This window comes from Deltaproteobacteria bacterium (assembly GCA_016875395.1).
Taxonomy (GTDB): domain Bacteria; phylum Myxococcota_A; class UBA9160; order UBA9160; family UBA6930; genus VGRF01.
This window is the reverse complement of record VGRF01000030.1, coordinates 1-53046: the sequence shown is the minus strand read 5'-3', so window position 1 is coordinate 53046 and position 53046 is coordinate 1. Positions and strand designations below refer to the sequence as shown.

The following is a 53046-nucleotide window of genomic DNA, read 5'->3' as shown; positions in this document are numbered from 1 at the left end:
ACACCGTCCGTCCGCACTCGAGCCTCGGCAATCTCACGCCGGCAGAGTTTGCCGCGCGAGGTCGATCAACAGAGCAACCAGGGGCCGTTCTCTAGAGACCGTTGGTCCGAGAAATGCCAGCAGGTCAAGACCGTTGCTTTCGACCATGAAGACGAGAGCATCCTCGTCCGGAAGCTCGCAGCAGGCGAAGTAGAGGCCCACGAGAGGATTAGCCGTCCAATCTAGCAAGCGCGTAGGCACACCGAAGTGCTGTGCCACCTGAAGCCACCGCAATTCCTCGTCGACCGCCGGAACGCGACTTGCTGGGAGCTTGATCTCTGCGACTCGCTTGAACTCTACGAGAAGCGCCAGCGCCCGCTCGCGCTCACGAAGCGTTGAGAAGCGCAAAGCGGAAGGGACAAGTCGCCAGTCCTTCGATGCGTGACCGCGGAACCAGTAGGAGCCCGGCAGTCGGAGGAAAGGCGAGAGGAGTGCAAGGTAGTCTGCGAGTGACCCGACTGGATCGCGAACGAGGCGGCATTTAACGCCCCTCGTGTCGAACCGGCTCGATGGATCCCTTCTGATCACCATGAGCGGGAGGTACACAAGTACGTGAGGCAAGGAAAGTTCGACCAGTAGGCTCTGGCGCAATCTGGCGGGAATTGGCGATTTCTCACACCGCCCCCAGCTCGCTGAGCACCTCGCGCGCCCGCGCGAACACCGCCTCGGGATCGCGCGCGGCGAGCTGCGCGCGGATGCGCTGATCCGGCATCACGCGCAGATCTTTGCTTCGGCGCGTGACGAGCTTGTGCAGCTTCGCGGGGTCGACGCGCGTGGACGACGCGGCGGTGAAGACGAGCTCGGGGCCGTCGAGCATCACCTGGGCGATGCCGAGCGTGCGTGCGGCGATCTTGAGGCGGATCACGGCGAGCAGGTTCTCGGCCTCTTTCGGCAGCGGGCCGAAGCGGTCGAGCAGCTCGTCGCGCAGGCGATCCGCTTCGGCGTCGTCGGGCGCGCTCGCGAGGCGCTTGTAGAGCACGAGGCGCTGCTGCACGTCGGCGACGTAGGCCTCGGGCAGGCGCGCCGCGACGCCGAGGCGGATCTCCGGGTCGACCTGCACTTCCCGCTGCTTGCCGCGCAGCTCGTCCACCGCCTCGCCGAGCAGCTCCATGTAGGTCTCGTAGCCGACCGCGCCGAGGTTGCCCGACTGCTCGGCCCCTAACAGATTGCCCGCGCCGCGAATCTCGAGGTCCATGTTCGCGAGGCGGAAGCCGGAGCCGAGCGCGGAGAGGTCCTGAATCGCTTCGAGGCGGCGCCGCGCGTCGCTCGTCAGGGCCGCCTCGCCGGGAATCAGCAGGTAGGCGTAGGCGCGCTGGCTGCCGCGGCCCACGCGGCCGCGCAGCTGATAGAGCTGCGCGAGGCCGAGCGCGTCGGCGCGGTCGATCAGGATCGTGTTCGCGCGCGGCACGTCGACGCCGCTCTCGATGATCGTGGTGGAGAGCAGCACGTCGGCTTTGCCGTGGAAGAAGTCGTAGGTCTTCTGCTCGAGCTCGCGCTCGGGCATCTGGCCGTGCGCGACGATCACGCGCGCCTCGGGCACGATGCGCGCGAGCAGCTCGGCCACGTTGCCGATCGTCTGCACGCGGTTGTGCACGAAGAACACCTGCCCGCCGCGCCGCGTCTCGCGCAGGATCGCCTCGCGAATCAGCGACTCGTCGAAGCGGCACACCTGCGTGCGGATCGCGATGCGATTCGGCGGCGGCGTCTGGATCACGGACATGTCGCGCAGGCCGCTGAACGCCATCTGCAGCGTGCGCGGGATAGGCGTCGCGGTGAGCGTGAGCACGTCCACCGTCTGCTTCAGCTCCTTGATGCGCTCCTTGTGCGCCACACCGAAGCGGTGCTCCTCGTCGATCACGAGCAAGCCGAGATCGTGGAACGCGATGTTCTTCTGGAGCAGGCGATGCGTGCCGACGACGATGTCGACGCGCCCGCTCGCAAGGCCCTCGAGTGTCTTCGCCGCGTCCTTCGGCGGGTCGAAGCGCGAGAGCGACTCGATCGTGGCGGGGAGGCCCTCGAAGCGCTTCTGGAACGTCTCGATGTGCTGCTGGCAGAGCACGGTCGTGGGCACGAGCACGGCGACTTGCTTGCCGGCCATGATGACTTGATGCGCGGCGCGGATCGCGACCTCGGTCTTGCCGTAACCCACGTCGCCGCACACGAGGCGATCCGTCGGCCGCGCCTGCGCGAGATCGGCGAGCACGTCGTCGATGGCCGCGAGCTGGTCCGGCGTCTCCTCGTATGGGAAGCGCGCCTCGAACTCTTCGAGCGAGCGGTCGCGCGGCGGAAACGCGAAGCCCGCCGCGAGCTCGCGGGCGGCGTGCACGGCCAGCAGCTGCTTCGCCATGTCGCGCACTTTGCGGCGCACGCCGCTCTTGGTCTTCTCCCACGTCGCGCCGCCGAGCTTGTCGACGGGCGGCAGTGCGCCTTCGTTGCCGACGAAGCGCGTGACGAGGCTGAGGCGGTGCACGGGCACGAAGAGCTTGTCGCCGCCCGCGTACTCGATGCGCAGGAACTCGTCGCGCGTGCGCCCAACGTCGAGCAGGACGAGGCCGCGGTAGATGCCGATGCCGTGCTCGGCGTGCACGAGGTAGTCGCCCGGGCTGAGCTGCCCCAATGACTCGATCGCGAAGCCCTCGGCCGCGCTGCCAGCGGCGCGACGCTTCTCGCGCGGCCCGAAGCACTCTTCCTCGGTGAGCACGACGAGGCGCTCGTCCGCGAGCACGAAGCCCTCGCTGAGATCGGCGATGCGCACCTCGATCGCGCCCGGCGCGGACCACGCCGTGTGCGGCGCGAGCTCGCGCGCGAGCGACGCCTCCACTCCGTACTCGCCGAGCAGCACGCGCGTGCGCTCGGCGCCCGAGAGCGCGTGTGCGGCGATCACGATGCGCATCTCCTCGCGCGCAAAGCCGGCGAGCGCGCGGACCAGCGGAGCGAGCGGCTCCGGCTCGCCCCGCGCCGCGCGCAGCGAAGCCGCGAGCTCGTCGTGCCCGAACGCCTTCACCGCTTCGGCGCCCGGCGACACGACCTCGAGGCGCTCCAGCGAGATCGCGCGCCGCCGCGAGACCTCGGCGAGCAGCGCGTCTGCGCCGACGTAGAGCGCGTCGGGCTCGCACACGAGGCGGCCCGCTTGGCGCGCGCCGTCGTGGTTCTCGATCACCTCGCCCGAGAAGCGCAGCAGGCGATCGTGCCCGAGCTCGGGCTCGTCGATGACGATGAGCGCGCTCTCGGGAAGGAACTCGAAGATCGTCTCGAGCGCGGGCTGGAGCAGGGGCGCGATCGACTCGGCGCCGGCGGGAATGCTGCCGCGCAGCAGCGAGTCGAGGAGCAAGTCGATGTCGCGCGCGGCGACGCCCTGCGCGAGCGCCGCGGCGCGGATCGCGTCGCCGCGCTCGATGGCGAGGTCGCGCGTCACGAGCAGCTCGCGCGGCGGCGGCGCGACCACGCGCTCGAGCTCGGCCTGCGAGCGCTGGCTCGCGGGGTCGAACTCGCGCAGCGACTCGACCTCGTCGCCGAACAGCTCGATGCGCACGGGCTTCGCGAGGTGCGGCGGGAAAAAGTCGACCACGCCGCCGCGTACGGCGACTTCGCCGCGCTCCTCCACGACCGATTGCCGCGCATAGCCCGCGGCGAGCAGCGCGGCGACGAACGCGTCGCGATCGAGCGGCTTCCCCTTCACGACGCCGAGCGACGCGCGCAGCACCGCCTCGCGCGAGGGAACTCGCGGCGCGAGCGCGGTCCACGGCGCGACGAAGATCGGCGGCGCGCTGCCGTTCGCACCGCCCTGGCCGAACACCGCGAGGCGGTGCAGCACGTCCATGCGCTGCGCCACCACGAACGGCTGCGGCGAGAAGCGGTCGTACGGCGTCGTGTCGGGCGCGGGGAACATGCGCACGCGACCGCCCTGCTCGGGCGGCAGCTCGCCGAGCACGAGGCGCAGATCTTCGATCAGCGCATCCGCGGCCTTCGCGCCGGTCGCGACGACGAGCACCGGCGCATACGCGTGCGCATCGGCGAGCCGCGCGATCGCGATGGCGCGCGCGGCCCCGCGCAGGCCCACGAGCCGAGCCGGCGCCGTGCGCGCGGCCAGGCGTGCGGCGAGATCTGTTAGGCGCGTGGGCGTGGCGTTCACGATGCGTTTCCGAAATGCACGACGGCCCCGCCCCGCATGCGCAGGGTGGGGTGGTCGTTCTGAAGTGGCGCGCAGCTTATCGGAAGGAGACGCGGCGATCGCGATAGAGTGGGCGTCGCGCCCGCGGAGGACCCCATGATCGACGTGCACTACTGGCCGACGCCGAACGGCAAGAAGGTCACGATCTTCCTCGAGGAGGCGGGCGTTCCCTACCGCGTCGTCCCGTGCAACATCGGGCGCGGCGATCAGTTCAAGGCGGAGTTCCTGAAGTGGAACCCGAACCACCGCATGCCCGTGATCGTCGATCACGCGCCGGCCGACGCTGGCGCCCCGCTCTCGGTGTTCGAGTCGGGCGCGATCCTGCTCTACCTCGCGGAGAAGACGGGCCGCTTCTACCCGCGCGATCTGCGCGGCCGAACGGAAGTGCAGCAGTGGCTGATTTGGCAAATGGCGAATCAGGGCCCGAAGCTCGGCGAGTACGGACACTTCCACCGCCTCGGTGACGCCGCCGGCGATCAGAGCTACGCGAAGCGCCGCTTCTCGGACGAAGCGAACCGGCTTTACGGCGTGCTCAACAACCGCCTCTACGACCGCCGCTACCTCGCGGGCGACGAGTACACGGTCGCCGACATGATCTGCTTCCCGTGGGCGGCGAACCCGCAGCTTCACGGGCAGAACCTCGACGACTTCAAGTACTTCAAGCGCTGGCACGCCGAGTTATCAGGGCGACCGGGCGTGCAGCGCGGCATGGCCGTCGGCAGCGACCTGCGCATGGACCCCGGCTCGCTCTCGAAGCCAGAGCAAGAGGCGCTGCGCAAGATGCTCTACAACCAGCGCGCGATCGCCGCGCCGGAGGGCGGCCTGCTGTGAGCGCGAGCCTCGAGGCTGCGCGCAAGGCAGCGCCGAGCCTCAGGCTGCTGCTCGCGCCGCTCACGCGCAGGCTCGACGGCGACGAGCGGCCTGTGTTCATGGCGCGCCTCGAGCGGCTCGCGGGACAGCGCTACGAAGCGTGGGCGAAGCAAGCGCCCCAACATGCGGGCGCTCTGCTCGCGTGCGCTCGCGGCGAAGAAGAGATCGCACGGCGCGCGGATGCGCTGTTCCCGCTGACGCCGGCACGGCACGCGAAGCTCGATGCGCTGCAAGAAGAAGCGCGCCGGATCTACGACTCGCTGTTCGTCGGCCTCGCGCTGCGCGAGCAGATCGCGCTGCAAGCGGCCGCGGAGCGCCAGGGCGCCGACGTGTGGCGCGCACTCGCTGCGGCCCTCGCGCTCGCGAAGGCGGCGCAGGATGCGCTCGCCGAGCTGGCCAAGACGGAAGAAGAGAACGCGAAGCGGCTCGAGCAGCTGCTGGAGCGTTGGAACGACTGACGCGCGCGCGGCGCGCAAAGGAGGACGAGATGGCAGGGCGACTCGAAGGCAAGGTGGTGGTTGTTACGGGCGCGGCGTCGGGCATCGGCGCCGAGACCGCGCGCGTGTTCGTGGCGAACGGTGCGCGCGTCGTCGTCGCGGACTTCCAGGAGGAAGCGGGCGCGAAGGTCGCCGCGCAGCTCGGCGAGCGCGCGCGATTCATCCGCTGCGACGTGACGAAGGAGGCGGACGTCGCCGCGGCGGTGGACCTCGCGGTGAGCGCGTTCGGTCAGCTCGACGTGATGGTGAACAACGCCGGCATCGTGGGCGCGGTGGGGCCGATCGCGAACACCAGCGCCGAGCAGTGGGACAAGACGATCGCGGTGCTGCTGCGCGGCGTGTTCCTCGGCATGAAGCACGCTTCGCGCGTGATGAGCCCGCGCAAGACGGGCGCGATTCTCTCGATCGCGAGCACCGCGGGCGTCGTCGGTGGTCTCGGCCCGCACGCCTACACCGCGGCGAAGCATGCGGTCGTCGGCCTCACCAAGTCCGTTGCGTCGGAGCTCGCGCCGCTCGGCATTCGCGTGAACGCGGTCGCGCCGGGCAACACCGTCACGGCGATGACGAGCTCAGTCATTACGGGTGATCCGAACGCGACGGCGAAGACCGAGCAGCAGATCAAGGCGGGCTCGGCGCTCGGGATCGCGGGCATGCCGAGCGACATCGCGAACGCGCTGCTCTACCTCGCGAGTGAGGAAGCGCGTTACGTCACTGCGCACACCCTCGTGGTCGACGCGGGCCAGACCAGCGCGATCGGGCGCACCGTGTTCCACGACGCACCGAACGAGGTGATCCGCGAGGCGGGCAAGCGCGAGAAGTAACCGGAGGCGCGCGCGTGGAGAAGCTGCTGAAGGGCCTCGCGATCACGCTCGGCGCTTCGCTGATTCTCGGCGAGACGCTCCGCAGCTGGGGCCAAGGGCGGCCGCTGCCGTTCGTGCTCGACGACTACTTGATCGGCGGCGGCCTGATCGCGGGCGCGCTCTGGTTCCGTGCGGACGATCTGCGCCGCCGCGCCGCCTTCGCGGCGGCGTGGGCGGCGACGATGGGTGGCCTCTACGGGAGCTTCTTCGGAAAGCTGCTCGAACCTGGCGGCGACTTTCACACCAACATTCCAGGCGGGCTGCTCACCGCGCTGATCGGCGTCGCCTACGCGACCTCGATCTTCGGGATGATCGCGACGATCGCGCTGAAGCCGCGCGGCTAGCGCCCGCGCGCGATCGCCTCGCGCGCGAGATCGAGCGTGTCGGTCGCGAGCGCGGGCCAGTCGTGCGCCTTCAGCAACGCGCGCTGACCACCCGCTCCGAGCTGCGCCGCGAGCGCGGAGTCGTCGTAGACGCGCGCGATCGCGGTCGCGAGCTCGCCTGCGGCGGCATCCCGGCCCAACAACCACGCCGATTCGCCGTGCGCGAGCGTGTCGGCGAGCGGCGCGCGCGCGACGACGGCTCGGCTCGCCTCGAGGTATTGCAGCAGCTTGATCGGGAAGCCGCCCACGTGGCGGCGCGGCACGACCGCGCAGCGTGCGCCGTACACGAGCAGCCGCGATTCCTCGGGCGAGGCGACGCGCAGCACGGTGAGATGCCGGAAGCTCGCGCGCCGCGAGTCGTGCGTGGCGACGACGATCTTGCGCGGCGCGAGCTCGCCGACAGCGGCGTCGAGCTCGGGCAGATCCTGATAAGCGTCGAGGTTGCCCGTGTAGATCGCGTAGTCCCCCGGCGTGAGCTCGTGGCGCCGGCACACGTCCTCGACTTCATCCGCGTCCGGAGCGCGCTCGCGCGTCCAGCCCGGCGGAACCCGCAGCAGGGGCGCGCGCACGTGGGGGCGCAGCGCAGCCTCCGCTGCGCGCGAGAGCACGAGCGTTGCGTCGGCGCGACTCGCGAGCGCCCGATCGAGCGCAGCGCCAGGCGCGCGCGTGAGGCGAGCGACCGCGCGCGCGCTCGGGAGGTACGCCGAGAGCTCGATCTCCCACAGCGTGTGCGCGACGTAGACGACCGGCGCCCGCAGCAGCGGGCGCAGCGCGAGGGCGAGCAGCGCGGCCTCGGCGTTGTGCGCGAGCACGGCATCGAACGCGCGCTCGCGGTGCGCACGAACGAGCGCGCGCATCAGCGACGCGTCGCTCGGCAGTTTGCGCAAGTCGAGCCGTGCGGACGGTTTTGCCGGCGCGAGCCACGGCGCGCTGCGCACGAGCTGGAGCGCGCCGGTGTCGCGCCCGTCGCCGCGCCCATAACAAAACAGCGTGACGTCGGCGCCGGCCGCGGCGAGCGCGCGCGCCTGCTCGTCCGCATAGCGCTGCGAGCCTTGCGGCGCGGGGAAGCGAAACGCAGCGAGCAGCGCGAGTCGCATCGCGCCTACTCCGCGAGCCGCGGCGCGAGCTTGCGCAGCGCGACGTTCGTCGCGGGCTCCGCGCGAGGCGCCAGCCGAGCACGCTCGGAGAAGCGATGCCGTTGCTTCCACAACAAGCCGGCGCCGATGTCGCGTACGGCGTGGCGCGCCGTGCGTTCGCGCTGCGCGCTCACTCGAGATACCCGAGCTTGCGCAGCTGCTCCGCGACGAGCGCTTCCTCCGCCGCGGAGTACGCGCGCGCTCTGCCGAGCGCGTGACCGTCGAGTGCGTCGAACGAGAGTTCCATCGCGCGCAGAATCGTGGGCGCGGTGTCGACGATCGATGCGGGCGCGAGCGCGCCGCGCGCCTCGCTCGCGCCGGCTTGGATCCAGATGCCGTGCGTCGTGTGCACGCCGTTCATGCCGCGGCCCTTGCCGCCCGCGAGCTCGTGGGACTCGAGCCGCCGCACGCTCGGGCCCGCGCCCTCTGCCCACGGCGTCGGCACCAGCGCGAGGCCGTAGCCTTCGTGCTGCGCGAGCTCGACCACGACATCGGGTGCGCGGTCCGTGTGCGGTCCCTGATAAATCTCCTCGCGCCTCGCGGCGCGCGCGACGACGCGCGCACTCGAGTCCGGCAGCTTCCAGTCGCGCAGTGCGGCCATCACGTCGTCGCGCACGCGCTCGTAGTCGCCGGGCGCGACGCAGCCCTCCGCCTCGCGCCCCGCGAGGTTGATCCAGACGCCGGGCTGTGTGTTCACGTCCTCGCTGAAGGCGACGCTGCGCGCCCAATCGACGCCGGCGAAGCGCGCCGCGCTCTCGACGCGCGCCGCGGCGCCGCGCAGCTGGCGGAACACGCGCTCTCTCGCGCGCGGCGGCAGTGCGCGCACCGCGACGTCGCGTGCGAAGCGGGCCGCGGAGTCGAGCGCGCTGCCCCGCTTGCGCGCGAGCAGCCCGCACTCCGCGAGGCGCCGCCCGAGGTGCACGACCTCGCGCGCCGCGCCGCCCGCGCCGTGATCCGAGAGCACGAAGCACGCCGCGCTCTCGCCGAACGCGCGGCGCAGCTCGCCGCAGGCGGCATCGAGCGCCTCGTACACCGCCGCGACTGCGCCGCGCCGCTTCGCGCTCGCGGCCGGTTCGTGGCGCGGCGAGTGCGCGTCGTGATCGCGCCAATAGTGGTGGCAGACGGTGTCGCTCTCCGAGAAGACGACGCACGCGAGGTCGGGCGCGTCGCCGCGCGCGCGCAGCTGCGCGAGCGCTTCGAGCGCGAACTTCGTCTTGCGCGCGATGCGCGTCAGTAACGAGTCGATCGCCGCATCGTGCCAGCCTTCGCCATGCGCGCCCTCGTCGAGGTCGGGCGTCATCCACGGGCCGACGCGCGCTTCGATCGCCCGGTAGAGCGCGGGGTCCGACGCGCGCGAGGCGTCGCTCCCGGCAGAGACGGGCGCGTCCCAGCCCGAGACGAGCAGGCCGCGCACGGGTTCCGGAGGGAACGTCGCGGGCAGACCGAGCACGAGCGCGCTGCCGCCGGCGTCGCACACGCGCCGTGCGAGCGAGGTGCCGTCGCGATCCGCGGCGTTCGCGAAGCGCAGCGCGTAGGCGCCGGGGACCTTCTGCGTGAAGTCGAAGAGCCCATGGCGACCTGGGGCGAGCCCCGTCCAAAAGCTCGTCCAGGCCGGGAACGTCATCGCGGGGGTCGTGCTCGCGAGCGGCGCGAACGCGCCTTCGGCCAGGAGGCGCGCGAGGTTCGGCAGCCGGCCCGCCTCGGCGAGCGGGCGCAGCACGGCGAAGGTGGCGCCGTCGAGGCCGAGCACGAGCGCGGGGCGCAACAAGGGACTACTGCAGGCGCGAGGTGACGGCGCGCGTGAAGGCGTCGGTGCCGGCGCTGCCGCCGAGGTCGCGCGTGTGGTTCGCGGCGTCCGCGAGCGTCGCCGCGACCGCGCGCTCGACGCGCGCGGCAGCTTCCGTCTCGCCCAAGTGCCGTAACAACATCACGCTCGAGAGAATCACGGCGGTCGGGTTCGCGAAGCGCTTGCCCGCGATGTCGGGCGCGCTGCCATGAACCGCCTCGAAGATCGCGCACGACTCGCCCACGTTCGCGCCCGGCACGACGCCGAGGCCGCCGACGAGGCCCGCGCCGAGGTCCGAGAGGATGTCGCCGTAGAGGTTCCCGAGCAGCAACACGTCGAACTGCGTCGGGTCCTTCACGAGCTGCATCGCGCAGTTGTCGACGATGATCTCGCGGAAGCCGACGCTCGGGTGCCGCTTCGCGACGCGGCGGGCGCACTCGATAAAGAGCCCGTCGCTCAGCTTCATGATGTTCGCCTTGTGCACCGCGGCGACTTCGCGGCGTCCCTCGCGCTCGGCCAGTGCGAACGCGTACTCCGCGATGCGCAGCGAGGCGGCCTCGGTCACGACCTTGAGGCTCTCCACGATGCCGGGCGCCACGCGGTGCTCGAGGCCGGCGTAGAGGTCCTCGGTGTTCTCGCGGACCATCACGAGGTCGATCCCGGTGTAACGCGAAGGCACGCCGGGCAGCGTCTTCACGGGGCGCACGGAGGCGAACAGGTCGAGCGACTGCCGCATCGTCACGTTCGCGCTCTTGAAGCCGCCGCCGACCGGCGTCCCGATCGGGCCCTTCAGCGCGAGCCCGGTCTTGCGGATCGCGTGCAGCACGGCTTCCGGCACCGGGGTGCCGTACTTCGCGACGACCTCCGCCCCGGCCTCGGCCATCTCCCAGTCGATCCGCACGCCTGCCGCCGCGATCACGGCGCAGGCGGCCTCGGTCACCTCCGGCCCGATCCCGTCGCCCGGGATCAACACCGCCGCGTGCCGCTTTCCTGCGGTCCCATCCCTAGAACCCATCTCAAACTTCCTCCCGTCGCCCAGCACGCGTCTTTGCCCGGCCGGCATCGTTGCGCTTCGCTCGACGTATCGACGGATACGCCTTCGCTCGCGCGCCTCGCCGGCCGGCCAAATCCGCGCGCCGGGCTCGGTCCGGAATTCTGAGATGGGTTCTCGACACCGTTTGGGCCCCCTCTTATGATGCGCGGCCTTTCAGCCCAGCCGGGCTCCCCTCGGACGCGGCCGGACCCAATTCACCTTCTCCGCCGCGCCTTTACTTCTCACGTCTGTTTTGGAGAGCGATCGTGGCCATCGAACTCTTGTGCCGCAAGATCGGCATGAGCCGCATCTTCACTGAGTCTGGCGAGTGCGTCCCCGTGACCGTGCTCGACGCCGCCCCCAACACCGTCGTGCTGAAGCGCACCGCGGAGCGCGACGGCTACAGCGCGCTGCAGCTGGGCGCGGGCAGCCGCCGCGACAAGACGCTGTCGAAGGCCGAGGTCGGGCACTTCAAGAAGGCCGGCGTCGAGACGCAGCGCGTGCTCGCCGAGAGCCGCGTCGACGCGGACGAGGCCGGCAAGCACGAGGTCGGCGCGAAGATCAGCGCGAGCGATCTCTTCAAGCCCGGCCAGCGCGTCGACGTGATCGGCACCTCGAAGGGCCGCGGCACGCAGGGCGTCGTGAAGCGCCACCACTTCCACATCAAGAAGTGGACGCACGGCTCGCACGAGGGCAACCGCCGGCCGGGCTCGATCGGCCAGCGCTCCTACCCCGGTACCGTGCACAAGGGCAAGCGCATGTACGGCCGCATGGGCAACGAGCGCGTCACGACGCGAAACGTGCTGCTCGTGCGTGTGGACTCGGACAAGAATCTGCTGCTGGTTCGCGGCGCGGTTCCCGGCCACAACAACGCCGTGGTGAAGGTGCGCAGCGCGGTCTAGGCGAGGGTTCGCCGCGCGCTAACGAGTTCGCGCGATGGCGACCTACGACCGCAAAGACCACTACCACCAGCGCGCGAAGGCCGAGGGCTATCGCTCGCGCGCGGCGTACAAGCTGATCGAGATCGACGACGCGCAGCGCATTCTGCGGCGCGGCATGCGCGTCGCGGATCTCGGCTGCTGGCCGGGCGGCTGGCTACAGGTGGCCGCGGAGCGCGTGGGACTCGAGGGCCGCGTCGTGGGCGTCGACATCGCTGCGATCGAACCGCCACTCTCACTCGCGAACGTGTTCGCACTTTCGGGGGATCTCGCCGAACCGAGCGTGATCGCGGCGCTGCGATCCGAGGCCGGTGCCCGCTTCGACGCGGTGCTCTCCGATGCTGCGCCGAAGCTCACCGGCATCCGCGCCACGGATCGTGCCCGGGAAGAGGCGCTGCTCGACGCGATCGCTCACGCCTACCCGCACCTTCTCGGCGCGGGCGGCACGCTGCTCGTGAAGCTGCTCGAGTGCCCCGAAGCGCACGCGTTCGAGCTCGCCGTGCGGAAGCGCTTCGAGGCGACCAAGGTCGTGAAGCCCAAGGCGAGCCGGAAGGGCACGACCGAGCGCTACCTGCTCGCGCGCGGGTTCCGCGGCTAACGCGCCGCGACGCCGCCCACCGCGGGGCCCGCGTGGCTCTCTGCGGCGCGCACGATCTCGATCGCGTCCGCCTCGAGGTCGACGCCTTGCTTCGCGCCCGTGATGCGCACGCGCACGAGGTCGCCCGCGCGCAGGTTCTTGCCGCGCACGAACGTGACGCCGTCGATCTCGGGCGCCTGGCTCGCGAGCCGCGCCTGCGCCTTGTCGCGCCCGATCGCTGCGTCGACCAGCGCGAGATCCGTTTCGCCCACGCGCGCCGTGAGCTTCTCGGCGAGGATGCTCGCCTGCAGCTTCGTCAGCGCGCGGTAGCGCTCGCGCGCGAGCTTGCGCGGCACCTTGTTCGGGAGATCGGCGCCCGCGGTGCCTTCTTCGTCCGAGTAGCGGAACACACCGACGCGGTCGAAGCGCGCCCAGCGCACGAACTCGAGCAGCTCGGTGAAGTCGTCGTCGGTCTCGCCGGGGAAGCCCACGACGAAGGTCGTACGCAGCGTGAGCTGCGGAATCTGTGCGCGCAGCTTCTCGACGAGGCGCCGCTGGCGGTCACCCGTGGTGCCGCGTTTCATCGCGGCGAGCACCGAGTCGCTCGCGTGCTGCAGCGGCACGTCGACGTAAGGGAGCACGCGCTTCGCGCCGGAGATCGCGCCGATCAGGTCCGCGGTCACCGCGCTCGGGTAGAGGTAGAGCAGGCGGATCCACGCCTCTGCGCCGCTCGCATCGAGAGCGCGCACGAGATCCGCGAGCTTGGGGCGCCCCGCGCCTTCACGCGGCGCGAGATCCTTCCCGTAGCTCGTCGAGTCCTGCGCCACGAGGTTGATCTCGCGCACGCCGAGGCTCGCAAGCTGCTGCACCTCGCTCACGACGCTCTCGAGGCGCCGGCTCTGGAACTTGCCGCGGATGCCGGGAATCGCGCAGAACGCGCACACTCGGTCGCAGCCCTCGGCGATCTTCACGTACGCGCTGTGGCCCGCGCCGGTGAGGATGCGCGGCGCGCGATCGTCGTAGAGGTGGGTGCGGCCGGCCTCGACGTAGACACCGCGGCCCCGGCCCGCGAGCGCATCGTCGAGGATGTCCGCGATGTCCTGGAACGCGCCGGTGCCGACGAACGCGTCGACTTCGGGCAGCTCCTTCGCGAGCGCCGCGCCGTAGCGCTGCGGCATGCAGCCCGCGACGACGAGACCGCGCAGCCGCCCGCTCTCGCGCAGGTCCGCGACCTCGAGGATCGCCTGCACCGACTCCTCGCGCGCGCTGTCGATGAACGAGCACGTGTTCACGACCGCGACGTCCGCGTCTTCGAGACTCTCGGCGATCGCGTATCCGCGCGTCGCGAGCGAGCCGAGCATCACCTCGGTGTCGAGCAGGTTCTTCGCGCAGCCCAGGCTGCGGAAGTGGACCGAGGCTTTCGGCGCGTCAGACATCGGGAGCCAAAAACACTAACGGACGGCAACCCGAAGGCTGCCGTCCGTCAGAAGGTTACGATAGCTTGTTAGGCCGCGCGGCGGCGGAGGGTCGCACCGACGAGCAGCGCGCCGAGGCCGAACACCGCCATCGAGGCCGGCTCCGGAATCGGCGGCGTCGATGTCTCCTTGCCGATGCCCGAGCCATCATCGATGCCGAGCTGCTTCGAGTCGAGCGCCTGCCAGCGGATGCCGAAGTTCGAGAAGTCGAGTTTTCCGACGCTGCCGGCGAACGTCATCGTCACCGACGCGGTGCCGCTCTGGCCGACGTTCAGCGGCGTGTTGCCCTTGCCGTTGCAGTTGTTCTTGTTGCCGCTGACGCAGTACTCGACACTGAAGCCGGCACCGGTCGGGAAGCTCCCGCCGGTCACGAACTTGCCGAACACGCCCGTCGAGGAGCCGCTCGTCGCGTTCGGATCGGTGTCGAACCCGATCGCGGTCACGACGGCGCTCTGCCAGATCGACGCATCCGATGTGTTCGTGATGAAGATGTCGAACTTCACCGTCGTGACGCCGGAGCTCGTGCTCCAACCGGTCACCGTGAACTGCGCGTCCGCGGTGAGGCCCGGCATCACGGTCGGACCCGGGTTGTCGACGATTCCGTTGAAGCTGATGGTGAAGGTGTCACCGACCGAGTCGACGGTGGCGACCGTCGCAGCGTTGGCGGCGAACGAGAACAGGGTTGCCGCGAGAAGAACGAGCAGTTTCCGCATTTGATCTCCGGGTTATCCAGCGAGTTGGTTGGCACCCAACGGGCCGCACAGTACATGAATGAGTGACGGGTCCCACAGGAATGGTTGCTCGCATTTCTCGTGATCTTTCGCACACCTGCGCCGTCTCGACGCGCTTTGTTCAAGTGCTTGCCCGATCGCTCCCCCGCAAGACGCGTTGCGTAGGCGCAAGGCTGCCCGGGAAGGTGCGCTGCGCATCAGAACTTTTCTCTTTTTTGGCGGGGGATGCCTATGGACTTGCCTGTGGCCAGGCTTCCGGTCACTGCGGAGAGCCCTCAGGGCGTGCCGATGGCCCGGGTTCGGGATCATCCACGCTCTTGCGAAGCGCGGCGGCCGACGCAGGCTGCTCCCGACCCCGACCCCGACCCCGACCCCGACCCCGACCCGGTCACGCGCCCGCGCATTCGGGACGCGCGAGGCGCCGCATGCATCGCGTCTTCGACTCGGGCCAAGGAGTTATTATGCCGCGGAGGGCGGGTGTTATGGGGCGATTCAGGCGGCTCGGTCGCCCAGCGCGATTGGCCTGGGCGCTGGCGCTGCGCTGCACCGAGATCGCGGTTACACGTTGTCCCCGAGGCGGCCCGTCGGTCGCGCCAAAGGAGGCTCCGGTGTCCGCTTCGCGTCCGTTCCGAGTGCTTGGGATCCAGCAGATCGCGGTCGGCGGCCTCGACAAGGGTCGTCTGCGCAAGCTGTGGGTCGACACGCTCGGCCTCACGCGCACCGGTGAGTTCCGCAGCGAGCGCGAGAACGTGGACGAGGACATAGCGGTGGCCGGGTCGGGTCCGCTGAAGGTCGAGGTCGACCTGATGCAGCCGCTGGACCCTGCGAAGAGCCCGAAGGTGCACGATCCCGCCCTGAATCACGTGGGGCTCTGGATCGACGATCTGCACGCCGCGGTCGCGTGGCTCGAGAAGGCAGGCGTGCGCTTCACACCGGGCGGGATCCGTAAGGGCGCCGCGGGATTCGACGTGTGCTTCATCCACCCGAAGGGCAACGAGGCGACGCCGATCGGCGGCGAGGGCGTGCTGATCGAGCTCGTGCAGGCGCCGCCCGAGGTCGTCTCGGCATTCGCGAAGCTCGCGAGCGCGTAGACCGGCGCCCGGGGAGCGAGTCGAAGCGCACAGGTCGACTCGCGGGCTCGAAGCCGCCGCCACGGCGGTTTCTAGACGGCAGCGCGGCGGCGATGGCGCGCGCTTTCGCGCCGCCACACTCTGTCGCGCCGCTGGAGGCGCGCCATGTCCGACCCCGCCGCGATTCGTCCGTTCAAGATCGAAGTGCCCGATGCCGCGCTCGCGGATCTGCGCGATCGCCTCGCGCGCACGCGCTGGCCCGATCAGATCGCCGGCACGGGCTGGGACTACGGCACCGAGCTCGCCTACCTGCGGAGCCTCTGTGATTACTGGCGCAGCGAGTACGACTGGCGCGCGCAGGAAGCGGCGCTGAATCGCTGGCCGCAGTTCACCACCGACGTCGACGGCGAGCGCCTTCACTTCATCCACGCGAAATCGAAGCACGCGGACGCGTTTCCGCTGCTCATCACGCACGGCTGGCCGGGCTCGGTGGTCGAGTTCCAGAAGATCCTGCCGCTACTCACCGACCCGACTGCGCACGGCGGCCGCGCCGAAGATGCGTTCCACGTGATCTGTCCGTCGATGCCGGGCTACGGCTTCTCGGGGCCGACGCACTCGCGCGGCTGGGATCCCGAGCGCATCGCGCGCGCCGAGATCGAGATCATGCACCGCCTCGGCTACGTGAAGTACGGCGCACAGGGCGGCGACTGGGGCGCGATCGTGACGCCGTGGATCGCGAAGCTCGATCCTGCGCACTGCGCGGGCATTCACCTGAACATGCTGCTCGTGCTGCAGCCGCCCGATGCGAAGCCGGATGCGCTGAGCGAAGCCGAGCAGAAGCGCCTCGCCTACTCGAACGACTTCAACGCGACCGGCACGGGTTATCAGGCGATCCAAGGCACGAAGCCGCAGACCCTCGCCTACGGCCTAACAGATTCACCGGCGGGGCTCGCGGGCTGGATCAGCGAGAAGTTTCGCGCCTGGGGCGACTGCCCCGGCGGCGACATCGAGCGCGCGTTCACGAAGGACGAGCTGCTCACGAACATCTCCGTGTACTGGTTTACCGGCACGATCAATTCCTCGACGCGGCTCTACTACGAACAACGCAAGAGCGGCCGCCTCGCGATCATGGACGGCAAGATCGCGACGCCGACCGGCTGCGCCGTCTTCCCGAAGGAGCTCTACAACGCGCCGCGCGCGTGGGCCGAGCGCGCCTACCACATCACGCACTGGTCCACGTTCGAGAGCGGCGGCCACTTCGCGGCGATGGAGCGCCCGCGCGAGCTGGCGGGGGATCTGCGGAAGTTCTTCGCGACGGTTCGCTGAAGCGCGCCTCAGCGCGCCGTGCCCGCCCGGAGCTCGCGAACTCGCTCGCGAGCCGCGCTGTGTCCCAGCATCGCCGCTCGTGCCCACCAAGACTCGCCGGTCGCTCGTTCGCGAGGCACGCCTTGTCCGAGCCAGAGCCGCCAGCCCCAGTTCCACATGCCTTCTGGATCCCCGAGCTCTGCGGACATCCGGAAGAAGCGCGCGGCGTCCGCCAGAAGGGCATCGGCGTGGACGCGCTCCGCCTCGACCCCCTGGAGCACTCGATACACCTCGTTGAAGTGCTGTTCGTTGCGCATCCCGGTCTCGTAGTCGCCGGTGTCCTGGTTGTGGCACATGCAGTCGTTGAGAAAGCTGAGCTTCTCCTTCAGCGCTCGAACGTCCCATCCAGTCCGCGCTTCGTAGTCGAGCAGGTCGGAGCCGATCCGGTTGTAGAGCTCCGCGAGATTCTTGGCGTCCGCTCCGCGAAGCTCGCTCGCAGGTTTAGTCGAAGACATGCAACATGCCTCCTCTCCGTCGAAGCTAGGGGACACCATGGCGATCACGAAGAAGACCACCTTCTGCCGCGTGTGTGAGCCGGCGTGCGGCCTCGTGGCGAGCGTCGAGAACGGCGAGCTCGTCGCGCTGGCGCCGGACAAGGCGCACCCGATCACGCAGGGGTTCGCGTGCAACAAGGGCATCGCGGGCCTCGACATCCACCGCGACCCCGATCGCCTCGCGCGGCCGCTGAAGAAGCAACCGGACGGCTCGTTCGCTGAGATCTCGTGGGACGATGCGCCGCGCGAGATCGCGCAGCGGCTGCGGGCGATCGTCGATGAGAGCGGCCCCGATGCGGTGGCGGCGTACATCGGCAACCCGAGCGCGTTCAACACGCTCGCCGGCCCCGCGATCGGCTCGTTCTTCGGTCAGCTCGGCACGCGGCGCTCGTTCAGCTCGGGCACGCAGGACTGCACCAACAAGTTCGCCGCGAGCGAGCAGGTGTTCGGCACTGCGACGCTGCATCCCGTGCCCGACATCGGGAACACGCACTACCTACTCGTGATCGGCGAGAACCCGCGCGTCTCGCACATGAGCTTCCTCGGCATCGCGGACCCGATCGCCGAGCTGAAGGCCGCGGTGAAGCGCGGCGCGGCGGTGCGCTACGTGAATCCGCGCCGCATCGAGAAGCCCGAGGCGGGCACGGGCGAAGTCACCTGGATCAAGCCCGACACCGACACGTACTTCCTCGCCGCGCTGATCCACGAGATCTTCGTCGCGGGCCTCGCGAAGCAGGACGTGCTTGCCGCGCACGGCAAGCACGTCGAAGGCCTGCGCGCGTTCGTCGCGAAGTACTCCGCCGAGCGCGCGGCGCGCGTCACGGGGATCTCCGCGGACGAGCTGCGCGCGATCGCACGCGACTTCGCGACGGCGCCGGCGGCCGCGGTGCACGCGAGCACCGGCCTCAACATGGGACGCCAGGGCACGCTCGCGTACTGGCTCGTGCAGATGCTCTCGTTTGTTACGGGAAATCTCGATCGCCGCGGCGGGAACCTCTACTCGTTCGGCTTCTACCCCGCGGCGAAGGCGGGCCGCGTCGACCCGAAGCGCGAGGTCTTCTTCGACTCGCCCTACGGAAAGATGCGCCGCATCCGCGGCTCGTTGCCGGGCAACTTGCTCGCCGACGAGATTCTCAGCGGCCAGCCGCGCGTGCGCGCGCTCGTGTGCGTCGCGGGCAACCCGCTGCTCTCGGTGGGCGGCGGCGAGCACCTGCGCAAGGCGTTCGAGCAGCTCGACCTGCTCGTCGTGATCGATCTCTACAGGAGCGCCACGGGCGAGCTCGCGCACTACGTGCTGCCAGCGACCGACATGTTCGAGCGCCCCGACATCAACATCACGGGGCTCGGCATGCAGTACCGGCCGTACGTGCAGTACACGGACGCCGTGGTTGCGCCGCGCGACGAGCGCAAGCCCGAGTGGTGGATCCTCGGGCGCATCGAGCAGGAATTGGGATTCAAGAGCGTGCTCGATGCCGGCGAGAGCCCGGACTTGTTCGGGCGCATCGGCCACATGCTGAAGAGCCGCGGGCACTCGCTGGACGAGCTGCGCGCGAGCCCGCACGGCATCGCGTTCGGCGAGCTCGAGACGGGGCGCTTCTACGAGGAGTGGCTGCAGACCCCCGATCAAAAAGTGGACTGCTGCCCGCCGCTGTTCGCCGAAGCGCTCGAGCGCTGCGAAGCCATCTGCCGCGAGCTCGAAGCGGAGCGCGCGGATCAGCTGAAGCTGATCACGCGCCGCGATTCCTGGATGCACAACAGCTGGTATCACAACGTCGAGCGCATGAAGCGCCCGGGCCGACTCGAGAATCCGCTGCACATGAACCCCGAGGACGCGCAGCGATTGGGCCTCGCCGAGGGCGCGCGCGTCACCTGCCGCAGCGCGCACGGCGCGCTCGAAGCGACGCTCGCCTACGACGCGGACCTGATGCCCGGCGTCGTCTCGATGACGCACGGCTGGGGCCACGCGAAGACGGGCATGCGCGTCGCGCGGAAGAATCCCGGCGTGAACGCGAACGAGCTGCTGCCGATCGGCGTGGGAAGCTTCGAGCCGCTCAGCAACATGGCGCACATGACGGGCATTCCCGTGGAGGTGAGCGCGGCGAGCGCATGAGCCTCACGCCGCATCCGTGGTCGCGCGGTTTCGCTTGGACCCCGCGCACGGGGCCGTTCGTGCGCATCACCCGCGCGCAGGCGGAGCAGTACGACGCGCTCGGTTACGTCGCGCTCGAGGGCGCGCTTGCGCCCGAGGTCGTGGCGGAGCTCGTCGCGCACCTCGATCCGCTCGAGGCGAAGACCGACGCGTTCCTGCGCGCGCAGCCGGAGCAGCGCTTCTTCATCGCCGATGCGGGCGCGATCACGTTCACCGTGAATCCCGCGGGCCGCGACGCGCGCCTCCGCGAGCTGATCTCGTCGCGCCCATTCGCCGAGCTCGCGCACGACTTGTTGGGGACCGAGGTGCGCCTCTACTGGGACCAAGCCGTGTACAAGAAGAGCGAGAAGCCGCGCACGTTCGGCTGGCACCAGGACAACGGCTACGGCTTCATCGAGCCGCAGGGCTACCTCACGTTCTGGGTCGCCCTCACCGACGCGACGCTCGAGAACGGCTGCCTCGAAGTGCTGCCCGGGATGCACAGGCACGGCACCTTCGCGCACGACACCGGCGCGAGCGGGATCTTCCTCCCGCTGCCCGAGCCGCTGCCGCCGGGGCTGCCCTCGCCCGTCGCGCTGCCCGTGTCCGCGGGCACGATCGTCGCGATGTCCTCGCTGCTCCCGCACCGCACCGGCCCCAACGACACACCGGACGTGCGCAAGGCGTACGTCGTGCAGTGCTGCGAAGAGCGCGCCGTCTACTGGCGCGGCGACGTGAGCAAGCCCGCGCCCGAGAGCTACGAGCCCGTCGTCCAGCTGCCCGAAACGCGCCAGTGGAAGCTGGCGTTTTAGGCCACGAGCGGACGGAAGCGGCCGCTCGCGGCGCGAAACTCGTGCAGAATCGATGGTCCAGCGTCAGACGCCCGCCGATCGACTCGCGCCAGAAGGAGTCCGCGCACATGTCCTCGCTCTCCATGTCCCCCGCCCAGCGCGAGCAGTTTCTCGCGGGCCTGCACGTCGGCGTGCTCGCGATTCCCGACGGCGCGCGCGGGCCGCTCACGGCGCCGATCTGGTACGGCTACCGGCCCGGCGGCGAGATCGAAGTTGTTACGGGCGCCGACTCGCGCAAGGGCAAGCTGCTGCGCGTCGGCGTGCGCGTCTCGTTCGTCGCGCAGACCGAGACGTCGCCGTACCAGTACGTGAGCGTCGAGGGTCCAGTGACGGCAGTCGAGCCCGTGCGCGACCGCGAGGTCGTGCGCGCGCTCGCGCGGCGCTACCTCGGCGAGAAGGGCGGCGACGCCTATGTGGCGGCGACTTGGCGCAGCTACGAAGAAGACCCGAACGTGCTCGTGCGCATCAAGCCCGAGCGCTGGCTGACGGTCGATTACTCGAGCCTCGCGAGCGTGCTCACTCGCGCTGATTAGGCCGCCGCGGGCTGGTTGCGCGTGACAAGATGCGCGGGGAGGAACCGCATGCCCTGGCTGCCCGCGTCCTGGCCGAAGCGCATCTCGCTGTTCGTGCTCGCCGCGTTCTTCGTGAACGCCGGCATCTCGCACTTCACGAACGAGGCGTTCTTCCTCCGCATCGTGCCGCCGTGGCTACCGGCGCCGCTGCTCATGGTGCAGATCAGCGGCGTCGCCGAGATCGCGGGGGGCATCGGCATCCTGATCCCGCAGCTGCGTTGGGCTGCCGGCATCGGGCTGCTCGCGCTGCTCGTCGCGGTCTATCCCGCGAACATCCACATGGCGCTGTACCCGCAGGACTACGCGGACATCGGCACGCCCGCGGCGTTCTACTTCCGGCTCCCGCTGCAGTTCGTCGCGTTCGCGTGGACGTGGTGGGCGACGAAGCCGGAGGCGCCGCCGCCCGGCAGCTGAGCGCCGCCGGTCAGGCCGCGCGCCTGCGCGAGCCCACGAGCGCGAGGCCGGCGATGCCGAGGAGCGCGAGTACGCGCGGCTCGGGAACGACCACGCCTTCGCCGACGCCGGAGTCGTCGCAGATGTCGAGCTGCTCGGAGTTGAGCGACTGGTACCGCACGACGAAGCGCGACAGGTCGAGCGACGTGATCGGGCCGCCGAACTCCAGCGTCATGGTGACGACGCCGCTCTGGCCGAGCGTGACGCCGCCGTTTCCACCGCCTGAGCAGTTGTTCGGGTTGTCGATCGCGCAAACATCGATCAGACCGCGGATTCCTGGGAAGCGGCCGTCCGTCACGGCCTCCGAGAAGAGCCCGCTCGAGGAGGCGCTCACGATCGGGTGATCGGCGTTGAATCCGATCGCCGAAACGCGGGAGCTCTCCCAGATCGAAGCGTCAGTGGTGTTGGTGAGGGTGATCTCGAGCACGACATGCCCGGTCGCCGCGTCGAACTCGGTGACGACGAAGCTGGCACGCGCGGTCAGACCCGGCAGCGTGTCGTCCCCCACGCTACCCGCGAAGTCGACGGTGAAGGCGTCGCCGACCGAGTCGATCGTGACTGCGGAGGCGGCGGCTGAGAGGCAGAGCAGAGCGGCAGCGAGAACAGCGCGAGCGAGCATCGGGTTTCCTCTGGTCGGCCACGGATGGGCCGTCGAAAGGAAGTGGCCGCGATCTGGAAAAGGTCGCATTCGCATTTGGGGAAAGACCGGCAGCGGACACGCAGCCTCGGCGCGGCGACCTCCGCGGTGCGCAACTCGAGCTGGCACCCGCGCGGCCGCCTTGCTTTCTTCCAGTCCTCCCGTTCTCGAAAAGCAGAGTGGAGCACGCCCGATGGCCCTCGAGATTCTTCGCGACCCGCGCCTCGATCAGGTGGAGTGGCGCGATCTCTGCGACCTCTCGCGCCTCGAAGTCGCGTACGAGGTCGTGATCTACGTGCCGTGGCTCGTCGCTTCCTGCGCGTTCGCGTGGCTCGGCACGCATGGCAGCTGGCTCTGGTTCGTCCCTGCGCTCGCCAGCTCGTTCATGTTCTTCCTGTGCGGCCTGCGCCAGGTGCACAACGCCTTCCACTACGCGGTGGGCGTCGCGCCGCGCGCCCACGAGCTGCTCATGTTCATCCTCTCGCCGCTGATGATGAGCGCGATGCACGCGGTGCAGTGGAATCACCTGCGCCACCACCGCCACTGCATGGACGACGACGACGTCGAGGCGATGAGCGCGCGCATGCCGGGCTGGAAGGCCCTAATCACCGGGCCGCAGTTTCCCGTGCGCCTCCATCACGCAGCGCTCACGCTGGCGAAGCCGCGCATCAAGAACTGGATCTATCTCGAGCTCGCGGCCATGGCGGCGATGGTCGTGCTCGCGTTCGGCGTGCTCGACTACGGCTGGCTCCAATACCACGTGATCGCGATGACGGTGGGCCAATGCTTCTCCGCGTTCTTCGCGGTGTGGACCGTGCATCACGACTGCGACCGCACGCACTTCATCGCGCGCACGCTGCGCAATTCGGCCAAGTCGTTCGTCTCGTACGACATGTTCTATCACGTCGAGCACCACCTCTTTCCGGCGGTGCCGACTTGTCACTTGCATCGGCTCGCGTCGCGTCTCGACGTCGCTGCGCCCGAGCTACGCAGCAAGGGAGTTTGGTAGAGGCGCAAGGGCGGCGCGCGCACGTTGCGTCGAGGTGCGCGTTTTTCCTTGTTTACTTCGCATCGGCCTCGAAGACTCGGCCGATGCTGCGCGCTTCGCTTGCGGCCTCGGCCGACATGCTTGGGTGGAGCGTTCGACTTCGAGCGTGTTCTGGCGGTGGTGGTGAACGTGCCGGGCGCTTGCTCCCGGTCGCGCGCGGCCTCGCTTTGGGGCTGTTGAGGTGAATGGCTTGCGCGTCGTCGTGATTGGCGCGGGTGGGGAGATGGGCGCGCGGGTTTGTCGCGCGCTTGCTGGCGTGGGCGGCGCTTCGGTGCTCGGGGTGTCGCGCAGCGCGCGCGGGCCCGTAGGCGTTGCGATGGAGCGCGGCGACGTTGGAGATGCTGCGTCGATCGCGCGGTTGTTAGGGGCTGGGGATCTCGTCGTGAACTGCGTTGGGCCGTTTCACTATGACCCGGGGTCGCTGGTGCGAGCGTGTGTCGCGGCGGGGGCGCACTACTGCGATCTCGCGGACGACGCGGACTTCGCGGAGCGCGTGCGCACGGCGGCGCGGGAGGCGGGGGCGCTCCTCGCGGGTGTGTGCGTGTGCACGAGCGCCTCGACGGTGCCGGGCCTTGCCGGGCTTTTCGCGCGGGAGCTCGCGCGCGCGCCGCGTGCGAGCGAGATCGCGAGTGTCGCCGTCTACCTGAGCGTGGGCTCGGCGAATCCGGTGAGCGCGGGACTCCTCGCGAGCATGCTCGCGCCGCTCGGGCGCCAGGCCGCAGAGGGTGCGCCGTGGTTCGACGAGCTGCGCGCGCTGCGCACGAGCAGCGGCCGCACGCTCCGGTTCGGCTCGTATCCGGCGGCGTTCGCGCATGGGCGCGTTGCTGTCGGGGCGGAGCCGGTCCCCGCGCGCTTCTTCTTCGGCTTCGATCGGGCGGCGCTCGTCGCGCTGCTGCACCTCGCATCACCCCTGCTCGCGCTCGCGCCACGGGAGGCGCTCCTTCACTTCGCGCGCGCACTGCTTCCCTTCGCGCGCGCGCTCGGCGTCTTCGGGACGCCGCACGGCGTGCTCGCGGTCGTGGCCGAGAGCGCGCTGGGAGAAGAGATCGCGCGCATCGAGCTCTCGGCGAGCGCTCGTGGGCTCGACATTCCGGCGGCGCCGCCTGCCTGGATCGCGGCGCGCCTCGCGCGTGGCGACTCGCTGCCCGCCGGTGTGCGCGAGCTTTCCGAGCTCGTCCCGTTCGCGGATGTGGTGAGATGGGTGAGCGCAGATGCCGCCTACACGCTGCGCGCGAGAGGGCTCGAGCTGTGAAGCAACTCCTTCTCTCCACGCTGCTGGCCGTTTCGCTGAGCCTTCCCGCCGCCGCTCAGGTCGCGCCGCCCGGGATGCGCCTGGACAGCCGGCGGCTCCCGCGGACCGTGGCGGGCGGAGAGATCACCCTCGCTTTCGAGTCGGCGATCGACTGGATACACGCCGAAACGGGCCGGATCCCCCTCGCATGCGAGCTTGCTCAGGATGGGAAGCGAGCGACGTGCCCGCTTCCGACCACTCTCACGCCGGGCTCCTGGCTCATCGAGATCGAGTACCGCGTGGGCGAGCAACATTTCGAGGTGTCCGCGGTTGCCCCGCTGCGTGTGCCCTCCATCCTGGCGATCGAGCCCGCGCAGCTCGAGCCCGGTGAGTACCTCGAGCTCGAGCTGGAGGCACCGCTCAACACAGACAGCCACGCCGAGCTGGTCGTCATGGGCCTCAACTTCGAGCGCACGCTCGAGACGCGCCAGCTCAGTCCGACCCGGCTGCGCGCGCGCCTGCCTCGCGCGGAGTCACCGCCGTTGGTCGCGCTCGTGCTGCGCGCGCAGGGCGAGGAGTCGGACGCCTACAAGACCTACACGGCGCCGCGGTGGTTGCGGATGATGCGTGCCTACGTTCGCTGGATCCCGTACGGGCTCGGCGCAGGGGTTGCGATCGCACTCGTCGTGATCGTCTCGCAGCCGAAGCGAAGGAGGAGCGCGTGACCGACATCCACGACCTCGGCGGCCGGCGAGGTTTCGGGCGCATCCCGCACGAAGTCCGCGAGCCCGTGTTTCACGCGCGCTGGGAGGGCCGCGTGCTCGGCCTGGTCTACAGCGCAGTTGGTTTGCGCTGGATCAACGTCGATGCCTTTCGCCACGGCGTCGAGCGCATGGATCCGCGGCGCTACCTCCTCGCGAGTTATTACGAGCGCTGGCTCACCTCGCTCGAGACGGTGCTGCCCGAAGCCGGCGTACTCGCGCGCGGCTACGCGCCACCGCCCGCGAGCGGCGCGGCGCACCCGTTTCAGCGCAGTCTCCCGCAGCCGCCGCGCTTCACGGTGGGCGCTCCCGTGCGCGTGAACGAGCGCACGCCGCATCGCCACTGCCGCATCCCCGGCTACGTGGCCGCGCGACGCGGTGTGGTCGCGAAGCTTTGCGGCGGCTTCGTCTTCCCCGACACAAATGCCCACGGCGAAGGGGAGCAGCCGCAGCACCTCTACACCGTGCGCTTCGACGCGCGCGAGCTGTGGGGCGAGAGCGCCGAGCCCGGCGCGAGCGTGTACGTCGACTTGTTCGAGCCGTACCTGGAAGTTGTTACGGAGAGCGCGCGCCATGTCGCATGACCACGACGATCACGGCCACGATCACGGCCCCACGCAGCTCGCGCTGCGCGCGGAGGCGCTGCTCGTCGAGCGCGGTCTCGTCACGCGCGAAGGCATCGACGCGATCGTGGCGCGTTACGAGCAGGAGATCGGGCCGCTGAACGGCGCCCGGGTCGTCGCGCGCGCGTGGCGCGATCCGGCGTTCAAGCAGCGGCTTCTCGCCGACGGCTGGAGCGCTATCTGCGAGCTCGAGCTGCCGACGGGCGGCGAGAGCACGCCGATCGTGGTCGTGGAGAACACCCCGGGCGTGCACAACGTCGTCGTGTGCACGCTCTGCTCGTGTTACCCGTCGTCGTTGTTGGGCCTGCCGCCAGGCTGGTACAAGAGCCCGCCCTATCGCGCGCGCGTGGTGCGCGAGCCGCGCGCGGTGCTGCGCGAGCTCGGGCTCGAGCTGCCTGCGAGCACAGAGGTGCGCGTGTGGGACTCGAGCGCCGAGCTCCGGTACATGGTGCTGCCCGAGCCGCCGCCCGGCGCCGAGCGCGCGAGCGAAGAGGAGCTCGTGCCGCTGATCTCGCGCGATGCCCTGATCGGCGTCGCGCTCGCGGGCGCACCGAAGTGAGCGCGCGCGACGGCGCTCTCCCGCGCGAGGGTGCGCTCGCGCCGCCGCGCAAGAACGGCGAGCTGCAGTTCGACGAGGCGTGGGAGAGCCGCGTCTTCGGGCTCACGATGTCGCTGCACGAGGCGGGCGCGTTTGCGTGGAGCGAGTTCCAGGCCGCACTGATCGCGTCGATCGCGGCCTGGGAGCGAAGCCACGGCACGAGCGGCGAGGGCTACCGCTACTGGGAGCGTTGGCTGGAGGCGTTCGAGGAGCTGGCCGAGGCGAAGGGCCTCCTCGCGCACGACGCGATCGAGGAGCGCACGCGAGCGCTGGCGGCGCGGCCACCGGGCTGGGATCACGGGCACTGAGCAAAGCGTGACGCCCATCGCGGAAGCGCATCACGAGCGATGACATGAAACCGACGGCCACGGTCGTTTCGTATCGTGGTGCAGGCGCGCGATGCGCCACAAAGGAGATCTCGTCGTGAACAAGACCACTGCGATCGCGGCGGCTGCGGCCGCGCTCTTCCTCTCCGGCGCGCCGGCGCTCGCCTCGCACCACGAGGGCGAGGCGAAGGTGAAGTGCGAAGGCGTGAACGCGTGCAAGGGCCAGGGCGCATGCTCGGGCGTTGGCCACGACTGCGGAGGCAAGAACGCCTGCGCGGGCCAGGGCTTCCTCGAGCTGACCCAGGCCGAGTGCGACGCCGCGAAGGCGAAGGCCGCCGAGAAGAAGTGATGCCGCGAGCGGGCAGCGCTCTGCGCGCGCGACCTAACAATCGAGGCGTGCGTGCCTGAGCAAGCCCGCTCGGCTGCGAATCCCGCCGACGGCGGGCGAGGCGCGTTTCCGCCTCGCCCGCCCGAAGCGCCGTACCTGGGCGTCGGCATCGGCCTGCGCCCGAAGCACTACCCGGAGATCGCGGCGTGCGACGCCTCGGGCGCGGACTTCTTCGAGGCGATCTCCGAGAACTTCATGATTCCTGGCGGACGCCCGCTGCGAATCCTCGGCGAGATGCGCGAGCGCCGGCCGCTCGTGCTGCACGGCGTCTCGCTCGACCTCGGCGCGAGCGATCCCTTGCGCCGCGACTATCTCGATGCGCTCGCCGCGCTCGCCGAGCGCTTCCAGCCCGCGTGGCTCTCGGATCACTCGTGCTGGACCGCGCACGGCAACGCGCACCTGCACGACTTGCTCCCGCTTCCGCACACCGAGGAAGCGGTGCGGCACGTCGCGGCGCGCATTCGCACCGTGCAAGACCGCCTCGGCCGCCGCATCGCGATCGAGAACGTGTCGAGCTACGTGCGCTTCACCGGCGACACGCTGAGCGAAGGCGAGTTCATCGCCGCGATCTCGCGCGAGGCCGACTGCGGAATCCTGCTCGACCTCAACAACTTCTACGTGAACGCGCACAACCACGGCGACGACGCGGACCGCGCGGTCGCCGCGCTCGATCCCGCGCGCGTCTTCCAGATCCACCTCGCGGGCCCGAGCGAGAACGGCGCGCTGCTGATCGACACCCACGACCACCCCGTGCGCGACGAGGTGTGGGCGCTCTACGAACGCGCCCTCGCGAAGCTCGGCCCCGTCTCGACGCTGATCGAGTGGGACGAGCAGATTCCCGCGTGGGAGCGCGTCGTCTCCGAAGCCGACCGCGCGCGAGAGATCGTTGCGCGCGTGTGCGGCGAGCGCGCGCAGCGCAGGGCCGCGTGAGCGCGCTCGCGCAGCTGCAGGGCGACTTCGCGCGCTGGCTCCTCGAGCGCGAAGCGCCCGCCGAGACGCCGCGCTTGTTAGGCGACGCTCGCGCGAGCGCCGCCGAGCGCCTCCACGTCTACCGCTACGCCTACATGTCGCGCCTCGTGGGCGTCCTGCGCGACGACTACCCCGCGCTCGAACGCGCCCTCGGCCGCGCAGCACTCGACCCGCTCGCCGCCGCCTACCTGCGCGCGAACCCGTCGCAGCACTTCTCGCTGCGCCACCTCGGCGCGCGCTTCCCCGCGTTCCTCGCGCAGCACGAAGCCGCGCGCGAGACGCGCGAGCGCGCGCCGTGGGCGCCCGATCTCGCTCGCTTCGAGCTCGCGGTGACCGACGCCTTCGACGCCGCCGACGCGCGTCCGCTCCTGCGCAGCGATCTCGCGCACCTCGCGCCCGAGGCGTGGGCCGAGCTCGCGCTCGCGCTGACGCCCGGCGCGCAGCTCCTCGAGCTCGCGTGGCCGGCGCGTGCAGTGCGCGCTGCGTATGACGCGGAGCAGCCGCTCGCGACCGAGGCGATCGCGCCCGCGCGCGAGAGCGTGCTCGTGTGGCGCAAGAGCGAGCGCGTGCTGCACCGCGCCTGCGACGCCGAAGAGTTTGCGCTGCTCACTCGCGCCGCGAGCGGTGTGCGCTTCGGCGAGCTGTGCGCGCTCGCCGCGCAGGCGCGCAGCGACGAAGCCGGCGCAGCGTTCGCGGCGAGCCTGCTCGCGACGTGGGTGGAGGCGGAGCTGCTGCGGGGGGAGTGATTAGGGCCGGGTGCGGTGTGAGTCCTTCGAGGGCGCTGGCTCGGCATCGGGCTTTACCGGCTCGCACGTGCCCGCCCAACCCCCGAAGCCCCCATCATCGAGCATGAGGAGCATGAAGCTCTTTCGATCCAACGAAATCGAAAGCTGGTAGTCGACTGCGCTGCGGAACTCCCGACCGCGCCGGCGATCGTGCGATCCTTGTCCACGGAGTCTCCTTGGTGACGTTCATGCGCGGCGAGCGCGAGACGCCGCCCGCTCACGCCCCCGGCACGACCACCGGCTCCGCGTCGAACTCCACCTTCGGCGGGATCGTCTTCAGCCCGAGCTTCTCGGCGATCGTCACGACGCCGAAGTGGAAGACGGGAATCATCACGAGCGTGAAGAGCGTGCTGAAGAGCAGGCCGCCGATCACGGCGGTGCCGATCGCGGCGCGGCTCTCGTGGCCGGGGCCGAGTGGGACCACGAGCGGCACGGCGCCGAGGATCGAGGTGGCGCTCGTCATCACGATGGGACGGAAGCGCGTGTGGCCGGCGCGGCGCAGCGCTTCGATCAGCTCGGCGCCGCGGGCGCGCTCTTGGTTGGCGAAGTCGACGAGCAGGATCGCGTTCTTCGTGACGAGGCCGACCAGCAGGATGATCCCGATCTGGCTGTAGAGGTTGATCGTGTTGCCCGTGGCGAAGAGCGAGAGGAGCGCGCCGAGCGTCGCGAGCGGGACCGAGAGCAGCACGGTGAACGGGTGCAGGAAGCTCTCGAGCTGCGCGGCGAGCACGAGGTAGATGACGAGCAGCGCGAGCGCGAAGGTGGCGTAGACCGCCGCGCCCGACTCCGCGAACTCGCGCGAGGTGCCGCGCAGCTTCATCGCGAAGCCCTGCGGCAGCTCTTCGCGCACGATCTGCTGCACCGCGCTGAGCGCGGGGCCGAGCGCGGCGCCGGGCGCGAGGTTCGCGCTCACCGTCGCGGAGCGCTGGAGGTCGTAGTGATTGAGGAACGTCGGCCCGATGTGCGGCTTCGTCTCGATCATCGCGCTGAGCGGCACCATCTCGCCCTCGCGCGTGCGCACGTGAATCTGCCCTAATTGCTCGGGCACGCTGCGGAACGGCGACTCGAGCGCCATGACCACGTCGTACTGCTCGTTGCGCAAGATGAAGTCGTCGGCCTTTCCCTGCGAGACGAGCAGCGCGAGCGCCTGCGACACGGACGCGATCGGCACGCCGAGGTCGGCGGCGCGGTCGCGGTCGAACGCGATGTCGAGCTGTGGATTCGCGAGGCGCAGGTCGCTGTCGACGTTGATCAGGCCCGGCACCTGCCGCGCTCGGCCGACGATGCCGCCCATCACCTGCGCGAACTCTTCGAGCGAAGCCGCGCTGCTCGTGATCGCGATCTCGACATCGGCGTTGCTCTGGCGCTGCAGCGAGGACGGGCTGAACACGAACACGAGCGCTTCGGGAATCGACATGAACTTCGGGAACAGCTCGGCCACGACTTCTTGCTGCGAGCGCTCGCGCTCGTCCCACTCGTCCATCGAGGTGAAGACCATGCCGGTCGCGGACGACGACGGCGTCCCGAAGCCGATGCCGATCGCCGCGAAGAAAGTGTCGACCTCGGGCACGGCGAGCAGCGCCTGCTCGACCTTGTCGAGCACCGAGCGCGTGTAGGCGACGGTCGAGCCCTCGGGTGCGCGGATCATGGTGATGAAGCGGCCGCGATCCTCGACGGGCAGGAAGGTCTGCGGGAGCAGGCGGAAGAGCACGCCGGTGCCGGCGATCAGCAGCACGAACGCGATCGCGACGCCGTGGCGGTGCGCGAGCGCGAAGCCGAGCACGCGGTCGTAGGCGTCGCGCACGGCGTCGATGCGCGAGTTGATCGCGGTCGAGACGGCGTCGCTGCGGTGCTTCACGCGCAGCCAGCGCGAGCACACCATCGGCACGATCGAGAGCGCGACGAACGCGGAGATCACGATCGCGACCGCGACGGCGAGCGCGAACTCGCGGAACAGACGCCCCGTGTCGCCCGACATGAACGCGAGCGAAACCATCACCGCCACGAGCGCGGCCGTGGTAGCGAGCACCGGGAAGCCCACCTCGCGCGCGCCGTTCCGCGCGGCGAGCAGCATCGGCTCGCCCAGCTCTTGGCGGCGATAGACGTTCTCGAGCACGACGATCGCGTCGTCCACGACCAGCCCGATCGCGAGCACGAGCCCCAACAAGGTGAGCATGTTGAGCGAGAAGCCGAGCACGGCCATGCCGGCGAACGTGCCGATCAGCGAGATCGGGATCGCGACGCTCGCGACGAAGGTCGCCGTCTTCGACTGCAAGAAGATCAAGTTCACGAGCACGACGACACAGAACGAGATGAAGAGCGTGAAGGAGACCTCGCGCAGCGAGTCGCGCACGTAGGTCGTCCAGTCGGCGGCGACTTCGGTCACGAAGCCTTCGGGCAGCGTCGGCCTGATCTCTTCGATCTTCGCGCGCACCGCTGCCGAGACTTCGAGCTCGTTCGCCTTGGAGTGGCGCACGATGCCGACGCCCACCGTGTCGCGCGCGGTGTGGCGCGTGACCATCTGGTAGTTCTCGCTGCCGAGCTCGACCCAGCCGACGTCGCGGATGCGGACGGGGTTGCCGCCCTCCTCGCGAATCACGATCGCCTCGAAGTCGCGCGGCTCCACGAGCCTGGCATCGGCGTTGATGATGAACTTGCGCGTCGCCGCCTCGACCTCGCCGGCCGGCAGCTGCAGGTTGCTCTCCTGCAGCGCGCGGCGGACATCGCTCGGGTCGACGCGCAGCGCAGCCATGCGCGCGGGATCGAGCCAGATGCGCATCGCGTAGCGGCGCTCGCCGCTGAGGATCGCCTGCGAGACGCCGGGAAGGAGCTGCATCGGCGTCTGCACGAGCCGGTCGGCGACGTCGGTGCGATCCACCGCCGACTGCTTCTCGCCTAACACATTCAGGAACATGATCGGCATCATGTTCGCGCCCGACTTGCGCACGATCGGGCGCTCCGCTTCTTGCGGGAGATCGCCGAGGCCGCGCTGGATCGCGTTCGAGACGTCGGTCGCGGCGATGTCGACGTCTTTGTCGGCGGTGAAGTGCACGTTGATCGAGGACACCCCGAACGCCGAGAGCGAGTCGATGTTGCGGATGCCCTCGATGCCGTTGAGCACCTCTTCGAGCGGCTCGGTCACGCTCGCTTCGACCGTCTCCGGGCTCGCGCCGACGTAGAGCGTCGTGATCGAGATGACGGGGCTGTCGACGTCGGGCAGCTCGCGGATCGGGAGCGAGAAGAACGCGGCAGCGCCGGCGACGAGGATCAGGAGGCTCATTACCGTCGCGAAGACGGGCCGCTCGATGCTGACGTCGGAGAGCCTCACGACGTGCACCTGGGACGCACGTGCACGAGAGCGCGCACCGGGGACGTGCGGGCACATCGCCGCGCCATCAGCGCGCTCACGGTGTCTCGCAGTCCGCGGGGCCGTAGCGCCCGATCTCGACGTTGTGATTCACGACCGGCGCCCACGGACCTGGCGCCGCCGGTGCTCCCGGGCGCAGCTTCTGCTGGCCCGCGACCACGACCGTGTCGCCCGCGGCGACGCCCGCCGCCACGTGCACGCCATCGAGGAAGAACTCGCCGAGCGTGACCTCGCGCTGCTCGGCCTCGTTCTTCGCGTTCAGCACGTAGACGATGTGCTTCGAGCCTTGCCGCACGATCGCCTCCTGCGGCAGCACGATCGCGCCCGCGAGCTCCGCGACGACGAGGCGCACGCGCACCGCCATGCCGGGCACGAGCTCGCCCTGCGCCTTCGTGACGCCCGCGCGTAGGCCGACCATGCGCGTGCGCGGGTCGACGCGCGGGTCGACCGCCGTAACAACTCCCTCGAAGCGCAGCTCGCAGCGCCCGACGACGCCCTCGACGCGCTGCCCTACCGCGAGCTCGGACACGTGGCGCTGCGGCACCGCGAAGTGAAGCTCGAGCGCGTGCGCGGGGGTGATCTCCACGATCGGCGCGCCGGCCTGCACGTACTGCCCCACGTTCGCCTGCTTGAGCCCGACCGTGCCCGCGAACGGCGCGCGGATCGTGTGTTTCGCGAGCCGCGTCGCGGCCTCCGTGTAGGCACCCATCGCGCCATCCGCCTCGGACTTTGCGTCGTCGTAGGCTTGCTGCGAGGCCACACCTTGCGCGCGCAGCGGCTCGAGCCGCGCGAGCCGATCCTCGGCGTTCTTCAGCCGCGCCCGCGCCACCGAGAGCGCCGCCGCCGCGGTCTTCGCGTCGAGTCGCGCGAGCACGACGCCGGGGGCGATCTCTTTGCCCTCGGGCACAGTGAGCGCCTCCACCGTGCCCGCGATCTCGCTCGCCACCGTCGTCATCTCCGGGCTCTCGAGCGAGCCCACCGCCGTCACGGTGCGCGGCAGTACGCGCGCCTCGGCCTCGATCACCTGCACGGGCACCGGAGGGAACTGGGGCGGTCCGGCGGGGCCTTCGCCGCAGGCGAGAATTGTTAGGGAGAGAAGTGCGGGCGTGAGCTTCGAGATGAGGGGGGACACGAGGTGCGACGGTATCGCGAGTACACGTGCCACCACAGAATCCGCGGCGCGGGATTCGAAGGAGGGGGCTAGACCGGCCTGGAGAGGGTCGTGCCCCGGAGCGAGCTACTCAGGCACTCCGGTGCGCCGCACGTCAGCGCTTCGGCGCCAGCAATCTCACCCGCTCGCGCGTTCTCGAGCGGCCGGTGGAACCCTGAGAGTCTTCCCTGTGATCGCCTTCTCGCGTCGTGCGCCGATCGACCGTCGCCTTGCCATCGTCCGCCTCGGCGCAGACGAACCGGTATCGCAGCCCGCTGGTGGTCGCCTTCGCCTGATACATCGCTTCGTCGGCGCGTACGAGGAGCGTCTCGGCGTCGGTGGCGTCGTTGGGGTACAGCGCAATTCCGACGCTCGCGCCGATGCGCACCTCCCGACCGTCGATCAAGATCGGCTCCCCGAGCCGCTTCACGAGGCGGTCGGCGACGGACGCAACGTCCTGCGCGCGGCGGATACCACCCAAGAGGACGATGAACTCGTCTCCTCCGAGACGGGAAACGCACGATTCCGTCGCGTCGCCGAACTCGGCTCGTGACAGCGCGTCGTTCAATCGCAGGCTCGCCGTCATCCGATCCGCCGCCGTGCACAGCACGAGGTCGCCGGCTTCGTGCCCCAGCGAGTCGTTGATCGTCTTGAACCCGTCGAGGTCGATGAACAGGACGGCGATCTCGAGGCCCCGGCTGCGAGTCGACTCGATGCTCCGCTGCAGCTTGCGCTGAAAGTGAGCGCGATTCGGAAGACCGGTCAGCGTGTCGTAATAAGCGAGCCGGCGCAGTTTCTCCTCGAGAGCCCGCTCTTTCGAGATGTCCCGGACGATCGCCACGACCTGAGTCGTGTTTCGTACGCGGGCGGGGGTAAGGGAGATCTGAACCGGAACCTCGGAGCCGTCTTTGCGCCGCAAAACGACGTCGTTTCCTTCTCCCATGCGGCGTACGTGTGGACGCGCGAGGAACTCGGAGACCTTGTACACGTGGGGGTCTCGTGCGCCGATCGGAACGAGAGCCTCGAGGGGTTGCCCGATCAACTCCGCCTCGCTGAAACCGCTGAGTCGGAGGAGCCCCGCGTTCACGAACTCGATCGAGTTCCGCTGACCCACGACGAGGAGTCCATCGAGCGAATGGTTCACCACCGAAAGGAGCTGGTTCGTCCGCTCGTGGATCTCGCCTCGGGCGCGCCGCCAGGCGGCGAGACCGAATAGCGCGAGGACCCCTGTGGCGAGTGCGAGGGGAATGGCTGCTTCGTTCACCGCGCTGCGCCCTTCTGCCTTACCGACGCCTCCGGGGCAGAGAGCCCCGGACGCCCGAATGTGGCAGCTGAATCGTCCTGGGATTCGCCCACGGAGAGACGCAGTTCTACGGATCTCTCGAGCGGCGGCTACTTAGGCGCCCGGCGGGAGACAGAAGCGCACGATCTCTTTCCTCGACGACTCCGCTCGCCTTCGGGCTCGCTGCGCGCTGCGCTTGCGATCAAGCCTCGCTCGGCGTGTGCGGCCCCAGCAGCTCCGCGAAGTTCTTGCGGTAGAAGCGGTCGAGCGCGGCCTCGCTGAGGCCCTGCGTCGTCGAAGCGAAGCGGCGCAGCGGATTGCGCCCGCCCTCGACGTGCGGGTAGTCGCTGCTGAACAGCACCGTCTCCTCGCCCGCCTCGCGCGCGATCCAGCCCACGTCCTCGGTCGGATACGGCGTCACGCGCAGCTGCCGCCGCACGTACTCACTCGGTTTCAGCGTGAGGCGCTTCAGGCGATTCTCGTGGCGCCCGTAGGCGTCGATCGCGGCGTCCATCGCGCGCATCCAGCCGGGCAGCCACAGCGCGCCTTGCTCGATCACACCCCACATCAGGCGCGGGAAGCGCTCGAACACGCCGTCGAGGATGAGCGTCGAGAGCTGCTGCATCGGCGGATACGGAATCGCCATGTGGTCGATGCTCTGGAAGTTCTCCTCGCCGCCGTGGAAGTCTTTCTCGCGTGGAAGCCCGTTCTCGAAATACTTCGGCGAGCACAGCGGCGCGCCGCCGCCCACGTGGAAGAGAATGGGGACCCGCGCTTCCTGGGCGACGGCCCAGAGCGGGTCGAGCCCGACGTGGCTCGGCGAGTGATCGCGCGGACAGCGCGACGCGATCAGCAGCGCCTTCGCGCCGAGCGCGAGCGCTTCCTCCGCCATCGCGCGGGCGCGCGCAAAATCCGCGAGCGGCACGTAGGCGGTGGCGAGCAGGCGCGCGTCGACGCTGCAGAAGCTCGCCATCGCGCGGTTGTGCGCGCGCGCGACGCCGTACGCGAAGTCGAGGTCTGCCGCCTGCTCGAGGTTGCTGAGGTACGAGTTCTGGAACGTGTTGAACATCAGCTGGCTCTTGAAGCCGAGCAGGTCGAGCGCCGCGGGGCGGTCCTCCTTGATGAACGAGCCAGTCGCCGCCCAGTTCTTGCGCAGCATGATCTCTTCCGCGTCGCGCGCGCGATACGCGGGGTCGCGGTGCTCGCGCGCGAGCTTGTCGATCAGGCGGTCCTCGCCGGGCTTCGTCGTCGCGAGGTAGAGCATCGGGACGCGCGGGCGGATTTCGGGATCGGCGTGCGGGATCAGCCAATCCGGCGTCTCCATCACGTGGGCGTCGGCGTCGTGGATGACTCGGCCTGTGGCGTAAGGCATCGGCGTTTTCCTCGATCGAAGACGCGAACTCTATCGCGCGCCGGCGTAGCCTTCGCGCAGCGGAGGAGGCGCGCGATGAGCGAGCGACCCATTCGTTACGGCGGCCTGCACCACCTCGCACTCGTGTGCAGCGACATGCGGCGCACGGTCGAGTTCTATACGACCGTGCTCGGCATGAAGCTGAAGAAGGGTTTCGATCTCGAGCGCGGCTTCGGTCAGCACTTCTTCTTCGACATGGGCGGCGGCAACGAGCTCGCGTTCTTCTGGTTCCGCGGCGCGAAAGCGCACGCGCCCGGCGTCGCGTCGGCGGGCGCCCTCACGGGCCGCGGCGACATCTCCTCCGCGCACGGCTCGATGAACCACGTCGCCTTCGACGTTCCGCCCGAGGAGATCGACGCGTATCGCGAGCGGCTCGTCGCGAAGGGCGTCGACTGCTCGCCGGTCGTGAACCACGACGACGTCGTCACGGGAGAGGACGAGCGCACCGCGAGCGCGCTGACGGACAAGACGTGGCTGCGCTCGTTCTACTTCTTCGATCCCGACGGCATCATGCTCGAGTTCTGCGCCACGCTGAAGGCGGGCAGCCCGAGCGTCGAGTCGCCGGTGAACGCGCAGGGCGTCAAGGCCAACGGGCACCCGCTGTGAGCGCGCGATGAACCCGCGAGTCCAGCGCGAGTTCGTCTCGCTCGCCTCGGCGACCTCCGTGCGCAACGGCGCCGGCTTCAACCCGTGTCAGGGTCTCTACTTCACGCCGCGCGGCGCGCGCCCGAAGACGGCGTTCATCGCCACGCACTACAACGTCGACTTCTCGGAGCACTATCTCGGCGAGCTCATCGCCGAGCGCGGCTTCGGATTTCTCGGCTGGAACACGCGCTTCCGCGGTAACGAGGCGTTCTTCATTCTCGAGCATGCGCTCGTCGACATCGGCGCGGGCGTCGAGTGGCTGCGCAGAGCAGCCGGCGCCGAGCGCGTCGTGATCCTCGGCAACTCCGGCGGCGGCTCGCTGATGGGGGCCTATCAATCGCAGGCCACCGAGCCCAACATCACGCCGACGCCCGGCCTCACGTTGCCCGATGCGGTGCTCTCGCTCACGCCCGCTGATCTCTATGTCTCGCTGTGCGCGCACGCGGGGCGGCCCGAGGTGCTCAGCGCGTGGATGGACCCCTCGGTGACGGACGAGAACGACCCGAGCGCGGTCGATCCCGCGCTGAACATGTACGACCCCGCGAACGGGCCGCCCTACAGCGCCGAGTTCCAGGCGCGCTATCGCGCGGCGCAGGTCGCGCGGAACGAGCGCATCACGGATTGGGTGCTCGCCGAGCTCGAACGCCTGCGCAAGCACGGCCTGCGCGAGCGCGCCTTCACCATGACGCGCACCTGGGCGGACCTGCGGCTGCTGGACGGCGCGATCGACCCGAGCGAGCGCGAAGTCGGGACTTGTTATGCCGGCGACCCCAAGGCCGCGAACTTCTCGCCGCGCGGCATCGGCCTCACCAACACGCTGCGCACGTGGCTCTCCATGTGGAGCCTGCGCTTCTCGCAGTGCCGCGGGGAAAAGCACCTCGCGCGCATCCGCGTACCCTCGCTCGTAGTGCAGAGCCTCGGCGACACGGGCGTATTCCCGAGCGACGCGCGCGCGATTCACGACGGCCTCGCCGCCGCCGACAAACGCCTCGAGCTGGTCACGGGCGACCACTACCTCGAGACGCCGGCGACGGCGCGCCGCGACGTCGCCGATCTGATCGCGGCCTTTGTGGCCGCACACTGAAGGAGCACACGATGCAGCAGAACGAGAAAATCATCCGCGAGTTCATCGCCGCCTGGTCACGGCTCGACCCGAGCGAGCTGGCCGCCTACTTCACCGAGGACGGCGTCTACCACAACATGCCGGGCCCGCCGGTCGGCGGGCGCGCGAACGTCGAGAAGCTGATTCGCGGCTTCGTCTCGACCTGGACGGAGACGCGCTGGGAGATCGTGCACTTGTTATGCACGGGCGACGTCGTGATCGCCGAGCGCGTCGACAGGACGAAAGCCGGCGCCAAGGGCGTCGATCTCCCGTGCACCGGCGTGTTCGAGATGCAGAACGGCAAGATCAAGATCTGGCGCGACTACTTCGACATGGCGACCTACACCCGCGCGATGGCGTAGGCGCGAGGAGCACGGACGCGCGCCGCCCTGCCTAGTACCAACCGTCGTCGCAGTCGTCGTGGTGATGGTGGTGCCGAGCGCGCTCGCGCCGGCGCCACTCTTCGCGCGCGCGGTCGTCGTAGCCATCCTCGTAGCCATCTTCGTAGCCGCGCTCGTAGCGCCGGCCGCCGCGATAGGGGCGGTCGTACGGGTCGTAGTAACCGTAAGCAGGGCGGCCCGCGGCGATCACGAACGGCGGGAGCCCGACGATCACGGAGACCTTCGGCCCGCGATGGCCGCGGTAGCGGCGGCCGTGGTCGGCGCTCGCGGGGAGGGAGGCGAGCAGCACGGCGCATGCGGCCCAGGCCGCGAGCGCTGCGCTGCGGAGCTTCTTGCTTTCGAGAATCGGCATCGGCTTTCTCCTCAGCCTGTGGAGCAGAACCCTGATCGTCGCTGTTCGTTACGGACTTCGCCGCTCCGCACGATATTCGCGATCGGCAACGCGACGGCAGATCGTGTGCTGCGCGTCGCACGCGAGCCGTGACGAAAGTCACGAAAGCGCGCGTGATAGAGTCGTCCGCTCGAGCCCGTACCCATCTCCATGCACGTCTATGAATGGGAGCCGCCATGTCCGACGCCGACGCCCTGGCCCGCATCGAGCACACCCTCGCCACGCTGCGCCGCGAGGTCTCCTCGCTGGGCAAGCGCGTGGACGCGATGGCCGCGCGCGCGGGCGCGCCCGCGAGCCGCGAGTAGACGATCCGCTTCCTCGATGCGTTCCGCGCCGGCGAAGCCTTCGGCGAGATCTCGACCGGCGTGTGGATCGACGCGAGCGATGTCGCGTGCGTGAAGGGCGGCCTGCGCGTGGTGCAGCAGCGCGAGGGCATGCACGCGCGCCTGCTCGCCGAGCGCATCAAGCAGCTCGGCGGCGAGTGCCGGCGCGAGGTGCCGCAGGACGTGCAGGAGAAGGCGCTGCGGTCATTAGGGGATCGCGCGAAGGGCGACGCCGCGAAGGTGCTCGAGTTCGTGAAGGCGAACGGCGACGCCGAGAATGCGCTCGCGCCGATCTACGAGATCGCAGCGCGCCTCGGCCACGACCCCGAGACGCAGTCGCTGCTGCGCACGATCGCGCAGGACGAGCGCTCGACGATCGAGTTCATGAACGAGGCGTGCAAGCTGCTGAACGGGTAGCGGCAGGCGAGAGCCGATGCAGCGCAGCGCTCTCTTCGTCGCCCTGATCGCCGCGGCGTGCGCTGCGCCGCAAACGCCCACGACGACCGGCAACCAAGTCATCCTCGCGACCGCGATCCCGACGGCGCGCGTGCGCACGGGCGCGCTGCTTCAGCGCTGCGAGGGCTGCCGCGACGAGGGCGCGGAGCTTTGGCGCGTCACGCTGGAGCAGGTCGCGGTGCTGCAGGGCGAGCGCCTCGGCAGCCGAGTCGTGGCGGCGGCGCTCGGCGATCACTTCTTCATCGGAGAGAACGCGCCCGCTTCGCCCGACGGGCGCCACTTCTTCGTGCTGCAGCGCGCCCGCGGCGAATCTTTCCGCGCGAGCTTCGTCGTCGCCGAGGCGCATCCGATCGTGCGCGATCGCTTCTGCACGCAGCTCCCGCTTCCCGAGTACCTGAGCGGCGCCGCCTTCATGCTCGAGCAGCAAGCTGCGCCCGCGCTTCACTGCTACTCGCTGCGGGACGCCGAGCGACTGCCGTGCCCCGCGTGCGCGGTGCGCGCGGAGTCCGCCCCAGAGTGACGGAGCTCGACTCGCACGGGATGCGGCGTCTGCCCGACGCGCAAGCTCGCGAGGTGGCTTCGCGCTTCGACCTGACGGCACTCGCACCGGGCTTCCTCGACGACCCGGTTCCCACCTACCACGCGCTGCGCACGTTCGCGCCGGTGCATCGCATGGCGTCGGGCAGCGTGCTGCTCACGCGCTGGGCGGATCTCGACGCCGTCTATCGCGACGCCGCGACGTTCTGCTCCGACAAGCGTGCGGAGTTCGCGCCAAAGTTCGGCGCCGACTCGCCGCTCTACGCACATCACACGGCGAGCCTCGTCTTCAACGACGGCGCCCAGCACACGCGCGTGCGCAAGATCCTCGCTGGAGCGCTCACGCCGCGCGCGATCGCGGAGTTAGAGCCGCAAGTGACGGCGCTCGTGGACCGCTTGTTGGGCGACATGGAGCGCGGCGGACACGCGGACCTGATCGAGGACTTCGCGGCGGCGATCCCGGTGGAGGTGATCGGCAACCTGCTCGCGGTGCCGCGCGACGAGCGCGGCCCGCTGCGCGCGTGGTCGCTCGCGATCCTCGGCGCGCTCGAGCCGGCGCCGAGCGCCGATCAGCTCGCGCGCGGCAACGCCGCAGTGCGCGAGTTCACGGCGTACCTCGAGCGCCTCGTCGCCGAGCGGCGTGCACATCCCGGCGACCCCGCGCACGACGTGCTCACGCGCCTCATCGCAGGCGAGGCCGATGGCGCGCGGCTCACGGAGCACGAGCTCGTCCAAAACTGCGTGTTCATCCTGAACGCCGGCCACGAGACGACGACGAACCTGATCGGCAACGCGCTCGTGCTGCTGTGCGAGTGGCCCAGCGAGCGCGCGCGGTTGTTAGGAGAGCCGGCGCTGCTCGCGAGCGCGGTCGAGGAGTTCCTGCGCTTCGAGAGCTCGAACCAGCTCGGCAACCGGCGCACCACGCGCGCGGCCGAGATCGGAGGCGTCGCGCTCGCGGCGGGCGCCTCGCTCACGCTCTGCATCGGCGCCGCGAACCGCGACCCCGCGCGCTTCGAGCGCCCCGACGTGCTCGACCTCACGCGCACGCCGAACCGCCACCTCGCGTTCGGCACGGGCCCGCACCAATGCGTCGGCATGAACGTCGCGCGCCTCGAAGGCCGCATCGCGATCGGCCGCTTCCTCGCGCGCTTCCCGAAGTTCGCGCTCGCCGGCGCGCCGACGCGTGGCGGCCGCGCGCGCTTCCGCGGGTTCAGCGCGATTCCGGCGACGCTCGGCTAACACGTGCAACGGGGACGCAACGGGGACGTACGTGCAAGTGAACGCGTTGAGTTGCACGTACGTCCCCGTTGCACGTCCCGGAGGGAACCATGGCCGCGATCACGCACCGCTCTATCGCCACCAACAACAGCTCGCGCATTCACGTCGCGGAGTGCGGCACCGGGCCTGCGGTCGTGCTCGTACACGGTTTCCCGGAGAGCTGGTACTCGTGGCGCTATCAGCTGCCCGCGCTCGCGGCGGCGGGCTATCGCGCCGTCGCGATCGACGTGCGCGGCTACGGGCGCTCTTCGAAGCCGACGCGCGTCGAGGACTACCGCATGCTGAAGAACGTCGCGGACGTGGTCGGCGTCGCACAGAACCTCGGCGCGGACAAGGTCACGCTCGTCGGCCACGACTGGGGCGCGCCGATCGTGTGGAACAGCGCGCTCTTGCGGCCGGACTTGTTTCGCGGCGTCGCGGGGCTCTCGGTTCCCTACGTCCCGCCTGCGCCGTTCAACGGGCCAACTCCGACGCAGCGCATGCGCGCGATGTCGGGCAACGACGAGATCTACGCCGACTACTTCCAGATCCCGGGCCGCGCCGAGGCAGAGATCGAAGAGGACGTGCGCAGCTGGCTGCTCGGCTTCTACTGGTGCGCGTCGGGAGACGTCGTGAACGGCCCGAACATCGGCCTCGTCGAGCGCGGCACGAAGCTCCGTAACAAGTTCGTCTACCCCGAGAAGATGCCGCGCTGGCTCTCGGACGCCGACTTGGACGCGTACACGCGCGAGTTCGAGTACTCGGGCTTCTTCGGCCCACTCTCGCGCTACCGCAACATGGACCGCGACTTCGAAGATCTCGCGGGCTTCGCAGGCCGCCCGATCACGCTGCCGTCGCTCTTCATCGGCGGCGCGAAGGACGGCCCCACGATCATGAGCGCACCCGCGATCGCGGCGTTCCCGCAAACGCTGCCGGGCCTGCTCGGTTCGCACATCCTCGACGGTTGCGGCCACTGGATCCAGCAAGAGCGCCCCGAACAGACGAACGCGCTGCTGCTCGACTTCTTGAAGCGCGTCCACTGAAGGCGCGCCGCACGGCGGAGCCGAGGCGCACGTGGCGCGGCTGATTCTCTTCAACAAGCCCTATCGCGTGCTCTCGCAGTTCACGGACGAATCGGGCCGCGCGACGCTCGCCGACTTCGTGCGCGTGCCGGGGGTCTACGCCGCGGGCCGGCTCGACTACGACAGCGAGGGGCTGTTGTTGTTGACGGACGACGGCGCGCTGCAGGCGCGCATCGCGGATCCGAAGCACAAGCTGCCGAAGACCTACTGGGTGCAGGTGGAGGGCGAGCCCGGGCGGGGCGCGCTCGCGCAGCTGCGCCGCGGCGTGACGCTGAACGACGGCCCGACGAAGCCTGCACGAGTGGAGGAGATCGCAGCGCCCGCGCTCTGGGAGCGCACACCGCCGATCCGCTTCCGCAAGCACATCCCCACGCGCTGGCTCGCACTCACGCTGCGCGAGGGCCGGCGCTCGTAGCGATCGTGTGTGACGTAAGGCGACAACTCAGGGATCGGCAGGTACTCGGCTTCCTCCCAGAAGTGCACGCGGATCCTCCTCGGCGAAGTCCAACCCCTGAGATCGGGGTCAGACTCGCCGAGGGTAGACAGCGCACGGCGTGTCGCAGGTCACTCTCTGTGAAGGAGTTGTGAAAACGCGCTGCGCGTGCGGGGGTTTGCATGGAGCGTTTTGTCCGCACCGCGCTGGTCAGAGCAGCTCCGCTGGCGCCGCCGGCTTCCACTGCGCCCACACCACGCGCCACTCGCCGTCTTCGAGCGCGAGGTCGAGGTCGAGCGCGTAGGCATTCGCGCGCAGCTGACTCTCGCCGGCGCCGGCGAGCCCCGCGTGCAGCATCACGCTCGCGCTCGCAGCGCTGGTGAGCTGAACGTCGCGGATGCGCAGCACCAGTTCGCGCCCGTTCGGGTTTCGCAGCACGTGAAAGCGGAGGTAGCTCTGAACCGCCTGCGCATCGTGACCGAGCTCGTCGCGGTAGCTCGGCGAGATGCCTTCGGAGAAAGCGCCGACGTCGCCGGCCTCGACTGCGCTCTCGAGCGCGGCGAGCGCAGCGCGCACGCGCGACTCCGGCGTCTCGGGCTCGCCGCCGCACGCGAGTACCCACGCGAGCAGAGCTGCCGCCGCGCGCACGCGCTGTCCCGCTCGACGCACCGCTCCGCCTCCGAATGGTGCTGGCTCCATCGGCAGCGCGGGCGCAGAATCAAAGCCATGACTCACGAGCAAGCGCAGCAGTACGCGTTCCTCCCCTTCGGCGGCCTCTCGCTGAAGGTCGCGAGCGCGCAGGGCTCCTACTTCACCACCGCCGACGGGCGCCGCATTCTCGACGCCGCGGCGGGCGCGATCGCCGCGAACGTCGGCCACTGGCATCCCGAGGTGATCGATGCCGCGGCGCGTGCGCTGCGCGAGGTGAGCTACGTCGTACCGCCATTTGTTACGGAGCACCGCGCGCGGCTCGTCGAGCGGCTGCGCCGCGCGTGGCTGCCGGCGGGGCTCACGCGGTGCATCTTCGCGAGCGGCGGATCCGAGGCGGTCGACCTCGCGCTGCGCATCGCGCGCCAGCACTTCGTCGCGAAGGGTGAGCCGGGGCGCTTCAAGGTGATCGGCCGGGCGCTCAGTTATCACGGTACGACCTTTTCCACGCTCGACGTCGGCGGACACGCGAAGCGGCGCAGGGGCTTCGAGCCGTGGCTGCACGATTGGCCGAAGGCGCCCGCTTGTTATGCGCTGCGCTGCGAGTCGTGTCGCGCCGCGGGTGCATGCAACCTCGCCTGCGCCGATGGCGTCGAGGAGGTGATCGAGCGCGCGGGCGCAGACAGCGTCGCCGCAGTGATCCTCGAGCCGATCGGCGGCTCGACCGCAGGCGCCCTCGTGCCGCCGGACGGCTACCTGCCGCGCGTCGCCGAGATCTGCCGCCGCCGCGGCGTGCTGCTGATCGCCGACGAGGTGATGTGCGGCTTCGGGCGTACCGGCGCGAAGTTCGCGGTGGACCACTTCGGCGTGACGCCCGACCTGATGATTGCGGGCAAGGGCCTCGCCGCGGGCTACGCGCCGATGAGCGGCGTGTACGCGACGGAGGAAGTCGCCGCGCCGATCGGCGCCGCGGGCATGGAGGTCATGTACTACACGTACTCGGCGCATCCTGCGTCGTGCGCGATCGCCGACAAGGTGCTCGAGATCATGGAGCGCGACGGGCTCGCCGCCGAGCTCGGCGATCACCCGAACGTGGCGGAGATTCGCGGGCGCGGGTTGTTGCTCGCGATCGAGCTCGTGCGCGACCGCGCGACGCGCGAGCCGTTCCCGGCAGAAGTGAAGCTCACGAGCGCCGTCGTCGGCGCCGGCCTCGCGCACGGCGCTTTCTTCTATCCAGGGGGCTGTCCGCCAGCGCAGGACGTCGTAGTGCTCGGCCCGCCGCTCAACGCGAGCGACGACGAGCTCGACGCTTGCGCTGGGTTGTTACGGAAGTCGCTCGACGCCGCACTCTCGCGGATCGCGGCGAAGGGCTGAGACATGCGCACCTGGATCCGGCACCAGCTCGGGCGCAGGCCGTGGTGGATGAACGCACTGATGTTCTTCTGCGCGTACATGGCGTTCATCTACGTGCCGTGGGACTTCATGATGAAGCCCACCCGCTTCGACGAGGAAGTCTGGTTCGGCATCCGCTTCGACGGCGTGTGGGCGAAGCTGCTCGAGCCGCCGCATTGGTTCGTGTACGGCGCGGGCGTGCTCGGCTTCTGGCGCATGCGCTCGTGGATGTGGCCGTGGGCAGCGCTGTACGCCGCACAGGTCGCGTTCTCGATGGCCGTGTGGCCGCTGCTCTATGCGCGCGACAAGAGCGGCGCGATCGCGGCGGGCTTCGTCGCGGCCGTGGTGTTCGCGCTGATCACGCGCGAGCTCTGGCGCGCGCGCGAGCTCTTCCAACCGCCGCAGCGCTCGCTGCGCGATCGATACGGAGACTGGGCAGTCGTTACGGGCGCGTCGTCCGGAATCGGCGAGGAGTTCGCGCGGCGGCTCGCCGCCGACGGCGTCTCGCTCGTGCTCGCGGCGCGCGGCGCGGAGAAGCTCGAGGCGCTCGCGAGCGAGCTGCGCGAGAAGAACGGTGTGCGCGTGCGCTGCGTCGCGTGCGACCTCGCAACCGACGGCGGCGTCTCGGCGCTACTCGCCGCGACGAGCGACCTCGACGTGGCGATCGTCATCAACAACGCGGGCGTGGGCTACGTCGGCCGCTTCCACGAGCAGGATCCCGCGCGGCTCGCGGCGCTCGTGCGACTGAACTGCGCCGCGCCGGTGGCGATCACTGCAGCACTGCTGCCGAAGCTCGTCGCGCGCAAACGCGGCGCGCTGATCTTCACAGGCAGCGTGTCGGGATCGCAGCCGCTGCCGCTGCACGCGCTCTACAGCGCGAGCAAGGCCTTCGACAACTTCCTCGGTGAGGCGCTCTGGGGCGAGCTGCAGGGCACCAGCGTTGACGTGCTGTCACTGCTGCCCGGCTCGACGGACACGCGCTTCGCCGCCGCCGCGGACGAGCTGCCGCACGAAGGCGCGAGCGCCGCCGAGGTCGTGGACGACGCGATCGTCGCGCTCGGCCAGCAGCCGTCGGTGATCAGCGGCTGGTTCAACTGGGCGCGCGCGAACGCAGGGATGCGCCTGCTCCCGCGCAGCGTGCTCACGCTGGCGGCGAAGAGCGTGATCGCGAAGTGGGTGAAGTAGAGGGCGGGGACGGGGGCGATCGGCGCGGGGTAAGTAGAGAAGCGCGGGGACGGGAAGACCGGGGACGTTCCGCAAGCAAGTAAAGAAAGTCCCAGCTTTACTTTCTTGCGGAACGTCCCCGAGGCGGGCCACCTCCACCGCCCCCGGCCCGGCTCGCGCGTGAACGCGCGTTCTCGTTGCGCGCGTTCCTCGCAACGACGAAGCTGCCGCCTTCCACCCCGCAGGTCCCGCGAGAGAGCCCCATGCCTCGCGGCCCCCGTCTCGACGCCCCCGGCGTCACGCACCACGTCATGATTCGCGGCGTCGACGGATGCGACATCTTCCGCGACGACCACGACCGAGAAGACCTCGCCAGCCGCCTCGATCGCTGGGTGCCTGCGCTCGGCGCCTACTGCCTCGCGTCGACGTTCATGTCGAATCACGCGCACTTCATTCTCGAGAGTGGCATCGGCGGCCTCTCGCAGCTGATGGCGCGTGTGCTTACGGGCTACGCGATGCGCTTCAACTTGCGCCACGACCGCGACGGTCACCTCTTCCAGAACCGCTTTCTCTCGGAGTTGATCCACGACGACGCGTATCGCAAGACGTCGATCGCGTACGTGTTCCGCAACCAGATCGAGATTGGCTTGACGCTCGACGAAGTCATCGCCTCGCGCTGGTGCAGCCTCGGTGCAGTGCTTGGTGTGCGCGAGGCGCGCGCGTTCGAATCGGTAGGGAAGACGCTTGCGGTATTCGGCGGCGACGCGCGGACGCTTGTCGCGGCGATCGAGCGCGCGGAGCCCGCGCGCGATCCATCGCAGTGGCGCGAGTTCGATGTGAAGCCGCGGCTGGAGCGCGTCGTCACCGGCGCCCTCGAGTTCGAAGTGTTGGTCAAGGAGGTGTGCGCGGCGCGATCTGTTGACCCCGCCGCGCTTCTGACGGGGAGCCGCCTGCCGGCGGTCGTCGCTGCTCGGCGAAGAGTCGTGATTCGCGCCGTCCTCGTGTTCGGGATGAGGGTGAGCGATGTCGCGCGAAGGCTCAGGATCTCCCGCCAGGCCGTGGGCCAGATCGTCGAGGCTGAGCTGTCACGAGGCGGCTGAGAGGTCGAGCAGCGAGACCGCAGTCGCGGCGACCACCGACCTGGGACGTTCCGCAAGTAAGTAAAGCCGTGGGTTCCTTTACTTACTTGCGGAACGTCCCCGACTCGGCCGCCACCGCACACCGCGTCCGCCCCCAACTCCTCGCCCGATCGTCCCGACCCCGCACTTTCTCCTTCCCTCTCTTTCTGCAACCTGTTCTAATTCCTCGATGCCCTCGGACGCGCGCGATCCCGCTGTTGCCGATGACTTCTCGGCGCCGCGGCTCGCGCTGTCGCAGCTGGGGCGCGTGCGGCGCATCGTCGACGCCGCGATCGAGCTCGCGGAGGCGGGCGGCTTCGACGGTGTGCGGCTGCGCGACGTGGCCGAGGCGTCCGGGGTCGCGCTCGGCACGCTCTACAAGTACTTCCGCAGCAAAGAGGACGTGCTGCTGTTCGCGGTGAACGAGGACACCGCGGAGTTGTTACGGGTGATGGCCGAGCGCCCGCCGCGCGCGCGCAACGCGCACGAGCGCGTCGCCGAGCTGTTCGCGCGCGCGACGCGCGGCCTCACGCGGCGCCCGAACTTCGCGCGCGCGGTCGTGCGCGCGATCGCCACCGCAGACGCGAGCAGCACCGCTCAGCAAGCCGCGTTCCATCTGCGCATGACGCGCATGGTCGTCGCCGCGCTGCGCGGCGAAGCGGCCGATGTCGCGGCGCCGCTCTCCGAGGCGGTCGGCACCGAGCGCGAGCGGCGCATCGCGCTCGTCCTGCAGAACGTTTGGTTCGCGTCGCTCGTCGGTTGGGCGAGCGGGCTGCATCCGATCGGCACCGTCACGCAGCGCGTCGAAGAAGCGGTGGAGCTCGCCCTCTCGCCGCGCGAGTAGCGCTCGCATCGACGAGAGTCGGGAGCCTCCTGCGCACTGGACAGAGCACAAGCGCGCAGGCCATACTGCGGACCTAGAACACGTTTCAAATCCGCAACCCGAGGCTCCGAATGCGGATCGATCTCTCCCCCGAGCAGGAAGCCCTACGCGCCCAGATTCGCGCCTACTACCGCGAGCTGTTCGCGCACGGGGATTTGCGCGCGCGCCTCGACGCGGAGTGGGACGAGCTCGGTGGCCCGGCGTTCCGCGAGGCGATGGGACGAATGGGGCGGGACGGCTGGCTCACCGTCGGCTGGCCGCGCGAGTGGGGCGGCCAAGGCCGTAGCCACCTCGAGCAGTTCATCTTTTGGGACGAGACCTGGCGCGCTCGCGCGCCGCTGCCGCTGATCACGGTGAACACGGTCGGTCCGATGCTGATGAAGTACGGGACCGAGGAGCAGAAGGCGCACTTCCTCGGGCGCATTCGCGCGGGCGAGATGCTGTTCGGCATCGGCTACTCGGAGCCGAGCGCGGGCACCGACCTCGCGTCGCTGCAGACGCGCGCCGTCCGCGACGGCGACGAGTGGGTGATCAACGGGCAGAAGGTGTTCACGACGCACGCTCAGGCGTCGGACTACATCTGGCTCGCCGCGCGCACGGACGAGGCCGCGCCCAAGCACAAGGGCATCTCGATCATCCTCGTGCCCACGACGGCGAAGGGCTTCAGCGTGACGCCGATCCGCACGATCGGCGGCGAGCGCACGAACGTGACGTACTTCCAGGACGTGCGCGTGCCGCTCGCGAACACGGTGGGGCCGGTCGACGGCGGCTGGACCCTAATCACTGGGCAGCTGAACCTCGAGCGCATCACGATGGCGATGCCGGCCTCGCTCGAGAAGGTGTACGAGGACGTCGTCGCGTGGGCGCGCGGGACGGAGCGGCCAGGCGGCGGGCGCGTCGCCGAGGTGCCGTGGGCGCAGGCGAGCCTCGCTCGCGTGTACGCCAAGCTCGAGGCGCTGAAGGTGCTGAACTGGCGCAGCGCGTGGCTGATCGACCAAGGCACTCCGGGCATGGCCGACGCGTCGGCGGTGAAGGTGTTCGGCACCGAGATGGTGATCGAGTGCTACCGGCAGCTGCTCGAGATAACCGAGCAATTCGGCATCGCGCGCACGGGGGAGCCGGGCTCGGTCACCGACGGCCTCATGGAAGGCGCCTATCGCCTCGCGATGGTGAACACCTTCGGCGGCGGCGTGAACGAAGTGCAGCGCGACATCATCGCGCAGGCCGGCCTCGGGCAGCCGCGCTCCCGTCGATGATTCCGTAACAAGTCGAGGTTTGCGCGATGGCGCTCAACGCGGAACAAAAAGCGGAGCTCGAGGCGAGCATCCGCGCGTTCGTCGGCAAGCCCATCGGCCCGAAGTTCACCGGCCGCGACGCCGTGAACGAGCCGATGATCCGCCAGTGGTGCGACGCGATGGGCGACGCGAACGCGGTGTACCTCGATCCCAGCGCGGCGAAGCAGAGCCCGTTCGGCGGGATCGTCGCGCCTCCGATGATGCTCGACGCGTGGACGATGCAGGGCTGGGAGATGCACAAGGGCTACGACACGCCACAGAACGAAGAGCACCGCCTGCACAAGATTCTCACCGACGCGGGCTACACGGGGGTGTTGGGGACCGACACCGAGCAGGCGTTCCATCGTTACCTCGTGCCCGGCGACACCGTCACCGCCGAAACGGTGATCGAGCACATCAGCGAAGAGAAATCGACCGGCGCGGGCGTCGGCTACTTCATCACCACGCGCACGCGCTTCACGGATCAGAACGACGCCGAGGTCGGCTGGCAGACGTTCCGCGTGCTGAAGTTCATTCCGAAGGACGCGCCGCGCGCTGCAGCGCCGGCGAGCACGGGTGCGCAGCCCGCGAAGCCGTCGCGACTCAAGCCGCCGATGGGCCACGACAACGGGTGGTGGTGGACCACGGTCGCGAAGGACGGCGTGCTGCCGATCCAGCGCTGCTGCGAGTGCAAGAAGCTGCGCCATCCGCCGCGCCCGATGTGCGACGCGTGCGGCTCGCTCGCGTGGGATCACATCGCCGCGAGCGGCCGCGGCACGCTGCACAGCTTCACGGTGATCCACTACCCGCAGTTCCCCGGCTACGACTTCCCGATCGTCGCCGCGCTCGTCGATCTCGAGGAAGGCGAGCGCATCCTCTCGAACCTGGTCGGCTGCGACCCCACGGGCGTGCGCATCGGCATGCGGGTGCAGTCGTTCATCCACAGCGACGAAGACGGCTTCAAGCTGCCGCTCTTCAAGCCGGCGGAATGACAAGCATGGACTTCGCCTTCTCGGAAGAGCAGCTCTCGATCCGCGAGCTCGCGCGCGGAATCCTCGATGCCGAAGCGACGCAGGAGCGGCTGCGCGCGGCGGAGCGCACGGCGGATTGGAGCGACGAAGCTGCGTGGAGGCAGCTCGCGCAGGCGAATCTGTCAGGGATCGCGATTCCCGAAGCGCACGGCGGCATGGGCATGGGCCTGCGCGAGCTGTGCGTGCTGTTCGAAGAGCTTGGCCGCGCGGCACTGCCGAGCGCCGCGTTCGCATCGCTCGCGCTCGGCGCGCTGCCGATCGCGCGCTTCGGCAGCGCCGAGCAGCAGCGTGCGTGGCTCCCACGCATCGCGAGCGGCGACGCGGTCCTCAGCGCCGCGCTCGACGACGCGGGCAGCGCTGACGCGCTCGCACCCGCGACACGCGCGCGCCGAGACGGCGCGGGCTGGGTGCTCGACGGCGCAAAGCGCTTCGTTCCGCACGCGCGGCGCGCGGACGCGATCCTCGTGCCCGCGAGCACGGGCGACGGCGTCGCGGTGTTCGTGGTCGAGCGCGGCGCCTCGGGACTCACGCTGGAGGCGAGTACGACATCGAGTGGCGAGCCGCTGTTCTCCCTGACACTTCGCGGCCTGCGCGTGAGCGAGGACGCGCGGCTGCCCGCCGGCGGCGGCGAGATCCTGCGCTGGGTCCATGCGCGCGCGCTCGTCGCGCTCGCCGCGCTGCACGTCGGCGTGTGCGACCGCGCGCTCGCGATCACCGCGGACTACACCCGCGAGCGCAAGCAGTTCGGCGTCGCGATCGGCTCGTTTCAGGCGGTGCAGCACCGCGAGGCCGACGCCTTCATCGATCTCGAGGCGATGCGCTGGACCCTTTGGCGCGCGGTGTGCCGGCTCGCGGACGAGCTCCCCGCCGAGCGCGAAGCGCGCGTCGCGAAGATCTGGGCGTGCGAGGGCGGCGCGCGCATCGTGAACGCCGCGCTGCATCTCCACGGCGGCATCGGCTCCGACATGGACTACCCGATCCACCGCTACTTCCTGTGGTCGAAGGGCCTCGAGCTCGCGCTCGGCGGCGCCTCGGCCCAGCTCGCCGCGCTCGGCGCCGACATCGCGTCGCGCGGCCTCGAGGTTTCAGCATGAAGCCCACGCTGCGCCTCGCAGACGTGAAGGCGGGCGACGCGCTGCCGCCGCTCGACATCGCGGTGACCGCGACACTCGTCATGGGAGGCGCGCTCGCGTCGCGCGACTACACGCCCGTGCATCACGACCCCGCGGCCGCGCAGGCGCAGGGCATGCCGAACATGTTCATGAACATCCTCACCACGAAGGGCCTCGTGGGTCGCTACGTGACGGACTGGACGGGGCCGAACGCGGTGGTGAAGGGCGTGTGGCTGAAGCTCGGCGGCCCGTGCATGCCGGGCGACACGCTGAAGCTGCGCGGCAAGGTGCTCTCGGCGACGCCGGAGCTCGTCGAGGTCGAGGTCGCGGGCAACAACTCCTGGGGCAGCCATGTCACCGCCAAGGTGCGCGTGCAGCTGCCGAGCAATTAGGGAATTCGCATGCCCATCACGCTGAACGACGAGGCCGCCATCGCAGGCATCGGGCAGACGAAGTACACGAAGAACTCGGGCGTCTCCGAGCTGAGCCTCGCCTCGCAGGCGGTTCGCAACGCGATCGACGACGCGGGGCTGAAACCGAGTGACGTCGACGGGCTCGTCACGTTCCTGATGGACTCGAGCGACGAGGTCGAGGTCGCTCGCACGGTCGGCATCGGCGAGCTGACGCTGTTCAGCCGCATCGCCTACGGCGGCGGCGCGTGCGTAGGCCTCGTGCACCAGGCCGCGATGGCCGTCGCGACGGGCGCCGCGAAGTACGTCGTCGTCTACCGCGCGCTGAACGGCCGCTCGGGCCAGCGCATGGGGCAGGGCGTCAGCGGAAACATCATCACGAGCGACCTGATCCATTGGTCCTGGTACATGCCGTTCGGAATGCTCACGCCCGCGTCGTGGGTGGCGCTGTGCGCGCAGCGCTACATGCACGAGTACGGCGCGACGTGCGACGACCTCGCCACGATCGCGATCGCGACGCGCAAGCACGCGGTCACGAATCCGAACGCCGCGTTCTATCAGCAGCCACTGACGAGGGAGCAGTACTTCGCCTCGCGCTGGGTGACCGAGCCGCTGCGCCTCTACGACTGCTGCCAGGAGACCGACGGCGGCTGTGCGCTGCTGATCACGACGCCGGAGCGCGCGCGCGACCTGAAGCAGCCGCCGGCGATGATCCGCGGCGTGGCGCAGGCGAGCGCCGCGGGCCAGGAGCAGATGACGAGCTTCTACCGCCCGGACATGGCCGCGCTGCCGGAGATGGAGCTCGCGGCGAAGCAGGTCTACGCGATGTCGAAGCTCGGCCCGCAGGACATCGACGCGACCGTGCTCTACGACGCCTTCACGCCCGAGGTGTTGATCCAGCTCGAATCGTTCGGCTTCTGCAAGAAGGGCGAGGCGAAGGACTTCATCCGCGGCGGCGCGCTCGAAGTCGGCGGGCGCCTCCCCAACAACACGCACGGCGGCCTGCTGAGCGAGGCCTACATCCACGGCGTGAACGGCATCGCCGAAGGCGCGCGGCTCGTGCGCGGCCAGAGCGTGAATCAGCCTGCGCGCGCGAATCACGTGCTCGTCACGAGCGGCGTGGGCGTGCCTACCGGCGCATTGATCCTGGGGCGCGCGTAGTCGGCGGCCCACGAAGGCTGGAGCGGAACAAGAAATCGGGCACGAGAAACCAGGGACGTTCCGCAAGTAAGTAAAGAAGAACGCAGCTTTACTTAGAGCCTATCCGAAAACCCCAGCCAGTTTCATCGTGATCCAGGCACAGGCGAGATGGAGCATTGCCTCGTAGTTCTGCTCGCGCTTCTCCCAGCGGACGAGGAGCCGGCGGAATCGGTTCATCCACG

The 53046-nt window shown here is 69.8% G+C and carries 55 protein-coding genes; 38 read left to right on the top strand and 17 right to left on the bottom strand.

Annotation, left to right across the window (positions count from 1 at the left end):
* Nucleotides 1–33: 33 nt before the first annotated feature.
* Together FJ091_18610 and mfd are read right to left on the bottom strand one after the other, a co-directional pair.
* Entirely contained in the window at nucleotides 34–585 is a 552-nt protein-coding gene (locus FJ091_18610) for an FRG domain-containing protein (protein ID MBM4385370.1), read from the bottom strand.
* Between the two features lie 67 nt (nucleotides 586–652).
* Nucleotides 653–4171: a transcription-repair coupling factor gene (gene mfd, locus FJ091_18605; protein MBM4385369.1), complete on the bottom strand. Its 3519-nt coding sequence runs from the start codon at nucleotides 4169–4171 to the stop codon at nucleotides 653–655.
* Nucleotides 4172–4306: 135 nt separating this feature from the next.
* Between mfd and FJ091_18600 the strand changes: the two genes are divergently transcribed.
* From FJ091_18600 to FJ091_18585, 4 genes are read left to right on the top strand one after another with little or no spacing between them, the layout of a single operon-like run.
* Nucleotides 4307–5041, top strand: a complete 735-nt coding sequence (locus tag FJ091_18600) for a glutathione S-transferase N-terminal domain-containing protein (protein ID MBM4385368.1) — start codon at nucleotides 4307–4309, stop codon at nucleotides 5039–5041.
* Nucleotides 5038–5538: a hypothetical protein gene (locus FJ091_18595; protein ID MBM4385367.1), complete on the top strand. Its 501-nt coding sequence runs from the start codon at nucleotides 5038–5040 to the stop codon at nucleotides 5536–5538. Before FJ091_18600 ends, FJ091_18595 begins: the two co-directional genes overlap by 4 nt.
* A gap of 29 nt (nucleotides 5539–5567) precedes the next feature.
* Nucleotides 5568–6398: a glucose 1-dehydrogenase gene (locus tag FJ091_18590; protein ID MBM4385366.1), complete on the top strand. Its 831-nt coding sequence runs from the start codon at nucleotides 5568–5570 to the stop codon at nucleotides 6396–6398.
* Nucleotides 6399–6412: 14 nt separating this feature from the next.
* A complete protein-coding gene (locus FJ091_18585; GenBank protein MBM4385365.1) occupies nucleotides 6413–6781 on the top strand; it encodes a hypothetical protein in 369 nt (122 codons plus the stop codon).
* Here FJ091_18585 and FJ091_18580 read toward each other — a convergent pair.
* Genes FJ091_18580 through FJ091_18565 form a run of 4 tightly spaced genes read right to left on the bottom strand, consistent with a single transcriptional unit; the run spans nucleotide 6778 to nucleotide 10757 of the window.
* A complete protein-coding gene (locus FJ091_18580) occupies nucleotides 6778–7917 on the bottom strand; it encodes a glycosyltransferase (protein MBM4385364.1) in 1140 nt (379 codons plus the stop codon). The two genes, FJ091_18585 and FJ091_18580, sit on opposite strands and share 4 nt — an antisense overlap.
* 5 nt (nucleotides 7918–7922) lie before the next feature.
* Nucleotides 7923–8090: a hypothetical protein gene (locus tag FJ091_18575; GenBank protein MBM4385363.1), complete on the bottom strand. Its 168-nt coding sequence runs from the start codon at nucleotides 8088–8090 to the stop codon at nucleotides 7923–7925.
* Nucleotides 8087–9721: an alkaline phosphatase family protein gene (locus FJ091_18570; GenBank protein ID MBM4385362.1), complete on the bottom strand. Its 1635-nt coding sequence runs from the start codon at nucleotides 9719–9721 to the stop codon at nucleotides 8087–8089. Before FJ091_18570 ends, FJ091_18575 begins: the two co-directional genes overlap by 4 nt.
* A gap of 7 nt (nucleotides 9722–9728) precedes the next feature.
* Nucleotides 9729–10757 (bottom strand): NAD-dependent isocitrate dehydrogenase, encoded by a 1029-nt coding sequence (locus FJ091_18565; protein ID MBM4385361.1) that lies wholly within the window; start codon nucleotides 10755–10757, stop codon nucleotides 9729–9731.
* A 284-nt stretch (nucleotides 10758–11041) separates the two neighbouring features.
* Here FJ091_18565 and rplC point away from each other — a divergent pair, with 284 nt between their 5' ends.
* Nucleotides 11042–11677 (top strand): 50S ribosomal protein L3, encoded by a 636-nt coding sequence (gene rplC, locus FJ091_18560; GenBank protein MBM4385360.1) that lies wholly within the window; start codon nucleotides 11042–11044, stop codon nucleotides 11675–11677.
* A gap of 34 nt (nucleotides 11678–11711) precedes the next feature.
* Nucleotides 11712–12311, top strand: a complete 600-nt coding sequence (locus FJ091_18555) for an RlmE family RNA methyltransferase (GenBank protein ID MBM4385359.1) — start codon at nucleotides 11712–11714, stop codon at nucleotides 12309–12311.
* Here the strand turns inward: FJ091_18555 and rimO are convergent.
* Nucleotides 12308–13726: a 30S ribosomal protein S12 methylthiotransferase RimO gene (rimO, locus tag FJ091_18550; protein ID MBM4385358.1), complete on the bottom strand. Its 1419-nt coding sequence runs from the start codon at nucleotides 13724–13726 to the stop codon at nucleotides 12308–12310. The genes FJ091_18555 and rimO overlap by 4 nt on opposite strands.
* Before the next feature lie 68 nt (nucleotides 13727–13794).
* Nucleotides 13795–14478 carry a cistern family PEP-CTERM protein gene (locus FJ091_18545; GenBank protein ID MBM4385357.1) on the bottom strand — a complete coding sequence of 228 codons (684 nt, stop codon included), beginning with the start codon at nucleotides 14476–14478 and terminating at the stop codon, nucleotides 13795–13797.
* 500 nt (nucleotides 14479–14978) lie between these two features.
* Here FJ091_18545 and FJ091_18540 point away from each other — a divergent pair, with 500 nt between their 5' ends.
* Both FJ091_18540 and FJ091_18535 read left to right on the top strand, forming a co-directional pair.
* On the top strand, nucleotides 14979–15587 hold the full coding sequence (locus FJ091_18540; protein MBM4385356.1) for a VOC family protein: 609 nt from the start codon (nucleotides 14979–14981) through the stop codon (nucleotides 15585–15587).
* A 144-nt stretch (nucleotides 15588–15731) separates the two neighbouring features.
* The gene (locus tag FJ091_18535) at nucleotides 15732–16892 is read left to right on the top strand and encodes an epoxide hydrolase (protein MBM4385355.1); all 1161 of its coding nucleotides are present in this window, start codon (nucleotides 15732–15734) and stop codon (nucleotides 16890–16892) included.
* Nucleotides 16893–16900: 8 nt separating this feature from the next.
* Here the strand turns inward: FJ091_18535 and FJ091_18530 are convergent, their stop codons facing one another.
* A complete protein-coding gene (locus FJ091_18530; GenBank protein MBM4385354.1) occupies nucleotides 16901–17386 on the bottom strand; it encodes a sel1 repeat family protein in 486 nt (161 codons plus the stop codon).
* A 37-nt stretch (nucleotides 17387–17423) separates the two neighbouring features.
* On the opposite strand from FJ091_18530, the gene FJ091_18525 reads away from it, so the two are divergent.
* The 4 genes from FJ091_18525 to FJ091_18510 all read left to right on the top strand — a co-directional run bounded on the left by FJ091_18525 (nucleotide 17424) and on the right by FJ091_18510 (nucleotide 21390).
* Nucleotides 17424–19535 (top strand): molybdopterin-dependent oxidoreductase, encoded by a 2112-nt coding sequence (locus FJ091_18525; GenBank protein ID MBM4385353.1) that lies wholly within the window; start codon nucleotides 17424–17426, stop codon nucleotides 19533–19535.
* Entirely contained in the window at nucleotides 19532–20365 is an 834-nt protein-coding gene (locus FJ091_18520; GenBank protein MBM4385352.1) for a phytanoyl-CoA dioxygenase family protein, read from the top strand. Before FJ091_18525 ends, FJ091_18520 begins: the two co-directional genes overlap by 4 nt.
* Nucleotides 20366–20472: 107 nt before the next feature.
* Nucleotides 20473–20937, top strand: a complete 465-nt coding sequence (locus tag FJ091_18515) for a pyridoxamine 5'-phosphate oxidase family protein (GenBank protein MBM4385351.1) — start codon at nucleotides 20473–20475, stop codon at nucleotides 20935–20937.
* A gap of 48 nt (nucleotides 20938–20985) precedes the next feature.
* Nucleotides 20986–21390 carry a DoxX family protein gene (locus FJ091_18510; GenBank protein ID MBM4385350.1) on the top strand — a complete coding sequence of 135 codons (405 nt, stop codon included), beginning with the start codon at nucleotides 20986–20988 and terminating at the stop codon, nucleotides 21388–21390.
* A gap of 10 nt (nucleotides 21391–21400) precedes the next feature.
* Here FJ091_18510 and FJ091_18505 read toward each other — a convergent pair whose 3' ends face one another.
* Nucleotides 21401–22048 carry a cistern family PEP-CTERM protein gene (locus FJ091_18505; GenBank protein MBM4385349.1) on the bottom strand — a complete coding sequence of 216 codons (648 nt, stop codon included), beginning with the start codon at nucleotides 22046–22048 and terminating at the stop codon, nucleotides 21401–21403.
* A gap of 211 nt (nucleotides 22049–22259) precedes the next feature.
* Here FJ091_18505 and FJ091_18500 point away from each other — a divergent pair, with 211 nt between their 5' ends.
* The 9 genes from FJ091_18500 to FJ091_18460 all read left to right on the top strand — a co-directional run bounded on the left by FJ091_18500 (nucleotide 22260) and on the right by FJ091_18460 (nucleotide 28756).
* Nucleotides 22260–23075 (top strand): fatty acid desaturase, encoded by an 816-nt coding sequence (locus tag FJ091_18500; GenBank protein ID MBM4385348.1) that lies wholly within the window; start codon nucleotides 22260–22262, stop codon nucleotides 23073–23075.
* Between the two features lie 229 nt (nucleotides 23076–23304).
* Nucleotides 23305–24366 (top strand): saccharopine dehydrogenase NADP-binding domain-containing protein, encoded by a 1062-nt coding sequence (locus tag FJ091_18495; GenBank protein MBM4385347.1) that lies wholly within the window; start codon nucleotides 23305–23307, stop codon nucleotides 24364–24366.
* A gap of 299 nt (nucleotides 24367–24665) precedes the next feature.
* Nucleotides 24666–25070 carry a hypothetical protein gene (locus tag FJ091_18490; GenBank protein ID MBM4385346.1) on the top strand — a complete coding sequence of 135 codons (405 nt, stop codon included), beginning with the start codon at nucleotides 24666–24668 and terminating at the stop codon, nucleotides 25068–25070.
* Nucleotides 25067–25690, top strand: a complete 624-nt coding sequence (locus FJ091_18485; protein ID MBM4385345.1) for a nitrile hydratase subunit beta — start codon at nucleotides 25067–25069, stop codon at nucleotides 25688–25690. The genes FJ091_18490 and FJ091_18485 overlap by 4 nt, the downstream gene beginning before the upstream one ends.
* Complete coding sequence (gene nthA / locus FJ091_18480; GenBank protein MBM4385344.1) at nucleotides 25680–26288, top strand: nitrile hydratase subunit alpha; 609 nt, start codon at nucleotides 25680–25682, stop codon at nucleotides 26286–26288. The genes FJ091_18485 and nthA overlap by 11 nt, the downstream gene beginning before the upstream one ends.
* Nucleotides 26285–26635, top strand: a complete 351-nt coding sequence (locus tag FJ091_18475) for a nitrile hydratase accessory protein (protein MBM4385343.1) — start codon at nucleotides 26285–26287, stop codon at nucleotides 26633–26635. Before nthA ends, FJ091_18475 begins: the two co-directional genes overlap by 4 nt.
* Nucleotides 26636–26726: 91 nt before the next feature.
* Nucleotides 26727–27002 (top strand): hypothetical protein, encoded by a 276-nt coding sequence (locus FJ091_18470; protein ID MBM4385342.1) that lies wholly within the window; start codon nucleotides 26727–26729, stop codon nucleotides 27000–27002.
* Between the two features lie 135 nt (nucleotides 27003–27137).
* Nucleotides 27138–27971, top strand: coding sequence for a DUF692 domain-containing protein (locus FJ091_18465; GenBank protein MBM4385341.1), 834 nt, complete (start codon nucleotides 27138–27140; stop codon nucleotides 27969–27971).
* Nucleotides 27968–28756, top strand: a complete 789-nt coding sequence (locus FJ091_18460) for a putative DNA-binding domain-containing protein (GenBank protein ID MBM4385340.1) — start codon at nucleotides 27968–27970, stop codon at nucleotides 28754–28756. Before FJ091_18465 ends, FJ091_18460 begins: the two co-directional genes overlap by 4 nt.
* Before the next feature lie 256 nt (nucleotides 28757–29012).
* On the opposite strand, the gene FJ091_18455 is transcribed toward FJ091_18460, so the two are convergent.
* The 4 genes from FJ091_18455 to FJ091_18440 all read right to left on the bottom strand — a co-directional run bounded on the left by FJ091_18455 (nucleotide 29013) and on the right by FJ091_18440 (nucleotide 35966).
* Entirely contained in the window at nucleotides 29013–32123 is a 3111-nt protein-coding gene (locus FJ091_18455; protein ID MBM4385339.1) for an efflux RND transporter permease subunit, read from the bottom strand.
* A gap of 76 nt (nucleotides 32124–32199) precedes the next feature.
* Nucleotides 32200–33294: an efflux RND transporter periplasmic adaptor subunit gene (locus FJ091_18450; GenBank protein MBM4385338.1), complete on the bottom strand. Its 1095-nt coding sequence runs from the start codon at nucleotides 33292–33294 to the stop codon at nucleotides 32200–32202.
* 133 nt (nucleotides 33295–33427) lie between these two features.
* Nucleotides 33428–34231: a GGDEF domain-containing protein gene (locus FJ091_18445; GenBank protein MBM4385337.1), complete on the bottom strand. Its 804-nt coding sequence runs from the start codon at nucleotides 34229–34231 to the stop codon at nucleotides 33428–33430.
* A 565-nt stretch (nucleotides 34232–34796) separates the two neighbouring features.
* Nucleotides 34797–35966, bottom strand: coding sequence for an amidohydrolase family protein (locus FJ091_18440; protein MBM4385336.1), 1170 nt, complete (start codon nucleotides 35964–35966; stop codon nucleotides 34797–34799).
* 75 nt (nucleotides 35967–36041) lie between these two features.
* Here FJ091_18440 and FJ091_18435 point away from each other — a divergent pair, with 75 nt between their 5' ends.
* From FJ091_18435 to FJ091_18425, 3 genes are read left to right on the top strand one after another with little or no spacing between them, the layout of a single operon-like run.
* Complete coding sequence (locus tag FJ091_18435) at nucleotides 36042–36611, top strand: VOC family protein (protein ID MBM4385335.1); 570 nt, start codon at nucleotides 36042–36044, stop codon at nucleotides 36609–36611.
* 7 nt (nucleotides 36612–36618) lie between these two features.
* Entirely contained in the window at nucleotides 36619–37734 is a 1116-nt protein-coding gene (locus tag FJ091_18430) for an alpha/beta hydrolase (protein MBM4385334.1), read from the top strand.
* A gap of 11 nt (nucleotides 37735–37745) precedes the next feature.
* The gene (locus FJ091_18425) at nucleotides 37746–38114 is read left to right on the top strand and encodes a nuclear transport factor 2 family protein (GenBank protein MBM4385333.1); all 369 of its coding nucleotides are present in this window, start codon (nucleotides 37746–37748) and stop codon (nucleotides 38112–38114) included.
* A 31-nt stretch (nucleotides 38115–38145) separates the two neighbouring features.
* Here the strand turns inward: FJ091_18425 and FJ091_18420 are convergent, their stop codons facing one another.
* A complete protein-coding gene (locus FJ091_18420) occupies nucleotides 38146–38505 on the bottom strand; it encodes a hypothetical protein (GenBank protein MBM4385332.1) in 360 nt (119 codons plus the stop codon).
* A 404-nt stretch (nucleotides 38506–38909) separates the two neighbouring features.
* On the opposite strand from FJ091_18420, the gene FJ091_18415 reads away from it, so the two are divergent.
* The 5 genes from FJ091_18415 (at nucleotide 38910) to FJ091_18395 (ending at nucleotide 42614) form a co-directional block, all read left to right on the top strand.
* Nucleotides 38910–39284, top strand: a complete 375-nt coding sequence (locus FJ091_18415) for a hypothetical protein (GenBank protein ID MBM4385331.1) — start codon at nucleotides 38910–38912, stop codon at nucleotides 39282–39284.
* A 16-nt stretch (nucleotides 39285–39300) separates the two neighbouring features.
* Entirely contained in the window at nucleotides 39301–39843 is a 543-nt protein-coding gene (locus tag FJ091_18410; protein ID MBM4385330.1) for a hypothetical protein, read from the top strand.
* 20 nt (nucleotides 39844–39863) lie between these two features.
* Nucleotides 39864–41099: a cytochrome P450 gene (locus FJ091_18405; protein MBM4385329.1), complete on the top strand. Its 1236-nt coding sequence runs from the start codon at nucleotides 39864–39866 to the stop codon at nucleotides 41097–41099.
* An 89-nt stretch (nucleotides 41100–41188) separates the two neighbouring features.
* Nucleotides 41189–42160 carry an alpha/beta hydrolase gene (locus FJ091_18400; GenBank protein ID MBM4385328.1) on the top strand — a complete coding sequence of 324 codons (972 nt, stop codon included), beginning with the start codon at nucleotides 41189–41191 and terminating at the stop codon, nucleotides 42158–42160.
* Between the two features lie 31 nt (nucleotides 42161–42191).
* On the top strand, nucleotides 42192–42614 hold the full coding sequence (locus FJ091_18395; GenBank protein ID MBM4385327.1) for a pseudouridine synthase: 423 nt from the start codon (nucleotides 42192–42194) through the stop codon (nucleotides 42612–42614).
* A gap of 228 nt (nucleotides 42615–42842) precedes the next feature.
* Here FJ091_18395 and FJ091_18390 read toward each other — a convergent pair whose 3' ends face one another.
* Nucleotides 42843–43301 carry a hypothetical protein gene (locus tag FJ091_18390; protein MBM4385326.1) on the bottom strand — a complete coding sequence of 153 codons (459 nt, stop codon included), beginning with the start codon at nucleotides 43299–43301 and terminating at the stop codon, nucleotides 42843–42845.
* A gap of 57 nt (nucleotides 43302–43358) precedes the next feature.
* On the opposite strand from FJ091_18390, the gene FJ091_18385 reads away from it, so the two are divergent.
* The 9 genes from FJ091_18385 to FJ091_18345 all read left to right on the top strand — a co-directional run bounded on the left by FJ091_18385 (nucleotide 43359) and on the right by FJ091_18345 (nucleotide 52825).
* Nucleotides 43359–44654 (top strand): aspartate aminotransferase family protein, encoded by a 1296-nt coding sequence (locus tag FJ091_18385; GenBank protein ID MBM4385325.1) that lies wholly within the window; start codon nucleotides 43359–43361, stop codon nucleotides 44652–44654.
* Between the two features lie 3 nt (nucleotides 44655–44657).
* The gene (locus FJ091_18380) at nucleotides 44658–45857 is read left to right on the top strand and encodes an SDR family NAD(P)-dependent oxidoreductase (protein MBM4385324.1); all 1200 of its coding nucleotides are present in this window, start codon (nucleotides 44658–44660) and stop codon (nucleotides 45855–45857) included.
* A gap of 242 nt (nucleotides 45858–46099) precedes the next feature.
* Nucleotides 46100–46936 (top strand): hypothetical protein, encoded by an 837-nt coding sequence (locus tag FJ091_18375; protein ID MBM4385323.1) that lies wholly within the window; start codon nucleotides 46100–46102, stop codon nucleotides 46934–46936.
* Nucleotides 46937–47144: 208 nt separating this feature from the next.
* Nucleotides 47145–47798, top strand: a complete 654-nt coding sequence (locus FJ091_18370; protein MBM4385322.1) for a TetR family transcriptional regulator — start codon at nucleotides 47145–47147, stop codon at nucleotides 47796–47798.
* A gap of 110 nt (nucleotides 47799–47908) precedes the next feature.
* A complete protein-coding gene (locus tag FJ091_18365; GenBank protein ID MBM4385321.1) occupies nucleotides 47909–49093 on the top strand; it encodes an acyl-CoA dehydrogenase family protein in 1185 nt (394 codons plus the stop codon).
* A 26-nt stretch (nucleotides 49094–49119) separates the two neighbouring features.
* A complete protein-coding gene (locus FJ091_18360; protein MBM4385320.1) occupies nucleotides 49120–50103 on the top strand; it encodes a bifunctional MaoC family dehydratase/OB-fold nucleic acid binding domain-containing protein in 984 nt (327 codons plus the stop codon).
* Nucleotides 50104–50108: 5 nt separating this feature from the next.
* On the top strand, nucleotides 50109–51236 hold the full coding sequence (locus FJ091_18355; protein MBM4385319.1) for an acyl-CoA/acyl-ACP dehydrogenase: 1128 nt from the start codon (nucleotides 50109–50111) through the stop codon (nucleotides 51234–51236).
* Nucleotides 51237–51259: 23 nt separating this feature from the next.
* Entirely contained in the window at nucleotides 51260–51646 is a 387-nt protein-coding gene (locus FJ091_18350) for an acyl dehydratase (GenBank protein ID MBM4385318.1), read from the top strand.
* A 9-nt stretch (nucleotides 51647–51655) separates the two neighbouring features.
* The gene (locus FJ091_18345) at nucleotides 51656–52825 is read left to right on the top strand and encodes a lipid-transfer protein (protein MBM4385317.1); all 1170 of its coding nucleotides are present in this window, start codon (nucleotides 51656–51658) and stop codon (nucleotides 52823–52825) included.
* A gap of 99 nt (nucleotides 52826–52924) precedes the next feature.
* Here the strand turns inward: FJ091_18345 and FJ091_18340 are convergent.
* On the bottom strand, nucleotides 52925–53046 hold a 122-nt coding region (locus tag FJ091_18340), incomplete at its 5' end, for an IS5/IS1182 family transposase (protein MBM4385316.1).

What these genes read in the sequence shown, in the direction of transcription:
- FJ091_18375 (MBM4385323.1), top strand. Translation starts at nt 46,100, where the DNA reads ATGCCTCGCGGCCCCCGTCTCGACGCCCCCGGCGTCACGCACCACGTC.
- FJ091_18360 (MBM4385320.1), top strand. Translation starts at nt 49,120, where the DNA reads ATGGCGCTCAACGCGGAACAAAAAGCGGAGCTCGAGGCGAGCATCCGC.
- FJ091_18535 (MBM4385355.1), top strand. Translation starts at nt 15,732, where the DNA reads ATGTCCGACCCCGCCGCGATTCGTCCGTTCAAGATCGAAGTGCCCGAT.
- FJ091_18545 (MBM4385357.1), bottom strand. Translation starts at nt 14,478, where the DNA reads ATGCGGAAACTGCTCGTTCTTCTCGCGGCAACCCTGTTCTCGTTCGCC.
- FJ091_18520 (MBM4385352.1), top strand. Translation starts at nt 19,532, where the DNA reads ATGAGCCTCACGCCGCATCCGTGGTCGCGCGGTTTCGCTTGGACCCCG.
- FJ091_18470 (MBM4385342.1), top strand. Translation starts at nt 26,727, where the DNA reads ATGCGCCACAAAGGAGATCTCGTCGTGAACAAGACCACTGCGATCGCG.
- nthA (MBM4385344.1), top strand. Translation starts at nt 25,680, where the DNA reads ATGTCGCATGACCACGACGATCACGGCCACGATCACGGCCCCACGCAG.
- FJ091_18530 (MBM4385354.1), bottom strand. Translation starts at nt 17,386, where the DNA reads ATGTCTTCGACTAAACCTGCGAGCGAGCTTCGCGGAGCGGACGCCAAG.
- FJ091_18405 (MBM4385329.1), top strand. Translation starts at nt 39,864, where the DNA reads ATGCGGCGTCTGCCCGACGCGCAAGCTCGCGAGGTGGCTTCGCGCTTC.
- FJ091_18525 (MBM4385353.1), top strand. Translation starts at nt 17,424, where the DNA reads ATGGCGATCACGAAGAAGACCACCTTCTGCCGCGTGTGTGAGCCGGCG.
- FJ091_18365 (MBM4385321.1), top strand. Translation starts at nt 47,909, where the DNA reads ATGCGGATCGATCTCTCCCCCGAGCAGGAAGCCCTACGCGCCCAGATT.
- FJ091_18370 (MBM4385322.1), top strand. Translation starts at nt 47,145, where the DNA reads ATGCCCTCGGACGCGCGCGATCCCGCTGTTGCCGATGACTTCTCGGCG.
- FJ091_18590 (MBM4385366.1), top strand. Translation starts at nt 5,568, where the DNA reads ATGGCAGGGCGACTCGAAGGCAAGGTGGTGGTTGTTACGGGCGCGGCG.
- FJ091_18440 (MBM4385336.1), bottom strand. Translation starts at nt 35,966, where the DNA reads ATGCCTTACGCCACAGGCCGAGTCATCCACGACGCCGACGCCCACGTG.
- FJ091_18355 (MBM4385319.1), top strand. Translation starts at nt 50,109, where the DNA reads ATGGACTTCGCCTTCTCGGAAGAGCAGCTCTCGATCCGCGAGCTCGCG.
- FJ091_18600 (MBM4385368.1), top strand. Translation starts at nt 4,307, where the DNA reads ATGATCGACGTGCACTACTGGCCGACGCCGAACGGCAAGAAGGTCACG.
- FJ091_18515 (MBM4385351.1), top strand. Translation starts at nt 20,473, where the DNA reads ATGTCCTCGCTCTCCATGTCCCCCGCCCAGCGCGAGCAGTTTCTCGCG.
- FJ091_18435 (MBM4385335.1), top strand. Translation starts at nt 36,042, where the DNA reads ATGAGCGAGCGACCCATTCGTTACGGCGGCCTGCACCACCTCGCACTC.
- FJ091_18565 (MBM4385361.1), bottom strand. Translation starts at nt 10,757, where the DNA reads ATGGGTTCTAGGGATGGGACCGCAGGAAAGCGGCACGCGGCGGTGTTG.
- FJ091_18430 (MBM4385334.1), top strand. Translation starts at nt 36,619, where the DNA reads ATGAACCCGCGAGTCCAGCGCGAGTTCGTCTCGCTCGCCTCGGCGACC.
- FJ091_18540 (MBM4385356.1), top strand. Translation starts at nt 14,979, where the DNA reads ATGGGGCGATTCAGGCGGCTCGGTCGCCCAGCGCGATTGGCCTGGGCG.
- FJ091_18555 (MBM4385359.1), top strand. Translation starts at nt 11,712, where the DNA reads ATGGCGACCTACGACCGCAAAGACCACTACCACCAGCGCGCGAAGGCC.
- rimO (MBM4385358.1), bottom strand. Translation starts at nt 13,726, where the DNA reads ATGTCTGACGCGCCGAAAGCCTCGGTCCACTTCCGCAGCCTGGGCTGC.
- FJ091_18500 (MBM4385348.1), top strand. Translation starts at nt 22,260, where the DNA reads ATGGCCCTCGAGATTCTTCGCGACCCGCGCCTCGATCAGGTGGAGTGG.
- FJ091_18385 (MBM4385325.1), top strand. Translation starts at nt 43,359, where the DNA reads ATGACTCACGAGCAAGCGCAGCAGTACGCGTTCCTCCCCTTCGGCGGC.
- FJ091_18400 (MBM4385328.1), top strand. Translation starts at nt 41,189, where the DNA reads ATGGCCGCGATCACGCACCGCTCTATCGCCACCAACAACAGCTCGCGC.
- FJ091_18510 (MBM4385350.1), top strand. Translation starts at nt 20,986, where the DNA reads ATGCCCTGGCTGCCCGCGTCCTGGCCGAAGCGCATCTCGCTGTTCGTG.
- FJ091_18505 (MBM4385349.1), bottom strand. Translation starts at nt 22,048, where the DNA reads ATGCTCGCTCGCGCTGTTCTCGCTGCCGCTCTGCTCTGCCTCTCAGCC.
- FJ091_18345 (MBM4385317.1), top strand. Translation starts at nt 51,656, where the DNA reads ATGCCCATCACGCTGAACGACGAGGCCGCCATCGCAGGCATCGGGCAG.
- FJ091_18380 (MBM4385324.1), top strand. Translation starts at nt 44,658, where the DNA reads ATGCGCACCTGGATCCGGCACCAGCTCGGGCGCAGGCCGTGGTGGATG.
- FJ091_18420 (MBM4385332.1), bottom strand. Translation starts at nt 38,505, where the DNA reads ATGCCGATTCTCGAAAGCAAGAAGCTCCGCAGCGCAGCGCTCGCGGCC.
- FJ091_18425 (MBM4385333.1), top strand. Translation starts at nt 37,746, where the DNA reads ATGCAGCAGAACGAGAAAATCATCCGCGAGTTCATCGCCGCCTGGTCA.
- FJ091_18410 (MBM4385330.1), top strand. Translation starts at nt 39,301, where the DNA reads ATGCAGCGCAGCGCTCTCTTCGTCGCCCTGATCGCCGCGGCGTGCGCT.
- FJ091_18580 (MBM4385364.1), bottom strand. Translation starts at nt 7,917, where the DNA reads ATGCGACTCGCGCTGCTCGCTGCGTTTCGCTTCCCCGCGCCGCAAGGC.